This window comes from Chitinimonas naiadis (assembly GCF_054780835.1).
The window spans coordinates 57,672-114,173 of sequence record NZ_BAAGVO010000002.1 but is presented as its reverse complement, the minus strand read 5'-3'; the positions used below and the strand labels follow the sequence as shown (position 1 = coordinate 114,173).

Sequence of the window (56,502 nt, the reverse complement as noted above, 5' to 3'; positions counted from 1 at the left end):
CGTCGGAAAAATCGGCTGGCTGGGACATGGCGGCTCATCACGCAAAAGAAAACGCCGTCCGGTGAAAAATCCGGCACGGCGTTGCATGATACCGCGTTGAGGGAAGGCGTTCAGCCACCGAAGCGCTTAAGCGCGAGGCCGACCATGGCCGCCACCTGCTGCAGGTACTGGATGTCGGCCTGGCTCCATTCCTTGATATCGGCGGTCTGCTCGCAGCAGACCAACCCTACCTGAACGTCGTTGACCGTGATACCCACATCCAGCAGCGAATAGATATTCAGTGGCTCGAAATACACCTCATTGAAGCAACTGGTCGCGGGATGCTGCCGGGCATCGCTGGCAATGATCTGATGCTGGTCGCGCATCGCCTCGAAATAATCGGGGAAGTCGTCCTCGCTCAGCGCCATGCCACTGCTCCACTGGCTGTCGCTCGCGTCGTACAGGCTCTCGCATACCACGCTGTCCTTTAGATCGCCGCCATAGAACCAGAAGCTACCACGGCTGGTACCCAGCTCCTGTACCACCACACGCGCCAACATCTGGAAGAACTTGGCGCGGTCCAGCTTGCCTTCTCCCACCATGGTGAACAGGTTCTTCAGCAGATTGGTATCGTGCACGGTCGTCTCCCCACGGCCTGATATGAAAACGTTATAGCTCGTGTTACCACAAAAAGAGAGGCCCACCGATGGTGGGCCTCTCCAGATTACTGAATGACGGGCGTCTACTGCGCCTTGGCGGTCGTCGTCCGGCTCACCACCTGCTGCACCTTCAGCACATTGAGCGCCTGCTGCAACTGGTAATCTTTCTTCAGGGAAATCTCGCCCGGCCGCAGCGGCTGCTCTTCATCGCCGCCGTCCTTGCCATCCTTGGTCTTGGACTTGGCCTTGCTCTTGTCGGCCTTGCTGGTGTCCAGCTTGGCTTCCGGCTCGCCTTGCTTGCCGTCCGGCTTGGCATCGACCTTGGTCTCGCCACCTTGCGGGTTGCTCAGATGGTGTTCCAGATCGGCTTCGCGGACGCGGAAGGCCGAGCTCTCGATGCCATTCAGGGTAGCCTCTTCGACCTCGATATCCGGGGTGATGCCCTTGGCCTGGATCGAACGACCGTTCGGCGTAAAGTAGCGCGCCGTGGTCAGCTTGATCGCGGAATCCTTGCTCACCGGCAGGATGGTCTGGACCGAGCCCTTGCCGAAGGTCTGGGTACCCACCAGCACGGCACGCTTGTGATCCTGCAGCGCGCCCGCGACGATTTCCGATGCCGAGGCGGAACCGGCATTCACCAGCACAACCAGCGGTACTGACTTGATTTCCTTCGGCAGCGCCTTGACGGCACCGGCGTAGAAATCGCTGCTGGCGTTGAACTTCTGCTTGGCATCGGCCGCGCGGCCTTCGGTGTAGACCACCAGCGCGTCATCCGGCAGGAACAGCGAAGACACGCCAACGGCACCATTCAGCACACCACCCGGATCATTGCGCAGATCCAGGATAAGGCCCTTCAAGGGTGCCTTGTTTTCCTTGTAGAGCACATCCAGCGCCTTGGCCAGATCTTCGGTCGAGCGTTCCTGGAACTGGGTCAGGCGGGCATAGCCATAGCCACTTTCCAACATCTTGGCCTTGACGCTCTGCACCTTGATGATGGCGCGCGTCAGGGTAAGAACCAGTGGCTTGGTCTCGCCCTTGCGCAACAAGGTCAGCGATACCGTGGTATTGGGCTTACCGCGCATCTTGCTTACGGCATCGTTCAGCGACATGCCGCGAACCGGCACATCGTCGATCTTCATGATGTAGTCGCCCGCTTTCACGCCTGCCTTGGAGGCCGGCGTGTCTTCGATCGGCGAGATCACCCGCACCAGGCCATCCTCGGCGTTCACCTCAAGACCCAAGCCGCCGAACTCGCCGGTCGTGCTGGTCTTCAGGTCCTTGAAGGCTTCGGGATCAAGATAGGCCGAATGCGGATCCAGCCCGGTCAACATGCCGTTGATGGCCTCGTTGATCAGCTTCTTGTCCTCAACCGGCTCGACGTAGTCCTGCTTGATCCGGGCGTACACCTCGGTAAAGGCACGCAACTCATTGATCGGCAACGGGCTGGGCTTGTCCTTGTCAGCCAGCGCACTGGCGCCCGCCGTCAACAACACCCCCATGCCGGTGCCAACCAAGAGCCAACTGATCTTCTGCACTTTCGCTTGCATTGCTGTCCTTTTGCTTCCGTCGAGGCTCGCCTGGCAGCGACCGCTGCCTGCCGCAGTAACGGAACCTGTTGCTCACTGCACTTACCGTGCCCACACCAGCGGGTCGACCGGCTTACCGAGATGCCTTAGTTCGAAGTATATGCCCGTTTGCTCATTGCCACCGCTATTGCCGCTAGTCGCAACATCTTCTCCTGCCTTGACCGTGTCGCCGACCTGCTTCATCAACGATTCCGCGGCCGAATAGAGGCTCATATAGCCGCTACCATGATCCACAATCAACATATTGCCAAAGCCGCGCAGCCAATCGGCAAACACCACCCGACCGCTGGCAACCGCCTTGACGGCCTGGCCTTGCTGGGTGCGGATGAACACACCCTTCCAGACCGTTCCCTCGCTACGGGCGCTACCGAACTTGCCCACCACATCGCCGCGCACCGGCAGGCGTAGCTGGCCTTTCAATTCTGCAAACTTGCGCCCGTCCACGCTACTGTCCGGCACGCTGTTGTTCTGTTTGACCGATGCTTCAGGCCGGAGGATGGGCTCCGTCTTGCTAACCGGCTCCTTGCGACCCTGCTGCTTTGCTTCCTTCGCCTCCTTCGCCTCCCGCGCCGCTTCACGCGCCTCGGCCAGCTTCTGCGCCTTCTCCTTGCGATCCCGCTCGCGCGCTTCCTTCAACTCACGCTCACGGATCATCCGCGCCAGCTTCTCAACCAGGTTGGTCAGCCGTTTCTCGTCGCGCTGCAGCTTGCCGATCTCCTTGCGCTGCTCACCAATCTCGGACGCGATCTTGGACAGCACCTGCTGCTTGGCAGCCTGCTCGGCTCGCAACTTGTCCCGCTGCTGCTTGCGTTCTGCGGCAATGCGCTCAAGTTCGGCATGCTTCTGCGCTATGACTTCAGCCAACTCGTTTAGTTTTCCCAACTGCAGGGTCAGCTCACCCGACAACTTGTGCTGGGCTTCTGCGATGTAGCGGTAATAGCGCAGATCGCGCGACAGACGGTTGGGGTCCTGCCGGTTCAGCAGGAGGCGAAGGGCCTCATGCTCGCCGTTGCGCTGGCGCGCACGGATCAAATCAGCCAACCGCTTGCGATTGGCGTCGAGATTGCTGCGAGTCCGGTCGATCTCCTGCCTGACCCGCGCCATCTCGGCCTGCGATATCTGCTGCTGCCGGTTCAGCATGGCCACCGCACTGTTGGCCTCGCTGATCGCCTGTTCGGACGATTTAAGCGCATCGGCCGCTTCGCTACGGTTCGCCTCGTTCGCCTGCAGCTCCTGCTTGAGCGAATCGATCTTTTCCCGCAGCTCCTTGAGATCGCTCTCCGGCTCGGCAGCCGCCAGCACGCTGACCGCCAGGCCCGCAGCCAGCAAAAGGGGAAGCAGGCGCCCTGTCACGCGAATCGGATCAGCGAGTGGCCGGTCATGTCAGCCGGTTGGGATAGGCCCATCATGGCCAGCAACGACGGCGCCACATCCTGCAGCGAACCCTCGCCGGCCGCGGCCACCGTGGCCTTGCGGCCGATATAGAGGAAAGGCACCTGATCGGTGGTGTGCTGCGTATGCGGCTGGCGGGAGCCACCATCCCACATCATTTCGCAATTGCCGTGGTCGGCGATCACCAGCACTTCGCCGCCAATCGCCTGCATGGCGGCCACGCAGCGAGCCACGCAGCCATCCAGGGCCTCGACGGCCTTGACGGCGGCATCAAAATTGCCGGTATGACCCACCATGTCGCCGTTGGCGTAGTTGCAGATGATGGCGTCGTACTTACGGCTGGCAACGGCCTCGACAATCTGGTTGGTCACTTCGTCCGCACTCATCTCCGGCTTGAGGTCATAGGTCGCCACCTTGGGTGACGGCACCAGGATGCGATCCTCCCCAGCGAACTCCTTCTCCTCGCCACCAGAGAAGAAATAGGTCACGTGCGGATACTTCTCGGTCTCGGCGATGCGCAGTTGCTTCAGGCCCAGGCCGGCAATGTACTCACCAAAACTGTTCTGCACCTTGGGCTTGGTATACGCCACCGGGTAGGGATAGGTCTCGGCGTAGCTGGTCAGCGTGACATAGCTGGCAAGCCGGGGACGCCGCGCTCGGACAAAGCCGTCAAAACCGTCTTCATTGATCGCCACGCTGATCTCGCGCGCACGGTCAGCCCGAAAATTCATGAACACGACCACGTCGCCGTCTTCCATGCGGGTGACCTTGCCGTCGGGCCGAACGGCCGTGGCAAGGATAAATTCATCATTTTCACCACGTTCGTAGCCGGCAAGCAGGGCCGCTTGGGCTGTTTCGGTGACAAAGTCGGCCTCGCCATCAACGACCACGCGGTAGGCCGGCTCAACCCGCTCCCAGCGCTTGTCCCTGTCCATCACATAGTAACGACCCACGACCGAGACGATACGGGCGCCCGGACAAGCATCGCAAACGGCCTGCAGCTTGGCCAGATAGCGCTCGGCGCTACGCGGCGGCGTGTCGCGGCCATCCAGGAAAGCATGCACCGCAATGCTGGCAACACCCGCCTTGTGCGCATCCTGGATCAATGCATGGATATGGTTTTCGTGGCTGTGTACGCCACCATCGGACACCAGGCCCATCACATGCAAGGTCTTGCCGCTGTCGCGCGCGGTCGCGATCGCCTGCGCCAGCACGGTGTTTTTCCCCAAGGTACCGTCCGCTACGTCACAATCCACACGGCTGATGTCTTGCTGCAACACTCGGCCCGCACCAATATTGAGATGCCCGACCTCCGAATTACCAAACTGGCCATCCGGCAAACCAACGAAATGTTCGGAAGCATTGATGGTCGTATAAGGGTATTGTTGGGTCAGTTTGTCCCAATTAGGCTTGTTGGCATGCAGGATGGCGTTATCGTCACCTTCAAGTCGGTGACCGAAACCATCTAGGATAAGTAGCAGGACTGGAGTGACGGTAGGCATGGGCATCAGGGTATCAGATTGAAATCAAGTCCATTTTACCGCGTACCGGGCGGTTGCGCGGCTACAGGGTGACGTTTACCATTCCGGCATTCTGCGACTTATATACCAACCGAATAAAAAACCAAAAGCATGCTATGGCCTACCATTTGATTGAGGACGACGAACAAATCGAGCAGGCTTCCCGCGCAATGAAAGCGATGTCTCATCCCTTGCGCCTGAAGATACTCTGCGTGCTCGGGGGAGATGAAGTCAGCGTTCAGGATATCGTTGACGCGGTCGGCACCTCGCAAAGCAACATTTCTCAACACTTGGCCATCATGCGCGAGAAGGGTGTGTTGCGTACCCGCAAGGATGCGAACCGGGTCTACTACCGGGTCGGCGACCCGCGCACACTGGAAGTCGTCAGCATGATGCGTGACGTTTTCTGCGGCTTCGCCAAGTAAGCAACAACCAACAGAAAAAATACAAAGGGCCGCACTCGCGGCCCTTGTGCATTACGGAGACAGCACCATGGCATTGCCCAAGCACGTCAAGATCGTCGAAGTCGGTCCCCGTGACGGACTGCAGAACGAGAAAATCCCGGTCTCGACCGAAACCAAGCTCTCCTTCATAGAACAGCTGGCCGACGCCGGCCTGGGCGTGATCGAGGCTACCGCCTTCGTGTCCCCCAAGTGGGTACCGCAGATGGCCGACCATGCCGAGCTGATGCGGTCGCTGCAACGCCGCCCCGGCGTGCGCTACCCGGTACTGGTGCCGAACATGCAAGGCTATGAGGCGGCCCGCGCCGCCGGCGCCGACGAAATCGCGGTGTTCGCCGCAGCCTCCGAGGCGTTCTCGCAGAAAAACATCAATTGCTCGATCGCCGAGAGCCTGGAGCGCTTCCAGCCCGTGCTGGCTGCCGCCAAGCGGGATGGCGTTGCCGTACGCGGCTACGTCTCCTGCGTGCTGGGCTGCCCGTACCAGGGTGAAGTCCCGCTGGCCGATGTGGTCCGGGTCGCCAAGGCGCTCTACGACATGGGCTGCTATGAGGTTTCGCTGGGCGACACCATCGGCGTCGGCACCCCGGTCAAGGCGCGCGCAATGATAGAGGCGGTCGCCGCGGCGGTGCCGCTGCAACATCTGGCAGCGCACTTTCACGATACCTGGGGCCAGGCACTGGCCAATCTGTATGCGGTAATGGAAATCGGGGTGGCGACGATAGACAGTTCGACCGCCGGGCTCGGCGGTTGCCCCTACGCCAAAGGCGCCAGTGGCAATGTCGCAACGGAAGACGTGGTGTATATGCTGGATGGCCTCGGTATAGAGACCGGGGTAAATCTGGAGAAACTCGCCGCAGCCGGCCGTTTCATCAACGGCCAGTTGGGCAAGACGCCCGCTTCGAAAGCGGCGGTGGCGTTGGCGGCGAAGGCGGCCTAGCGACGCTGGGTGCGGCGCTCGGTGTCGAGCGCCTCATCCACGGTCAGCAACTGCAGCTGTACTTCCCGGTGCTGCGTGCTGTGTGCCGGCGCTGCCACTTTCTGCGCCTGCCGCGGTTCGGCGACATCCTGCTGGCCAGAGGCCATATCAAAGACGGTGATCATCTTGCATCCCTTCTGCGCCCATGGCGCACGCTGATCAATCGGCCTTCACTCCGAATATCGGCACAATCACCGCAAAGTTCAATAGTAATACTGCCGGAAAAGACAAAACGTCGGCTGCACGCGACAACCGGTCACGGAAACCGGGCCAACACGCGGTAAGGCGCGCCCGCTTCGAAGGGATGGGATTCGACCAGGCAATACCCCTCCAGCGGCCAGATGATGGGCTCGACGGCAGGCAACACCGCAGTGCCACTCGCCCGTCGCAGCAGGGTGACATGGGGCCGGAAGGCCTTGCGGTCATAGTCAACGCCCGCCTCATCGAGCGCCCGACGTATATCTGCCGCCAGCTGCAGCAGAAAAGCCGGCGCGTCCTGCAAGCCCAGCCAGGCGATGCCGGGCTGCCAGAAGCCGGTCTGATCCAGCCGCAGCACACCAGCCGGCATCTGCACCTTGGCCAGCGCCGCCAACAAGGCCGGCCGTTGGTCGGCTGGTACATCGCCGAGAAAGGCCAGGGTCAGGTGCAGCTTGGCGGTCAGCGTGCGGCGTCCACCACAGACCATCATCAGTTCGGCACTGGCCGCATGCAAGGCCTTACGCACCGCCTCGTTGGGCCACAAGGCCAGGAACAATCGGCTTTCAGACACGGTTTCCTCCCGGGTAGGCTGTCGCTCAAACGACAGACGGTATGACAATGACTTGAAATCAGCATACCCGCCGCTATAACAAGAAACAGTCATCAACGACACTCTCTCCCTCGAAGGCGGCAACAACCGCCTGACTTAAAGGCCGATGCCCAGATCGCATCGGCCTCATTTTTTCGAAAATCGCATTTTTCCTCGTAGTCTCAATCGCTTATAATCGTCGGCTTTCTCCGCAAATCGTAGCCGCCGCCATGACAGAACCCCGCCGTAATCCCATTGCCACCATCGAATCACTGGATTACGAAGGCCATGGTGTCGCCCACGTGGACGGCAAGACCATCTTTATCGACGGCGCACTACCCTTCGAGCAGGTCGAATACTCCAGCTACCGCAAGAAACCCACCTTCGAGAACGCCCAGGCCGTCCGTATCCTCAAGGAAAGCTATATCCGCGCCAATCCGAAGTGTGTGCATTACGGTGTGTGTGGCGGCTGCTCCATGCAGCATGCCGAGGCCAGTGCACAGGTTGCCGCCAAGCAGCGCGTGCTCGAGGAAAACCTGGCCCGGATCGGCGAAGTCAAGCCACAAAGCATGCTGCCACCGATCTATGGCCCAACCTGGGGCTATCGCCACCGGGCGCGGATGTCGGCCCGCTTCGTGGCCAAGAAGGGCACGGTGCTGGTCGGCTTCCATGAGAAGCGCTCCAGCTTCATTGCCGACATGACCTCCTGCCAGATCCTGCCGAAAAAGATTTCGGATATGCTGGTCCCCCTGCGCGAACTGGTGATGCAGCTGTCGATCAAGGAGCGCATGCCGCAGATCGAGCTCGCGGTGGGTGAGCATGTGGACGTGCTGGTACTGCGCATCATGGACCCGATCAACGAGGCCGATGAAGCCATCCTGCGCGCGTTCGCCGATCAGTACCAGGTCCAGTTCTGGTTGCAACCCAAGGGACCGGACACCGCCTACCCCTTCTATCCGCTCGATGCTCCACAGCTTAGCTACAGCCTGCCCGAGTTCGGCATCGTCATGCCCTACAAACCCACCGAGTTCACCCAGGTGAACCCGCACATCAACCGCGTACTGGTAGGCCGCGCCATCCGCCTGCTGGACCCGCAGCCGGGCGAACGCATCGCCGACCTGTTCTGCGGCCTGGGCAACTTCACACTGCCTATCGCCCGCCTGGGCGCATCAGTGGTCGGTATCGAAGGCAGCCAGCAACTGGTGGAGCGTGCCATCGAGAATGCTGGCAAGAACGGACTGGCCGGGCAGACCTCGTTCAGCGTCGCCAACTTGTTCGAGATGACGGAAGAAATCATGGCAGGTCTCGGCCACTTCGACCGCATGCTGATCGATCCGCCGCGCGACGGCGCCATGGAGGTCTGCAAGTCCATCTCCGCCGAGAACGGCCCCAAGCGCATCGTGTACGTGAGCTGCAACCCCGCCACGCTGGCACGGGACGCCAACGTGCTGGTCAACGTCAAGGGCTACACCATGAAGACGGCCGGTGTGGTCAACATGTTCCCGCACACCGGTCACGTGGAATCGATGGCCTGGTTCGAGAAGGAATGATCTAGGCTGGAGCCTGGATCACGACTCCCGCCCCAAGCCGGCAGCCTGCACCATGACCCGACTGCTACCGCTCATCCTGCTGCTGATTGCACTTGCCTGCCGAGCGGCCACCGCCGCGCCGGTTGACAAGGAACCGAACGCAAGCGCCATCCGCCAGGCACGGCAGGCACTCAACCAGGCCTTGCAGGACCGGGATGTTGCCGTCATCGAACACTACTGGCTGGAAGACGTGCATACCACCGGTGGCAGCGGCAGCCTCTGGGTCGGCCGGGACATGAACGTTGCGGGCTTTCGCAAGATGTTTGCCGGCGCAACGTTCCTGTCCGGCCGGCGTAACCCGGAACGCATCGATGTCGCCCGCGGCGGCCCCAAGGAGGCAGCGGAGAGTGGCAGCTGGATCTGGAATGAGCGCGACGGGGACGACACCCTGCGCTATCAGGGGCGTTACCTGGTGATGTGGCAGAAGGTCGAGGGCGACTGGCGTATCCGCGCCGAGCTCTATGTCACCACCGATTGCAGCGGGGGCGCCGGCTGCCGGCTGCCCTGACCACCTCACTCGACGCGTCAGCCGGGCAAAAACAGGACAGAACTGCTAGAAAACAGTGTTCACCCTCAGCGGGTGATGATCGGGCCTGCCCGATGTCATAAGTTGCGGCGGGCAAGTCCGGACCGCACGGGTCTGTTATCTGGAGGAAACTATGGAAAAATCTGCCAGCAATGGCACTGCCAGCAGTCTGCCCGGCCTCGACACCTGGTTCAATGGTGTGAACCGCCTGCAATCACAGCTCTATCAACCTTTTGCCAGCCTCTTGAGCCAGCCCATCCTGCCCGGCTGGAGCTTTGGCAATATCACGGTCAACGAACAGAATTCGCGCTCACCTGCGACGGAACACGAGGTCGTCAGTCAATACAGCTACGGTCTGCAACTGGGGCGCCTGCTCGATGCCGTGAAAACCCTGATCGAGAACAACCCGCCCGCCAGGAATGCCGAAGGCAAGGCCGCCTATGCCGAGCTGCTGGCCCTTGACCAGGAGATCGACGCGATCAAGCAGCGTTCAGCAGGCCAGCGACTGCAACGACTGCGGCGTGATCTGAAGTCACTCAAGGAGCAGGACAGCGAGGAATACGACAAGCTGCTGATCGAGCTTGCCGCCGACCTCGCACAGCGCAACGGCTGATTTCAGCCGTATCAGTTGCCGCGGTGGCCGCGTTCAACCGTAACGCCCACCCGGCCTACCTCGTGCAGGATGCCCAGTTTGGTCACCGAGACCCTTATCCAGGGTGCGCCAAAGGCCGTCATCAGGTCCTGGGCGATGTATTCTGCCAGCCGTTCCAGCAACAGGAAATGTTGCTCGGCCAACACAGCACGCAAGCGATCGACCACTTCCGCGTAGTTGATCGTATCGGCCAGCTCGTCAGTCTGGCAGGCTCTCGCACTGGGCAGGCCGAGTTCGAGATCGATCTCGACGACCTGCGGTGCAACACGCTCCCAGTCATACCAGCCGATCAGGGTGCGCGCCTTGACGCCGTGTAGGTAGATGATGTCCATTTTGCGTTCGTAAGCCCCAGCGCTTGCTTGGTATCGCTGGGAGCCGCATCCGGCTTAGAATTCGAGGCTGCCCATTGTAGTTGAAATCTAGTCTTGGAATTCGATCAATGCCGTTCTACGCGTTGCCGCTCGTTTTTGTCCTCTCAGCCTACCTGATCGGTTCGCTGTCTTTCGCCGTCATCGTCAGCCGTGCGCTGAAGATGGCCGACCCGCGCTCCTATGGTTCCGGCAACCCGGGCGCGACCAATGTATTGCGTTCCGGCAAAAAGAAAGCCGCCATCCTAACGTTACTCGGCGATGCCCTTAAGGGGGTATTGATCGTCGCTCTCGCAAGATACGCGGGCCTTGCCGATCCCTGGCTGGCCGCCGTTGCGGTGGCGGTGACGATAGGCCATATGTGGCCGGTCTTCTTCCACTTCCGTGGCGGCAAGGGCGTCGCCACGGCAGCCGGCGTGCTGCTGACGCTGGACTGGCGGCTGGGGTTGATCACCATGGTCGTCTGGCTGCTGATTGCCCTCGGCACCCGTTTGTCGTCGCTGGCCGCCATCCTGGCCGCGGTGTCCGCCCCGGTCGCCTGCTATTGGCTGATGCCGGCACGGCCAGCCATCTTCGCCGCAGTCCTGCTGATCGCCGCCCTGCTGGTACAGCGCCACAAGCAGAACCTGCTCAACCTGCTGTCAGGCACCGAAGGCCGTATCGGCCAGAAAGCCAAGACCGATAGCTGAAACCAGACGGCCTGGCTGTGCCAGGCGCCAACCGGGTCATCGGCAATCTCGCCGTAGATGGATCAGGTCTTGAACAGGTGGGTAAACGCCCGGCTGACCATGAGCCTTTCGGTATGCCCCTTGAGGATGACCTGCAGCCGCTCGGCATCGATGCGCTCAGCCGCCGAGATGGCATTCACATTGACCATCGTACCGCGGTGTATCTGCCAGAATCGCTCCGGGTCCAGCCCGCTCAGGAGGTCCTTGAGGGGGGTGCGTATCAGCGCCTCGGAGTCCGCCAGCACGACCCGGGTGTACTTGGTATCGCTCTGGAAGAACAGTACCTCATCGACATTGATCAACTTGATCTGCTTGCCGACGGTCGCCTTGATCCACTTCATTTTCTCCTGGGAGGGCGTCGGTACGACCGCCTTCAGGCGTCCCAGCAACTCGGCAAGGTCATCCGGCGGCGTCGCCAGCTTCTGCTTCAACCGGCCGACCGCCCGGTCGAGCCGCTCCCCCTCCACCGGTTTCAGCAGATAGTCCACCGCACCAGCCTCGAAAGCCTCGACCGCGTATTGGTCATAGGCGGTCACGAACACCACATGGGCACCGACTGCGATCCGCTCCGCGACCTCCATACCGGACAAGCCCGGCATACGGATGTCGAGGAACACCACATCCGGCTCGAACTCCAGGTAGGCGTCCCAGGCGTCGTTGCCGTTCTCGGCCACGGCCACCACCTCGGCCTCCGGCCAGCTTGCAGCCAGCAGGCCAAGCAGTCGCTCACGCATCAGCGGCTCGTCTTCGGCGATCAGGACCCTCGCATTCATTGCTGCTCCTCCGCAGTCTTTATCGATAGTGGCAGGTAGATTGCAGCAAGGCATCCACCCTCGTCCACACCCTGCAGTGTCAGATGCGCCGCGTCGCCATAGATCAGCTTCAACCGTTCCCGCACATTGGAGAGCCCTACCCCGGCCACGCCTCCCTCCTGCAGACCCATGCCGCTATCGCGCACGCTGATGCAGATATCCCGCGCTGTCTGACTGGCCGTGACCTCGATATGCCCACCCCGCACCGCGGGCTCAATGCCATGCTTGATCGCATTCTCGACCAGAGTCAGCAGCATCATGGTGGGGGCCGTCTGCGCAGATAGCGCCGGTGGCAAGGTGAGGTTGAAGCTCAGCCGTGACCCCATGCGTACCTGCATGACCTGCAAGTAGGCTTCCGCCCGGCGGAAATCCTCGGCAAGACTGACCGTCTCATTGCGCATCTGGGTCAGGCTGCCACGCAGAAACTGGATCAGGCTGGCGGTCAGCGCTGCAGCACGCGGCGCCCCCTGCTCGGCCAGTTGCTGCACGGCACCGAGCGTATTGAACAGGAAATGGGGTTCGATCTGGGCCTCGAGCAAGCGCAGTTGCGATTCGCTCAGTTGCCGGGCCAGGCGCTCACGCTCCGCCTCGGCCTGCAAGCGGGCATTCTCGCGCTCGAAGGCGTTGGCCCGCAGCCGCCCTATCACGCCGAGGATCAGCGCATGCAACAGCCCCATGCCCACGCCCGCTATCAACACCCAACGACCGATACGCTCCATCAGCGCCAGCACAGAACGGCCGTCGAGCAAGGCCATCGATGCCGCACCGATGAACGCCCCCCCTGTCGCCAACACCACGAACTTGAGGATGTTGGACCAGCTCTGCTGACCCACCTTACGGTAGTTGAACCACGCCCCCATCAGCGCAAAGCCGAAGGACAGGCCCAGCGCATTGCAGATCAGGATGCCCTCCAGGATGCTGAATTTGGTCGGCAGCCAGAAATGCAGGTTCAGGCCCAGAACACTCAGCACCAGCATGGGTTGGACCGCAAACCGCCGCCAGCCTGGCCAGCCCCGGTGCTTGAGCATGAATTCGCGCATCTCCCGGCGCTCGATCTCGTTCATCTCCGCAATGCTGCAGATGAAGCGACGCTTGAAGCGCGAAGGCTCCGACTCCGGCGGTGGCGGCGCGGCAAGCCAGCCCAGCATGTCGTCTTCCAGTTGGCGGTGTAGTTGTACCAGTCGTTGCCACATGTTTGCGCTTGCTAACCTCTGAAATGGCCCTTGCTCATGCCGGTGACGCCCCTATGACGGGATGCCAGTGCAAAGGGCGGATTTAAGGACAAGCGAAGCCTAAGGGGTGGCGGCCAGCGAGGCCAGCCTACGAGGACAAAAGACGAACAAGGTGTGACGAATGACGAAGCCGGGAGCGGTTAATCGTCATGCAGGGCAGACTGGAGTATGGCCGGCAGGTCGGCCTCGTTCACGTGATGGAATAGCTCCCCGCCGATGATTTTCATGTTCGGCCCGTATTCACACAGGCCGAGGCAAGGAAAGCGATGCACCCGGACAGGCAGGTTCTGCCGTGCAATCTCGGTCTCCAGCAACGTCGCCAGTGCCTCGCTGCCACGGGCTGCACAGGAGGGGTTGGGATCGAATCGCTGCTTGATGCAGACCATGATGGTTTTCATGGCTGCCATTCTAGCGCGGCCGCAGCGGGCTACGCGCTCTGCTGCCGGGATTCGGCGCGGGCCTGCCGGGCCAGCTTCAGATAACGGTCCCGAATCTGGTTGAGTTCCGCTTCGTCGAGCTCTTCCAGATCCAGCAAGGTGTTGTTGGCCTGCTCCAGCGTGAAGATCAGCTCATCGAGCTTGATCTGCAGCGCCTCAGTATCGCGGTTCTGGGTGTTCTGGATCAGGAACACCATCAGGAAGGTGATGATGGTAGTACTGGTATTGATCACCAGCTGCCAGGTATCGCTGAAGCCGAACAAGGGGCCGGTGACCGCCCACAGCAGTACCAGCCCCAGCGCGACGCAGAACGTGGCCGGCTTGCCGGTGATGGCTGCCGTCTGCTTGGCAAAACGCGTAAACAGGGAGTGTTGATTGTTCGCCATGGTGTGGTTCCCTTTCAGGCGGTTTCCCACCGTTCGGCCTGTCGCAAGACCAGGTGGCCGAGCGAGGGCTGGGCGGCAGCAACCTGGCGCAACCAACCGGCATCGTTTTCCATACGGCTGGTCTGTCGCTGAAGCTCGCGGATGGCGCGTTCACCACCCGATTGCAGCGCATAGGGCAGGACGTGGTTCAGTACATTGGCCAAGTCATCCGCCAATGGACGCTCGCTACGACCGGCAACGTCGATGAACTGGCCGGCCAGGCCAAAGCGGCAAGCCTGGAAGCGGTTGTAGGTATACGCCATTGCCAGGTCGGGATGCGCTTGCTGGTCCCGGTCATCCCGCAGCCAGGCGACCAGCGCCTGGGCAAAGGCGGCCAGCCGCGCAGCCTGTCGGGGCGTCAACGGCGTATCGCAGATACGCAGCTCGATGGTGCCGTAGTTGGGTTTGGGTCGTATATCCCAGTAGAAGTCCTTCATGCTGCTCACCACGCCGTATTCCGCCATGCGCCGGAAGTAGCTGCAGAAGCCTTGCCAGTCGTCCACCGCCGGCATGGTGCCGGAGAGCGGGAAGGCATTGACGGCACTGAGCCGGGCGCTATCGAAGGCGGTGTCCACCCCCTGGTAGAACGGCGAGCTGGCGGAGAGTGCGATGAAGTGCGGGATATAGCGAGCCATCAGCCGGGTCAACCGCACCGCTTCGTCACCATCGCGACAGGCGATATGGATGTGCTGGCCGAACACGGTGAACTGTTGCGCCAGATAGCCGTATTGCTTGTGCAGGTCCTGGTAGCGCTCCTTGGGATAGATCCGTTGGTCGCTCCAGCGCTGGAACGGGTGCGTTCCGCCACCCGAAACCGCGAGGTGCAGCCTGTCCGCCGCCGCTACCAGGTGGTCCCGCAGTGTTTCCAGCTCCTCGGCCAGCGCATCGTAGTGGTGATGGACGGTCGAGTTGAGCTCGATCATCGCCTCAGTGATTTCCGGTACGACATTGCCGGGGTGATCCCGTTTGGCCAGTTGCGCCAAAAGGTCGGACGCGCCTCGCGTCAGGTTGTAATCGTGGCGCGAGAGAATCTGCAGCTCCAGTTCCACCCCCATGGTCAGCACATCGCTACCATGAAAATCGAGCATTTCCGCCAATTCAGATTCGGTCATGGATTCGTCCTTCCGTTCGAGGGGCGTCGCCCGCCTTTTCCAATGCCCAGCGGCTGGTCAAGGGTCCGATGATCTCCATCAGGCACAAGGCCGCGAGTGCAATCGCCGTCGCATGGGTCGTCAACTCCGGCAGGCCTGCGACCGAGCCATGTACGGTCAGGACCGCCAGGCTGGACATGGGTAGCAGAACCACACCGAGCCAGACCCCTTGCCGGTGGCCGATGCCGCTGAACGGCGCCAGCAGCCATGGCACCAGCAGACGAACCGCCGCCCGGGCCAGCAGGAACAATCCCGCCCATTGAGGGACCTGCTGCCAGGCCCACCAGTCGAGGCTGGCACCGATCTGCACGAACAGCACGCAGACAAACAGGCTGCGCAGATGGTCGACATTCAGGCCCAGCAGGGCCTCGCCATGGTCGATATTGCGGCTGGTGATGCCCAGCGTCAGCACCGCCAGCAAGGTCGGCACGGCCAGTACCTGGGCGGCGCCTACGGTGGCGGCGATCGCGCCGAACAGGAACAGCATGGGCAGCACATCGTGCGGGCCCCGATGCCGCAGCCATTTGAGGAACAATGCCAGCAGGAAGGCCCCCGACACCCCCAGCGCCACGGCGCCGAGCAACTCCCAGGCAGGCTGCAGCAACGCCACCTGCCAACCATCCTCACGTGAGAAACGCGTCAGCGAGATCAGCATCAACGCCAGCACCAGGGCCAGCGCGTTATTGACCGCAGCGAACACCCTCGCCCACTCGCTGACACGCCCCTCGGCGCGCGTTTCGCGCAGGATAGGCAGCAGGATGACGGGAGAGGTTGTCATGGCCAGGATGCCTAGCAAACCAGCCGCTACCGGCTCGATGCCCAATAGGTAGAACAGTCCATATACCGTACCGAACACCAGCAGGCTCTCGATCAGGGCCAGCGCCATCAGGCGGGGCTCGCGGTGCAGCCAGCGCCAGTCCAGATGGCGCCCCAGCTCGAACAGCAGGATGCCGATCGCCATGTCCGAGAACAGCGAAAGCTGGCGCATGACGTCGGGATCGATCAGCTTCATACCCAGCGGCCCGGCGATCAGACCTGTGCAGAGATAGCCGGTGATGGTGGGCAAGCGGAACAAGCGATGTAGCGCCTCTGCGAGCAGCACCGCACCCAACAGACTCAGGCCGACCATCGCCAGATGGTTGTCCTGCAGCAAGGAGCGGGCAAACAGCGTGTAATCCATGTTGCCTCCTCAGATGACCTTTTCTTCTGTCACCGGAACGACCCCGATGACGGCAGCGGCGTTCCCTGCATGCCATCAGCCCACCGTGCTTACGCAAGACCGATGCCAACTGCCACGGCATGGTCAACGGACCGGGCCGGCGCCAAAAAAAGCAAATGAATCAGCAGCCTTCGCTATGAGGGGCGGGAGCGGCGGTCGCCTGCCTATGTGGCAGGCTTGGTAAGCTTTGCCATCCATGCCGTAACTCTTGCGCACGCACGGCTGTACCAGCAGCAAAAAGGGCCACGGCGTGTACCGTGGCCATTCTGACGAATACCCATCCCCGGGTCGACAGATCAGACGCGCAAGGTACCGATCCCGTCGCGCAGCTCGCCGACCTGCTGCTGGATTGCCGTGGCAGCAACGACCGACTCTGTTACCGCAGCGGCGCTCTCCTCGGTGTGCTGGGCAATCTGCTCGATGCGGCTGGCAATCTGCTCCGACGCGGCCCTTTGTTCCAGCGCAGCATTGGCGATATCGGCCACAACGGTCGCCGTGCGCTCGGCTGCACTACGGATATGGCCGAGCACCACGCCGACCTCACTGGCAGATTCGGCCGAGCGTTGCATATGGCCGTTGGCGTCCCGCATGGCGCTGGCCACCTCACCGGATTGTTGCTGTACGCGGTTGATCAGCCCGCTGATCTCATGGGTAGCAGCCTTGGTACGCTCCGCCAGCAGACGGACCTCATCGGCCACGACCGAGAAACCCCGGCCGCTTTCGCCGGCCCGAGCTGCCTCGATCGCCGCGTTCAACGCCAGCAGGTTAGTCTGTTCGGCGACCTCCTTGATCGCGCTAACCACGCGCGAGATCTCACGCGAAGCGGCATCCAGCCCTTCCACCTGTACGGCCGAGCTGGCGATACGTTCCGCCAGGGCGGTGATATCGGCCACGGTACGACCCACCACCTCATGCCCCGACTGCGCGGCAACATGGGACTCCTGCGAGGCGGCATGCGCCTGACGGGTATGGTCGGCCACTTGGGCAATGGATACTGACAGTTGCTCGATGGCGGCGGCGACGCTATTGGTCGCTTCGCTCTGCACCCGGGCGCTGGCGTCGATCTGCTGCAAGGCATTCAAGGTCTGGCCACTCCCCTCGCCCACCGCATCGCCTGCAATGCGGATGCGGCCGGCCAGTTCGGCCATACGCAGACGGGCGGCGTTGGTCTGGCCTGCCATGCGATGGATTTCATTAGCGGAGCCGCGTGGCCCCTCGGGTACGTCGCGGGTCAGATCGCCATGTCCCAGGCGGGTAATGCCTTCCACTACCAGCGCCACCGGCTTCAGCGCGCGGCGCATCAGGAGATAGGTCAGAAGACCGGTCAGGGTGGCGGAGCCTAGCAACACTAGTACCAACACCCACAATTGTCGGTGTTCATCCTCCAGGAAGGCCTCTTTCGCCCCGACAACGGCCAGGGTCCAGTTCCAGGCAGGCACATGGCGCCAGGCCAGCAGGTCCTGCTGGCCAACCCGCCAGTCCGGGGTCTGCTCGAAACCGGCATCGACGGCGGCGATGCGTTGGAACAAGGCTGCCCGCGTCGCGGTTTCTCCCTCGCCCTGCGGCGCTACCAGAACCTCCTGCTTACCGCCCTCCCCAGGTGCCAGCACCAGGAACTGGCCGACTCCATCCGCCACGCGGCTCTGGGCGACGAAATCCAGCACGCCCTTCATGTCCGCAGTCAGGTCCACGCGGGTGGTCAGGCCGGCATAGACCTGGCCGGAGCTGTCCTTGATCGGCTTCACATGCAAGGCATACCACTTGCCAGCCCGCTTCACGACCGAGGTCGCCTGCTCGCCCGCATTGAGGGTCTTGGCGCTGAATTCGGTATCCGGAATGACCGAGCCGACCTGCGACTTGCCAGCCTTGTCTTTCAACAGGGTTGCCGCCCGGATCCAGCGGCCGTTGTCGCGGATCAGCACTGCGGCTTCCACGCCGTTCAACTGCTTCATGTGCTGCAGCACATCCAGATTGCCGTTGAGCATCGTATCGCCGGCCTTTACGGTCGGAATATCCCCTGCCTCACCGGTCGCGGTCTTGCCTTCCGCCAGCACCAGGGCGCCACCCATCAGCCGCTCGAATGTCGCCATCTGCTGTTCGGCCTGGCGGGCTGCCGCCGCATAGGCCAGCTCCAGCGATTTGGATACCGACCCCAGTACATCCTGAGTGTTCTTTTCGGTGTTTTCGACCGCCGTCGCCAGGGTGTCACGGGCAATGAATACGGTGGCCACCCCGGTCACCAATGCGGTGATAGCCAGGATGGCAATCAGGACCTGGGATGCCAGGCGACGTGTATCGAGCAATTGGGCAAAGATCATCGGGTATCAGCCTTGCTATTCAATGATGACGGCCGCGATCAGGCGGCCGGTAGTTGTGGCAATGCAACAGTGGTTCATCCGTTACTTGCCAACCATAAATGTTTCATGAACTGACTTAGCAATATTAATACCTGCTTATATTTAAAATCGTATAAACATTACATATCAATGATTTGTATCAACCCTTATTCACCCTTGTGCGGCGACAATCCGCACAAAGCCCCTGACCTTGCGGCGAGTTTCCGCCACACCGACAAAGTCTGGTCGACTTGAAAAGCCCGCTACGCCGCCCCAACTAGATCGCATCGACATCAGGAGCAGCACCATGCGCTACGACAAACTCACCACCAAGTTCCAGCAGGCGATCGCCGATGCGCAATCGCTGGCGCTGGCCAACGACAATCCTTATATCGAGCCACAGCACACCCTGCTGGCCTTGCTCAACGACAATGATTCCGGCGCGGCTTCTTTACTGGCCCGGGCCGGTGTCAACGTGCAACCGGTACGCACGGGCCTGGATGCTGCCATCAAGCGCCTGCCGCAGGTCAGCGGCACCGGTGGCGACATCAGCATCTCCAAGGAGCTGGCCAACCTGCTCAACCTGACCGACAAGGCCGCCAACAAGCGCGGGGACCAGTTCATCTCCGCCGACCTGTTCCTGTTGGCCCTCATCGAGGACAAGGGCGAGACCGGCAGGCTGCTGCGCGAGCAGGGGGGCAAGAAGGAGGCGATCACCGCCGCGGTAGATGCGGTGCGGGGTGGTGATGCCGTCGACAGCGCCGACGCCGAACAGAAGCGTGAGGCGCTGAGCAAGTACACGCTGGACCTGACCGAACGGGCTCGCCACGGCAAGCTCGATCCGGTGATCGGCCGTGACGACGAGATCCGTCGCGCCATCCAGGTGTTGCAACGCCGTACCAAAAACAATCCGGTATTGATTGGCGAACCCGGCGTCGGCAAAACCGCCATCGTCGAAGGGCTGGCCCAACGCATCGTCAATGGCGAGGTACCCGAGTCGCTCAAACACAAGAAGCTGCTGGTACTGGATCTGGCCTCGCTGCTCGCCGGTGCCAAGTATCGTGGTGAATTCGAGGAGCGCCTGAAGGCGGTACTCAATGAGCTGGCCAAGGATGAAGGCAGCACCATCATCTTTATCGACGAACTCCACACCCTGGTCGGTGCAGGCAAGGCCGAGGGCGCGATGGACGCGGGCAATATGCTCAAGCCGGCGCTGGCTCGCGGCGAACTGCACTGCCTGGGCGCCACCACGCTGGACGAGTACCGCAAATACATCGAGAAGGATGCCGCGCTGGAGCGCCGCTTCCAGAAGGTGCTGGTCAACGAGCCCTCGGTCGAAGATACAATCGCCATCCTGCGGGGCCTGCAGGAGCGCTACGAGATTCACCATGGCGTGGAGATCACCGACCCGGCCATCGTGGCCGCGGCTGAACTCAGCCATCGCTATATCACCGACCGTTTCCTGCCCGACAAGGCCATCGACCTGATCGACGAGGCCGCGGCCAAGATCAAGATGGAGATCGACTCCAAGCCCGAGGTCATGGACAAGCTCGAACGGCGGGTGATCCAGCTCAAGATCGAGCGTGAGGCCGTCAAGAAGGAGAAGGACGAGGGTTCGCGCCGTCGGCTGGGCCTGATCGAGGACGAGATCGGCCAGCTGGAAAAGGAATACTCCGACCTGGAAGAAATCTGGAAGGCCGAGAAGGCGGTCGTCCTGGGTTCGCAAGCCATCCGAGAGGAGATCGACAAACTCCGGAATCAGATGGAAGAAGCCCGCCGCAAGGGTGACTGGCAGCAGATCAGCGAACTCCAGTACGGCAAGCTACCGGAACTGGAAGCCAAGCTGCACGCCGCCGAAGCCAATGAAGGCAATGACGGCTCACCACGCCAGAACCGCCTGCTGCGCACACAGGTCGGGGCCGAGGAGATCGCCGAGGTGGTCTCGCGGGCGACCGGCATCCCGGTCAGCAAGATGATGGAAGGCGAACGCGACAAGCTGTTGCAGATGGAAGATGCGCTGCACCGGCGCGTGGTCGGCCAGGACGAGGCCGTCACCCTGGTGGCCGATGCGATCCGCCGCTCGCGCTCCGGCCTGGGCGACCCTAACCGTCCGTACGGCTCCTTCCTGTTCCTGGGCCCAACCGGCGTCGGCAAGACCGAATTGACCAAGGCACTAGCCGCCTTTCTGTTCGACTCGGCCGAGCACCTGATCCGCATCGACATGAGTGAATTCATGGAGAAGCACTCGGTCTCGCGCCTGATCGGCGCGCCACCCGGCTATGTCGGTTATGAGGAGGGCGGCTATCTGACCGAGGCCGTACGTCGCAAACCGTATAGCGTGATCTTGCTGGATGAAGTGGAGAAGGCTCACCCGGATGTGTTCAACGTGCTGCTACAGGTGCTGGATGATGGTCGCCTGACCGACGGCCAGGGTCGTACCGTGGACTTCAAGAACACGGTCATCGTCATGACATCCAACCTGGGCTCGCAGCATATCCAGACCATGTCCACCGGCGACTACCAGTTGGTCAAGCTGGCCGTGATGGGTGAAGTCAAGGCGCACTTCCGGCCGGAGTTCCTGAACCGTATCGACGAGGTGGTGGTGTTCCACGCGCTCGGCGAGGACCAGATCGCCGGCATCGCCCGTATCCAGCTGCAACGTTTGCAAGGACGGCTGGCCGCGATGGAGATGGGGCTCAAGGTCACGGATGCCGCGCTGGCGCACATCGCCACCGCCGGTTTCGATCCGGTCTACGGTGCCCGCCCACTAAAGCGGGCGATCCAGAGCGAGATCGAGAACCCGCTGGCCAAGGCCATCCTCGGCGGGGCATTTGCCGCCAAGGATACGGTCGAGGTGGATTACCAGAACGGCGAACTACGCTTCACCAAGCAGGCTTGAGCGCTGCCCTGCAGCAAAAGCCCGATCCATCTGGATCGGGCTTTTTTCCTGGCGGCTACGAGAAACCGGGACCGGCGTCGGTTCAACTGACCGTCGGCTCCGGCGGCGTATCGACTTCCAGGGTAAGGCCCAGCTCCGAGCAGAGCTGTTGCGGCTCGCGCGTGGCGAACACCAGTGTCTGGCGCATGAAGCCCTGCCGCAGATTCACGCCCAGCGAGCGCGTGATCTTGTCGTAGCGGGCGGTATAGCCTTGATCTTCGCTATTGTTCTCGGCCAGCAAGGTACCGGGCTTCTGGTAGATCTTGCCAAATGAGACCCGGCTACATACCTCCAACGTATCGGCCAGCTTGACGACGGCCGGCAGATCCAGATCGCGCAGTTGCAAGGCCACGACAGCCTGTCCATCCAGTTTCCGTCCCTTGCAGGTCACGGTGGCATACGGAGGCTTCTTGCCTAGACCAAACATGAATTCATCCCGTCGCTAAGCGATTGATCATCAATCCTCATTCTAGCAGCGTCGCCGCCCCTCCCCTACTTCATCCGACGTGGCGCAGGCAGCGCCCGCAGGAAACTTGCAATAATGCGCCTTACTACTGATAACGATACGACACTCCCATTTTGACGGCGGCTCACCGTCCGGAAGGAATGCACTTGTTTCGTATCGCAGTCCTACTTGTTGCCCTTATCCTGAGTGGCCTGCTGCTGGGGCTTGGTGCCCCGGGCTGGTCTCTTCCCCTGCCAGCCCTGCTGGCTCTGGTTGCCGGACTATGGTTCGTACCTACCAAGCACAAGGAAGCTTTCCCCACGCCACCTCCCCTGGCGGCCCATCCCGGTGGCAATAACGACCCGCGCGTGGAACAGGAGCTCAACCAGTTGGTGGGTCGCCAGACCCGCGCCGCCAATGAAGAGGTTGAACGGGTCCAGGCCATCCTGAACGAGGCTATTGGTACGTTGACGCAGAGCTTTACCGTGATCGCCGTGTCGGCCCGCCAGCAGCAGGATATTGCGCTCGGCACCTTGAGCGGCGGGGAGCGGGGCGGCGCAGACAGCCTGATCAATGAAACCGGCGAGACGCTGCGCACCATCGGCCAGTTGATGGTGGAGAACACCAGCACGGCACAGCAACTGACCGATGAAATGCTGGTCATGGGTACACGCGTCAACGAGATGATCGAGCAACTGGTAGGGCTCGACGATATTGCCAAGAAGATTCATTTCCTCTCACTCAACGCCAACATCGAGGCAGCCCGGGCCGGCGAGGCCGGCCGTGGTTTCGTGGTCGTGGCCGAGGAAGTCCACAAACTGGCCCAGTACACCCGTGATTTCAGCGAGCGCATCCGCCAGCGCATGGGCGGTGTGCGCGGCAGTATCGAGAATATGGAGCGCGCCGCCAGTGCCCTGGCCAGCCGCCAGGGCGCCGAGACGGATCGTATCCGCCACCATGTCGACGAAACCCTGGTCGACCTGCGCAAGCTCAATGATGGGCAGAACAAGGCACTGGGTTCCTTGGGAGAGATCGCGCGTACCACCGAAAACGGCATCGCCAGTGCCACGACAGCCCTGCAGTTCCAGGACATGGTGAACCAGTTGCTGGCCCACGCGCGGCGCCGCGTGGATGCCTTGCACCTGGCGGTGGATGCCGCGGCAGCTTGCCGGCAGGCGTTGCAATCGGGCCAGGGAAGCGAAGCCCTGGCCAGGCTGAAAACCCAGCTGGCCGACGCCGAGGCCGCGCTGGCCCACAACCCGGTTGCCCAGCAGAGTATCGGCCAGGGGGATATCGAGCTGTTCTAGCAAGCGAGGCTATGCAGTACTACGACGTCAGTATCTGCAAGGAAATTTGGCTTTGACCAAACCATGACAAGAATGGGGATGTGATGAAGACAATTTTGACCGTTGATGACTCGCCCTCCATACGCCAGATGGTGAGCTTCACCCTCAAGAATGCGGGTTACCAGGTCGTCGAGGCCGGTGACGGCAACGCCGGCCTGTCGCAGGCCAAAAGCACCACCTGCCAGCTCATTATTACCGACCAGAACATGCCCGGCATGGATGGCCTGACCATGATCAAGGCCTTGCGTGCACTCCCCAGCTACAAGAGCACCCCCATCCTGATGCTGACGACCGAGTCGAGCGACGCCATGAAGGCCCAGGGCCGAGCCGCCGGTGCGACAGGCTGGATCGTCAAGCCGTTCAACCCGCAGACCCTGATCGACGTCGTACGCAAGTTGATCGGCTGATCTCGCGACGCAATGCGGGCCATGCAGCAGGCAGGATAAGCAGAACACCCGTGCAGCCGGATGCTGCATCACAGGGGGTTGGGATGGAGATAGATCTCTCAAAGTTCTTCGGCGCGTTCTTCGAGGAGGCAGAGGAGCACCTTGCCAATTTCGAGACCCTGCTGCTGGGCCTTGATCTCGCCGAGCCGGATGCCGAAGACCTGAACGCCATATTCAGGGCGGCGCATTCGATCAAGGGCGGCGCAGGCACCTTCGGTTTCGAGGACCTTGCCTCGCTGACTCATATCCTGGAAAACCTGCTCGACCGCGTGCGCAAAGGCACCATGGCCCTGCGCGGTGAGATGGTGGATGTCTTCCTGCGTACCGGCGATGTGCTGGCCGGCATGGTGGCAGTCCACCGGGACGGGGCCGACGGCAATCCGGCGGCGGTCCAGGAAGTCACCCTGGCCTTGCAAGCCATTGAGGCGGAAGCGACCGGTGCCGCGCCAACGGCCGGGCACGATGTCGAGCCAGGGGCAGCCGAGCCGACAGCAGCCAGTGAGGCTCGCTGGCGCCTGAACCTGCGGCTGGATGCGGATGAACCGCACGACGCCCTGCTGGGTTCGCTGGGCGCACTGGGCCAGGTCACGGAGCTGGAGCGCCAGCAAGACGGCAAGCTATTGCGGCTGACGCTCGAGATCAGCAGCCGGGAAAGCCAGCAGGATCTGAGTGACTCGCTCGCCTTTGTGCTGCCGAGCGATCGTTACGAACTCAGCCCCCTGCCGGAGACCGCCGACATACCCGGCGAGGGTGACACCTTCGGCTTCTTTACCGACGATCCCGAACCTGATGCCGCCCCTGCCACCAGCGGCGAGGACGAGGCTTTCGGTTTCTTCGAGCCGCTTGATAACGAGGCCGCTACCGCCGTAGCAACGGCGGACGCCGGCGGGACCGACTACGGTTTTTTCGAGCCGCTGCCCGCTGTTGCCCCCGATGCCCCGCCGGGTCAGGAGGGCATCGCCTACGGTTTTCTCGACAAGCAGGCGCTGGAACGCGCGCAGGCCAAACAGGCGGCCGAAGCGGAGCAGGCCCGCCAGGCACAACAGCAGAATGTGAAGTCCGCCGATCCCGCCATTAGCCAGAATCGTAGGGCCACCGACAAGGCCGAAGGCGCGACGATACGGGTGGATGTCAACAAGGTGGACCAGTTGCTGAACTTTGTCGGCGAGCTGGTGATCACCCAATCCATGCTGGCGCAAAGCGCAGCCGGTCTGGACCCCTTGCAGCACACCCGACTGCTGGCCGGCATCGAGCAACTGCAGCGCAATACCCGCGAGCTGCAGGAATCCGTGATGTCCATCCGCATGGTGCCGGTCTCCACCGTGTTCAGCCGTTTTCCACGGGTGGTGCGTGATCTGGCCGCCAAGCTCGGCAAGAAGGTGGAGCTGCGGCTGGTGGGGGAGCAGACCGAACTCGACAAGGGATTCGTCGAGAAACTGGCCGATCCCTTGACCCACCTGGTACGCAACAGCCTCGACCACGGTATCGAATCCACCGAGGCGCGTCGCGCCAAGGGTAAGCCCGAGACCGGCATGCTGACGCTGTGCGCCTTCCAGCAGGGTGGCAGCGTGGTGATTGAAGTCCGCGACGACGGCGCCGGCCTCAACCGTGACCGCATCCTGGCCAAGGCCAGGGACAGCGGGATGTCAGTGCCCGAGACCATGACCGATGCGGAGGTATGGATGCTGATCTTCGAGGCGGGCTTCTCGACCGCCGCCGAGGTTACCGACGTCTCCGGTCGTGGCGTGGGCATGGATGTGGTGCGCAAGAACATCCAGTCCATGGGTGGCAGCGTAGAGATCGAATCCATGGCCGGCGTGGGCTCGACCATGCGCATCCGCCTGCCACTCACGCTGGCCATTCTGGACGGCATGCTGATCGGCACCGGTGGCGAGACCTACATCCTGCCGCTCAACGCCATCCGGGAATCACTGCAGCCACAGGCCGAGCAATGCAAGAGCGTGACCGGCCGTGGCCGAGTGGTACAGGTACGCAATGAATACCTGCCGCTGATCGCCTTGCATGAGGTGGTGGGCTGCCAGCCGCAATCGAAGGAACCGACCGAGGGCATCGTGATGCTAATCGACGCCGGTAACCAGCAGATTGCGCTGTGGGTCGATGAGCTGCTGGGCCAGCAGCAGGTCGTGGTGAAGAACCTGGAATCAAACTATCGGCGAGTGCCTGGCATGTCAGGCGCCACCATCCTGGGCGATGGCCGAGTGGCATTGATCATTGATGTCAGCGTACTGGCCAAGGCACGTAGCGCCTGACGGCGCGACAGGCAGAAAAAGAAGGAGCAGGCATGGAATTCAATACCGGCAGCAACGTGGAAAGCCGCGAGCACCTGGTCTTTACCCTGGGTGCCGAGGAGTACGCGATCGATATCCTCAAGGTTCAGGAAATCCGCGGCTACGAGCCTCCGACGCGCATCGCCAACACGCCGCCCTTCATCCTTGGCGTGATCAACCTGCGCGGCGCCATCGTTCCCATCATCGACCTGCGGGTGAAGTTTGCCATGGGCGAGCCCAGCTACACCGAGTTCACCGTCGTGATCATCCTCAACCTTGCCGGGCGAGTCACCGGTGCCGTGGTCGACGGCGTATCGGACGTGATCGCGCTGACCGACAACATCGTCAAACCCACGCCGGAGTTCGGCGCGGCGGTAGATACCGCCTACATCGTGGGTCTGGCACCGGTGGAAGAACGGATGTTGATCCTCGTCGATATCGAAAGACTCATGACGAGCCGAGATATGGAATTGGTCGCCGACCTGGCAGATGCAGCGTGAGCCTGAATAGCTGAAAGGGGTAGGGAATATGAAGAACTGGAAAATTGGCGTGCGTCTGGGCGCGGGCTTCGGGTTCGTCCTGGTGCTGATGGTAATCATGCTGGTAGTCAGCTTCAGTCGGATGCAGTCCTTGTCCGACAATATGGATCAGATGGTGAATCATCGAGCCAAGCGACTCAAGCAAGCCAATGACTTGATCGACACTGTCAACAAGCGTGCTATCGCCAGCCGGGACATCATTTCGATTACCGACGCAGCGGGAATCCGGGCGCAGAAAAGCGCCTACGAAAAATCGCTCACGGACTTCCGAGATTTGACTGATAAATTAGCCCAAACCTCTAAAAGTGAATCATCCAAACAATTTTTGGCCAGGGTGAAACAGATCAATGATGAAACGCTAAGTACCACCAAACCAGCAATGGACTTAGCAGAAGTAAATACTGAAGAGAGTAACAAAAAAGCCATGGATATCCTGATATCCAGCGCCAAACCTCTCCAGGACAAGATGATTGCGGAGGTAAATGACTTCATCGTCAGTCAAGAGGAGCAGATGAATCAGGAATACCAGCAATCGGTGAAGGATTATGAAGTAGCTCGTAACACGCTATTGGCGCTGGCCGTGGCAGCATTGGCATTGGGCGCTTTTGCCGGATGGTGGATAACACGTTCGGTGGTCAATCCGGTGCGTCTTGCTGTACGAATCGCGGAGGGCGTTGCAGGTGGAGATTTGACTCAAAAGATCGAGACGGACCGGAATGATGAAACCGGGCAATTGATCAAGGCACTCAAGGCGATGAACGACGGGCTGCTCCAGATCGTCGGCGATATTCGGACCAGCGTGGAAACCATCAATACGGCATCGCAAGAGATTGCCGCCGGGAATATCGACCTCTCGCAGCGCACCGAAGAACAGGCCGCCAGCCTTGAAGAGACTGCCGCCAGTATGGAAGAGCTGACCTCGACGGTGAAACAGAACGCCGAGAATGCCCGTGAGGCCAACCGCCTGGCCGAAGGTGCCAGTACCATCGCCCAGAAGGGTGGAGAGGCTGTTGGCCAAGTAGTAACCACCATGGCCGAGATCAACGATTCTTCCAAGAAGATCGTCGACATCATCGGCGTGATAGATGGCATCGCCTTCCAGACCAATATCCTGGCACTCAATGCCGCCGTTGAAGCAGCCCGGGCCGGAGAACAGGGGCGCGGCTTTGCGGTGGTCGCCGGGGAGGTACGCAGCCTGGCGCAACGCTCCGCCGCGGCGGCCAAGGAGATCAAGTCGCTGATCAGCGACTCGGTGGACCGCGTCACCGCAGGTACCGCCCAGGTAGACCGTGCCGGGATCACCATGGAAGAGGTGGTCGGCAGCATTCGCAAGGTCACCAGCATCATGGGGGATATCTCCAACGCATCGGCGGAGCAGAGTTCCGGTATTGAGCAGGTGAACACAGCCGTCACCCAGATGGACGAAGTGACCCAACAAAACGCGGCACTGGTGGAGGAAGCCGCCGCCGCGGCCGGTTCGCTGCAAGACCAGGCCAGCTTGTTGATGGAGGCCGTCAACCGCTTCAAGCTGGACCAAGGTACTAGCAGAGCCCTTGCCGCGCCTCGCCCTGTCGTCCGGCCCGCCATCAAGCACACCACAAAACCCGCCGGCAAGGTCAGCAAGGCTAGCCACCCTGCGGTCAGCAAACCCGCCTCATCAACCCCTGCCAACAAGGGTGAAGATGACGACTGGTCGGAATTCTGAGTTGGCCCGCCCGGCGGATACCGATCAGGAAGACTCACCCCGCATCGTCAGTGCTGCCCGGGACTTTGCCTATTCGGGTACTGACTTCCAGCTCGCCCGCGAGATGATCCGCGAGCGGGCTGGCGTCGCGCTGGCCGACTGCAAGCAGCACATGGTCTACAACCGCCTCTCCAAGCGTGTACGGGCTCTGGGCCTCCCCAGCATCACCGCCTATCTCACCCTGCTGCGCAAGGATGCGATGCATCCAGAGTGGGAGGATTTCACCAGCGCGCTGACCACGCACCTGACCGCCTTCTATCGCGAGCCCCATCATTTCGAGCAATTGGCCGACCTGCTGCAGCAGCGACAGGACAAAGCCGAACCGGTTCGCATCTGGTGCGCCGCCGCCTCCACCGGCGAGGAACCCTACACGATCGCCATGACCGTGGTGGAGACCTATGGCCGCTACAATCCACCGGTCGAGATCATCGCGACCGATATCGATACCCGTGCCCTTGCCCATGCCGAGCAAGGCATCTATTCGCTCGAGCGTATCGCCAAGCTGCCACGGGATCGGGTACGGCAGTTCTTCCAGCGCGGCATCGGCAAGCGCCATGGCTATGTGCGCGTACGGCCCGAGCTCAAGCAACTGCTGCACTTTCTGCCCTGCAATCTGCTGGATGCCCGCTGGCCCATCGCCGGGCATTTCGACTTCATCTTCTGCCGCAACGTGCTGATCTATTTTGAACGCGACGACCAATACAAGCTCACCAGCCGCCTGGTCAGTCACCTCAAACCCAGGGGCGTGCTGTTCCTGGGGCATTCGGAAAACCCCCAGGGTAGCGGCTTGGCCCTGGAGACCGTGGGCAAGACGGCCTATCGCGCCAAGCGCGCGGGGGGACGACAGTGAGCGCGCAACGTCATGAAAAGCCCGCGCCCAATCGCTACTTCGACAAGCACTTCGAGCGAGAGGCGGCCAAGATCCTGCCGGGCGAGTACTACGCCACCGGCAAGGGCACGCTGCTGGTGACGGTGCTCGGCTCCTGCGTGGCCGTTTGCCTGCGCGATCGTATCCACGGCATCGCCGGCCTGAATCACTTCATGCTACCGGACGGTCGGGGCGACGCCCCCGCGCATCCACTGATCGGCCTGCCGACGCGTTATGGCGCCTACGCGATGGAAGCCCTGCTCAACGACATGCTCAAGCTCGGTGCCGAGCGGCGCTATGTGGAAGCCAAGGTGTTCGGCGGCGGTGATGTCCTGCACGGCATGGGGGCCGTGAACATCGGCCGGCGCAATGCCGAGTTCATCCAGCGCTACCTGCACGACGAGGGCATCCCGCTGATCGCAGAGGACCTGCTGGGCCAGTTCCCGCGCAAGGTCTATTTCTTTGGCGACAGCGGCAAGGTCATGGTCAAGCGGCTGCATCTGCTGCACAACGACACCATCCTGCAGCGCGAAATGGAATACCGCACCCATCTGCAACGCGACAATATCGAGGGCAGCGTCGAGCTGTTCCAGCCACCGGACCAGGAGGAGGCTGCATCATGAAGAAGGTGATCCGCGTGGTCGTGGTGGACGACTCCCCCATGATGCGCAAGCTCCTGACCGAGATCATCAACAATGAGTCGGACATGGAGGTCGTCGGTGCCGCGCCCGACCCGCTGGCGGCGCGCGAGCTGATCCGTACGCTGTCGCCCGATGCGATCACGCTCGATATCGAGATGCCCAAGATGAACGGGCTGGATTTCCTCGACAAGCTGATGCGGCTCAAGCCTACCCCGGTCATCATGATCTCCACCCTGACCGACGCTGGCTCCGATACCGCCCTGCGGGCCATGGAGCTGGGCGCTGTCGATTGCGTGGCCAAACCGCGCATGGACCTGCAGCGCGGCCTGCGCGATGCAGGTGAGGAGATTGTCGAAAAACTGCGTATGGCAGCGTCTGCCCGCATCAGCCAGCCAAGGCCTCGGCCAGCCACGCCAAACCAGCGTGCCACTCCCTCTGCCGGTGGCAGCATCAGCAGCACTGCATTGCATACCCGACTGATCGCCATCGGGGCCTCGACCGGCGGCACGCAGGCCCTGCAGACCCTGCTGCTGGGGCTGCCGGCGGAGATGCCGCCCATCGTCGTGGTCCAGCACATGCCGCCCGCCTTCACCCTGCCCTTCGCCCGTCGGCTGGATGGTATCTGCGCACTCAATATCAAGGAGGCCGAGCACGGCGAGCGGCTGCGACCCGGCAATGTGTATATCGCTCCCGGTGACTACCACCTCTCGCTGGAGCGCGAGACCGGCCACCTGAGCTGCCGGCTGCTGGCCACCGAGCGGGTCAACCGGCACCGGCCGGCGGTCGACGTGCTGTTCGAAGCCGTGGCGCGGCTCGCCGGCAAGCGTGCCATCGGCGTCATGCTCACCGGCATGGGGGCCGACGGCGCGCAAGGCATGCTGGCCATGAAGCAGGCCGGCGCCTACAACCTAGCCCAGGATGAAGATAGCTGTGTCGTATTCGGCATGCCCAAGGAAGCCATTCGGGCTGGTGGCGTCGACGAAGTCCTGCCCCTGGATACCATCGCCCAGAGTCTGTTGCGGCAACTCCGCGATTAACCATCCTCGCCATGCGATAGCTTTTTCATATTGCATTGAGAATTATTATTGATTAGATAAATGTTAGTGCACTAGCTAACATGGGCTCATCGTTACCGGGAGTCCACCATGAGCCAGTTGATCCTTGCCGTCTCCGGCAGCCAGCATCTGCAAGGCGACCGAGCCACCATCCGTTCCCTGCGTGGCCTGGTCGGCCCCGGCCTACTGGTGGCCGTCGGCTATATGGATCCGGGCAACTGGGCGACCGATATCGCCGGTGGCGCTGGCTTCGGCTACGGACTGCTGCCGGTTGTACTGCTGGCCAGCCTGTTGGCAGTCGGCTTCCAGTTGCTGGTCGTTCGCCTGACCCTGGCCACTGGCGAAGACCTTGCCACCCTGACCCGCCGCCACCTGCCCAAGCCATTGGCCGTGCTGTCTTGGCTGGCCGGTGAAGCCGCTATCCTCGCCACGGCGCTGGCTGAACTGGTCGGTGGTGCCGCCGCGCTACGGCTGCTGTTTGGTCTGCCGATTGCCTTTGGCGTCGGCATCACCGCGCTCGGTACCGTGGCCGTGCTATCGTTGGCCAAATTGCGGCACGGTGGCCATGAAACCCTGATCCACGGCCTGGTCGGGCTCGTAGCCCTGTCCTTCCTGCTGCTCCTGATCCAGGTCGCGCCCGATGCCCGCGCCGTAGTCGGCGGCATGGGCCAGGTCGGCACTGCCCTGCGGGATACCTCAGGGCTGATGATCGCGCTGGGCATACTGGGTGCCACGCTGATGCCGCACAATCTCTACCTGCACTCGGGTGAGCTGGCCAAGCGCGCCCAGGATGTACCGGTCGTGCAACGCCAGGTCGCTTACCGCTTTGCCCGCAACGACACGGTGATATCGCTGATCCTCGCCATGGCCGTCAACGCCGCGATCCTGATTGTTGCCGCCACCTCGTTGTCGGGCGCGGAAGGCGTCTCCAGCCTGGATGGTGCGTACACCGCGATGCGCGAACACCTCGGCATCGGCGCCGCGCTGATCTTCGCCTTGGCGCTCTACGCCGCAGGCCAGAGCTCGGCGATCACCGGCGTCATGGCGGGCCAGGTACTGAGCAAGGGCTTTGAGCGTGTCGCTGCCTCCAACCAGCAGCGCGGCGTGTTGACCCGCTTTGCGGCGGTAGCCCTCGCCATCGCCCTGATCACCGTTCGTGGCAGCGACAGCCCCGACGGCCTGCTGGTCTGGAGCCAGGTGGTACTGGGTGTCGCCCTGCCCTTCGCCTTGGTACCGCTGGTAATGCTGGTCTCCCGCCGAGAGATCGCCGGTCGCTTTGCCCTGGGCACGTTGGGCAAGACGCTGGCCGGCGGCGCCACCGCCATCATCATCGGCCTCAACCTCTATCTGATCGTGGCTTCGTTCGGCTAAGGAGGCCCTGCAAAAGTCCGAAACATGAAACTTCAACTCACCGCCCGGCCCAGCCGGGCGCTAACCGGCAGCGGAAAATCAACCACTTCTCGCTGGTTTATCCCACGCCCCCCGCCCTCGCCGCCGCGAGGGAGCCTCTTCCAGGCTCAAAAGTGGACTTGTTCAGCGCTTCCCCGAGCCGACGTCAGCCGCAAAGGGGTGCGGCAGATAGCGGGTCATGCTTAAATCCCGTGACCCGCTACCCGACCCGAGGCCGACATGACCCTACCCCTGTACTGCCGTCCGCTGCTGGCGATCAGCCTGCTGTCCAGCTCCCTGCCTGCGCTTGCCGACAAGCTGCCGCTTGACAAGCTGCGCCTGCCAGCAGGATTCCAGATCGAGGTACTGACCGATCAGGTACCCAACGCCCGCGCCATGACACTGGGCCGCTACGCGGACGGGCGCGGCGTGCTGTATGTGGGGAGTATGGGCGCGGGCAAAGTCTATGCAGTCGAACTGGCGGATGGCCAGGCCAGGCAGGTTCGGACCATCGCCAGCGGTTTGCAGATGCCGGTCGGTGTAGCTTACAAGGACGGCAGTCTCTATGTCTCGGCGGTCTCCAGGATCCTGCGGCTGGATAAAATCGACGACAAGCTGGCCAACCCGCCATCGCCTGCGCTCGTCACCGACCGCTTTCCGACCGAGACCCACCATGGCTGGAAGTACATCGCCTTCGGACCTGATGGCTGGCTGTATGTGCCGGTCGGCGCACCCTGCAATATCTGCAAGTCGGACGAGACCCAGTACGCCAACATCCAGCGCATGAAGCCCGATGGCAGCGCGGTCGAAGTCGTGGCTCGCGGCGTGCGTAACACGGTCGGATTTGACTGGCAGCCGGGGGATCGGAGCCTCTGGTTCACCGACAACGGCCGCGACATGCTGGGTGACGACATCCCCAACGACGAACTCAACCACGCGACCAAAAGCGGCCAGCACTTTGGCTATCCCTTTTGTCATCAGGGCGACACGCCGGATCCTGAATTTGGCAGCCAGGGACGCTGTAGCGACTTTGTCCCGCCGGTGGTCAAGCTAGGTGCGCATGTGGCCTCGCTGGGCATGCGCTTTTATACCGGCCAGCAGTTCCCGGCTGCGTATCGCAACAATATCTTCATCGCCGAGCATGGCTCGTGGAACCGCAGCAAGAAGAGCGGCTATCGGGTGGTCAGGGTTGCGCTGGACGCCAAGGGCCGTGCCACCAGCCAGGAAACCTTCATCGATGGCTGGCTGCAGCAGGAAGACGGCAAGGAAAAGGTCTGGGGGCGTCCGGTGGATGTGCTGAACATGCCGGACGGTACGCTGCTGATCAGCGACGATCTGGCCGGCGCCATCTACCGGGTGAAGTACACCGGCTAGCAAGCCGGGGCACCCGGCTCAGGCGTTGCCACCGGTGAAGGCCAGCGTCTGCAGCACGCGGGTGCCGCTCTGGTTCAGGGCCATCAGTGCTCCCTGCTCGGTGACCAGCACATGGGGTTCGTCTTCGGCAATCGGCTGGACCGTGGGGTTGTAGACATACCAGCCGTCCTCGCGCTGGGCCACGGTAACCGGCGCCATGGGCATGCCTGCCTGGATGGCGGTGACAAAATCGGGATACATCAAGACACTCACAATGCAGGTGATGCCTGGAAACAGGCAGCTATTGCCTGATAGATGGGCGCGATCACCCTATGTTTCAAGCGGGTGGACACCGCGCTAGGTCAGCGCAGCGTTGAATTCGACCGTATGGCGCGGGATGTCGGGCAGGAAATTGCGCAGAAAGCGCTCAGCCTCGGCGGCCAGTTCGGCCTTACTGCTTGGCGTCAATGGCCGGAACGGACTGATCTCGACCGTTGCCAGGCCGGTCAGCCGTACGAGCCGCCAGGTCCCCAGGACGAACCCATCGACCAGTATCGTGGCACGGAACAGGCCGTTGGGCGTCGCGACGCGCAGACGGTCCTGCACCGACACCACCCGCTCACGGTTGGCGTAGGCGATCAGCACATTGTCAAAATCCGCCAACAGGCGAGCCGGCACCGGCTGGTCCGGCTCCGGCAAGGGGGCGTCCGGAAGGTCGTACAGAACAGTGCCCGTATCGTCCTGAAAGGTCCGCCAGCCGGGAGCCAGCGTCGCCACGACCCGGGCCAGCCCGGTCAGGCCGCACCAGGCGGTCATGTCCTTGATGCTGGCGGGCCCGAAGGCCGCGAGATAACGCTGCAGCAGGGATGGGACCGAGGCCGCAGCCGACAGGGGTTGTGCCAGCCACTGCTCGGCCAGTGCCAGTCTGGGTGGGGTATGGATATCCCAGGTGCCGGAGGGCGGAATCTGCACCAGGGGCAAGACATGCAGGTACTGCGCCAGTGCCTTGGCATCGTGCCGCGGCCAGCGTGGCGCCAATGCCTGGGCCAGCTCACTGCCGTTCATTGCCCGTTCGGCGAGCAAGGCGCGGCCGGTCGCCAACAACTCAGAACGGTCCGCGCCTTCCAGCTGGCGACCAAAGGCCCCCTGCAGGCCCCGCTCAATCACCGGCTGCATCGCCGGGCGCAGGCTCAGATAATCGGTCGCGGAGACCAGGTGCAAGGTGCCGCGCAGGCTGGTCGCGCGCACCAGCGCCCTTGCTTCCAGCAGGTCGGTCAGTTGGCAGGGTTGAAAGTCCGGCAGGCGGGTCCATAGCCCGATATAGGGCGGATTGGTCGCCTGCGCCTGCAGGCCGACCAGTTGCTCTACCAGCTCGACCACCCCTTGCTGGCAAGGGGCAAGCAAATGCTGCCGTGCCAGCATGGCCCGGTTCAGCGCACGCCGGCTCAGAACGGGCAGGTCGGCCGCCATGCTACTCGTCAGCCAGGCCCAGCCAGACCTTGCACAGGGTATACCCCTCCCGCATCACCGCGACCTGCAGGTTCTCGGCAAGGGCCTCGATATCCGCCACGAAGGCGGCAAGTTCCGGTGCCGGATTGGCAGGCAGGGTCGCCATCGCGCCCTGGTCCAGCAACTGTTCCAGTTGCAGGGAGGCCTCGTCGCGCAGATAGCCCAGCAGGGCTTCGGCCGCGCCGGGCTCATCCGGGATATCGTCCAGGCGGCTCCGCACCTCACGCATCAGCTGATCCAGCTTGGCAAACAGGGTGGCGAAACCACTGAAGGCCGCCACGCCATCGACCAGCTGTGCCAGGGGCGCCATCGCGAGCTCGAACTCGCGCATCGCCGCGGCAGGCACTTGCAGCGTGGCAGGCAGGCCGGAAACCACCACGGCCTCCGCGCGGGCACCAGCATTCCCGGCAGGGAGTGCAGCTTCGCCCGACATCGTGATCGGTCCGACCTTGAACTCCTGTGCAACACCGCCCTCATCCCAGATGCCGGAGAAATAGTTCGCACCATCTGCTGCCGGCTTGATCTGGCCGGTCAAGCCGAAGCTGACCACCTGGTTGAAGTGTTCTGCCGATCCCTTGGGCGGAAACACGGTGTACTCGCCCTCAATCGATTGCACACCACTGCGCAGCGCCAGTTCGAACTGGCCCTCGTAGTGACCTTCGTCGTCGGTGGCGCCCGAATAGTGCACGCGCAGTGCCTCGTTTTCGTAGCGGACTTTGTCGGCTTGGCAATGCACATCTTCCCAATCCGGGCTGTTGGAAACCCAGATCAACTCAACTTGCTTCATGGTCTGTCTCTTGCCGGTTGCAATGCCCCATAGGATAGCCTTTCCTGCCCTTCCTCACCCAGCAAGGACGCTGCCCGGCGTGCTCAATCCACCGGAACTCGCCCAGCCTGGACAGGTCAAAGCAGCGTCGTCCTCTCCACACGTCGGGGACGGCATGTCCCGCTGCACTGTCCTCACAAGGGAGAGTCCGCATCAAGCCCGCACAGGCCGGGGACAGCGAGGGGGTAGAGACGCGACGGAGCGATGTCATGGATTTCGCACGGACGCAGCACGACCTCCGCAAACGCCTGCTCGGCATCGGCACGGCCACGTTGTTGCACCTTGTCATGGTGTACGCCCTGATCACCGGGACCGCCCAACGCCTGGTCGCACTGGCCCACGCTCCGGTACAGGCCGAAATCATCGAAGAAGAACTGCCACCGCCACCACCACTGGAAGTGATACCACCACCCCAGTTCAAGGTGCCGCCACCGCCCTCCTATATCGCGCCGCCCGAGATCAAGGTCGCCCCCTCACCGGTGACCACGACGATCACGGCAGTCACCACCAGCCTGCCCGAAACCCCCTTGCCAATGACGCCCTCCCCGCCGCCCGTCGTCATGCCCGTGGCGCCACCGGCCGTCGTTGCGAGCCCGGTGACCAGCCAGGTCGGCGTGGCCTGCGCCAACTATGAAGGGGTCAAGGAAGGGCTCGGTGACCGTTTCTCGCTGGTGGCCGAGGTCGAGGGCATCCAGTCGGCAGAGGTCGTGCTACTGATGACGGTAGGACCCAATGGCGAAGCGCAGCAGGTCACGATCAAGTCAGCCAGCAACCTGGCCGTTGGCCGCCTGGCGGCCAAGGCCGCACCCAAGCTGCGCTGCAAGGGCCAAGGGCGGGTGGTGCAGCTGGTGGTGCCGTTCTCCTTCAAGCTGGTCAACGACTAGCGAGCTACCGCGTTCGTACAGGCATCCCACGACTAATACCGGTGGATGGTCCGCTCTATAATGCGCGCACTCCTTCCCGCTGTTGAAAGCCCGGTTTGAAGAAACTCGCCCTCTATGCCGCCTCGGCCCTCGTCGTTCTCACGCTGCTGGGCATGCTAGGCGTTCATTTCGCTGCCAAGGCACTCAAGGATCAGGTCGTCGCCGCGCTTGGTACAGACAGCGAGGTAGGTGACATCAGCCTGGGACTGTCGGCTGTCGTGGTGCGCGACCTGAGTATCCGTGCGCCGAATGGCTGGCCCGCCAAGGAAACGCTGCATGCCAGTCAGATCCGTATCGAACCCGATCTGCGGGCGCTGGTGTCGTCTGAACTGCGCATACGCCGCATTGAGGTTGAAGGCGCTTACCTGTCGGTGCTGCGGCCGGCCCGAGGCCCCATGCGCCTCTTGCCCAGCCTACTGGAGCGCCCTACCCAGGCCGCGGCCGACCCCAGCACGGACAAGCCAGGCACCAAGCTGGATATTGGCGAAGTGGTGCTCAAGGATGCCGTGCTGGAGTTCTATGATGCCAGTATCGCCAAGCCTGCCCACAAGCTGCGGCTGGAGCAGGTTGAGGCGTCGGTCCGCGACTTGGCCTTGCCCAACCTCACGAGCCGCACTGAAATTTCCCTGCACGGCGTGGTCAAGGGGGTGCATGGCGACGGGACGCTGGCCATCAACGGCTGGAGCGAGCTGGCGAGCAAGGAATCCGAACTTCATACCCGCCTGCAGCAGGTCGACCTGCTGGCGCTGAAGCCCTATCTGATCAAGGCGGCCGATACCGGCATCCGCAATGGCAAGCTCGACCTTGCGATCGACTCCACTGTGCACGACAAGCGCCTGCATGCCCCTGGACAGCTCAAGCTGGTTGACCTGGAGCTGGAGGCGCGCGGTGGGGTCATGGGTTCGATCATGGGGCTGCCGCGCAGTGCTGTCGTGTCGGCACTCAAGGACCGGCAGGGCGTGATCGACCTGCGCTTTACGCTGGATGGCAACCTGAACGATCCGAAATTCTCCCTCAACGAGCAGTTGGCCATGCGCATCGGTGCAGGTCTGGCAAGCAGCCTGGGCGTGAGCGTGGAGGGCCTGGCCCGCGGCGTGGGCAATACCGCCGGCAGCCTGACCGAAGGCGTGAAGAAGCTGTTTGGTAAGTAGGTCGCCTGCCGATCGGGTGGCGGCCATTGCCGAGAAGCACGGGGGTCAGGGCTGAAAAAGCCGGATAATGGCGGCCAACTCGTCTTGAGCACTATTTTTGGAGTTCCCCCATGGAAATCAAGGTCAACTTTCTGGACAAGCTTCGTCTGGAAGCCAAGTTCGATGACTTCACGGTCATCGCCGACCAGCCTATCCGCTACAAGGGCGATGGCTCGGCGCCGGGTCCGTTCGACTACTTTCTGGCTTCGTCGGCCTTGTGCGCGGCCTACTTCGTGAAGCTGTACTGCGTCACCCGCGATATTCCGACCGAGAATATCCGTCTGTCGCAGAACAATATTGTTGATCCGGAGAACCGCTACCAGCAGATCTTCAAGATCCAGGTCGAGTTGCCGACGGATATCTCCGCCAAGGACCGCGAAGGTATCTTGCGTTCCATCGACCGATGCACGGTGAAGAAAGTGGTGCAGGCCGGGCCGGAGTTCGTGATCGAAGAGGTGGACAACCTTGATGCCGATGCCCAGGCCCTGCTGACGCTGAACCCGGACGCCGAGGCACGCACCTATATTCTGGGCAAGGACCTGCCGCTGGAACAAACCATCGCCAATATGTCGGGCGTGCTGGCAAACCTGGGCATCAAGATTGAAATTGCGTCGTGGCGCAATATTGTTCCCAATGTGTGGTCGCTGCATATCCGCGATGCGCACTCGCCGATGTGTTTTACCAATGGCAAGGGATCGACCAAGGAAAGCGCGCTGGCGTCGGCGTTGGGCGAGTATATCGAGCGGCTCAATAACAACCATTTCTATGCCGGTACGTTCTGGGGCGAAGACCTCGCCAACGCAGCGTTTGTCCACTACCCCAACGAGCGCTGGTTCAAGCCCGGCCCCAAGGATGCGCTGCCGGCCGAGATTCTCGACGACTACTGCCTGGACATCTACAACCCCGACGGCGAGCTGCTTGGCTCGCATCTGTACGACACTAACTCCGGCAACGTGGCGCGCGGCATCTGTTCGCTGCCTTATGTGCGCCAGTCGGACGGCGAGGTGGTGTATTTCCCGTCCAACCTGATCGAAAACCTGTTTGTCAGCAATGGCATGAGCGCCGGCAATACGCTGGCCGAAGCGCAGGTGCAATGCCTGTCGGAAATCTTCGAACGGGCGGTCAAGCGCGAAATCCTGGAAGGTGAAATCGCCCTGCCTGATGTGCCGCAGGACGTCCTGGCGAAGTATCCCGGCATACAGGCCGGTATCAAGGGCCTGGAGGAGCAGGGCTTTCCGGTGCTGGTGAAGGATGCCTCGCTGGGCGGCGTCTATCCCCTGATGTGCGTCACCTTGATGAACCCACGCACCGGCGGCGTGTTCGCCTCCTTCGGCGCGCATCCGAGCTTTGAAGTGGCGCTGGAACGCAGCCTCACCGAACTGCTGCAGGGCCGCAGTTTTGAAGGCCTGAACGATCTGCCGCAGCCGACCTTCGAGAGCCATGCGGTGACCGAGCCGAATAACTTCGTCGAACACTTCATCGATTCCAGCGGCATCGTGTCCTGGCGCTTTTTCAGTGCCAAGGCGGACTTCAAGTTCGTAGAGTGGGATTTTTCGGGCCAGGGAGAAAACTCCAATGCCGAGGAAGCGGCAACCCTGTTCGGCATCCTCGAAGACCTGGGCAAAGAGTCTTATATGGCGGTGTACGAGCAACTGGGCGCCACCGCCTGCCGCATCCTGGTGCCGGGATATTCGGAGGTCTACCCGATAGAGGACCTGGTCTGGGACAACACCAACAAAGCGCTGCTGTTCCGTGCCGATATCCTGAACCTGCACCGCCTGGACGATGCCGGCCTGGAAGCCTTGCTGGATCGCCTGGAGAACAACGAGCTCGATGAGTACGCCGACATCGCCACCTTGATCGGCATCGAATTCGATGAGAACACGGACTGGGGCCAGCTCACCGTGCTGGAGTTGAAGCTGCTGATCAACCTCGCCTTGCAGCAGTTCGAGACAGCGCAAGAGCTGGTGGGTGCCTTCCTGCAGTACAACGACAACACGGTTGAGCGCGGGTTGTTCTACCAGGCCCTGAATGTGGTGCTCGAGGTATTGCTGGACGACGAGCTGGAGCTGGACGACTACGTGGTCAACTTCCGCCGGATGTTTGGCGACGCGCGCATGGACGCGGCGCTCGGGTCGGTGGACGGTAGCGTGCGTTTCTTCGGCCTGACGCCCACGAGCATGAAGCTGGAAGGGCTGGAGCGGCACGAGCGCCTGATCGACAGCTACAAGAAGCTGCACGTAGCGCGCGCCAAGGCGGCAGCGGTTTCCGGCCAGGGTTAGGCATCACACCGCGACCTTGCACACACGCAATCTTGAGCAGACCTTGGCGTAAAACCCTGCGGCAAAGCCGCAGGGAAGCCGGGCCTGGCCGCAGGATGGGCGGAAAGCGGACACTGCCTATGGGCGATGGCGCAGTTAATACCGGCTGCGCTCGTACAGGCGTAAAGTATGGTCTTCAGGCTATGGCCTGACTCACTCCCCGCCCTCGCCATCGCGAACCTGGGGACTTGTTCCGAGGCTCCCCACGTGCAGCAACTGATTGATCTGTTCGACCAACACGGTCCCCTGCTGGTATTCATCAATGTGCTGCTCGAGCAGTTGGGGGCGCCGATACCGGCGATTCCCGGCCTGATGGTTGCCGGCGCCCTGTCGGTGGACGGTCGCCTGTCCTGGCCGACCGTGCTGATCCTGGCGGTACTGGCCTCGGGCATGGCCAACTTTGTCTGGTACCTCGCTGGCAAGCGTTTCGGTATCCGCATCCTCGCGCTGATGTGCCGTATTTCCATCTCGCCGGATTCCTGCGTCAGCCGTACCAGCAATGCCTTTACCCGCTGGGGCGTGGCCTCCTTGCTGGTGGCGCGTTTCATTCCGGGTCTCTCTTCGGTGGCGTCGCCGCTGGCCGGTGCCATGGGCCTGCCGGCAGGTCGCTTCATCCTGTTCGACACCATCGGCACCACGCTGTGGGCCGGCCTGGCCATCGGCGCCGGCGCGCTGCTGCACCGGCAGGTGGATGCCATCATCTCGGCGCTGGAAGCCATCGGCAGCGCGGCCTTGCTGGTGATCGCGGGCCTGTTCGCGCTTTATATCAGCTACCGCTGGCTGGAACGGCAGAGCCTGCTGCGCTTTGTGCGCAAGAACCGGATCGAAGTGGACGAGCTGCGCCGCCTCGTCGAGAAGGGCCAGGCTCCGCTGATCGTCGATGTGCGCTCCGCCACGCTGCGCGAGGACGACCCGCGCCGTATCCCCGGCGCGCTGGAAATGGAGCTGGAAGAAGTACGCCATATGCTGGTCGACGTACCCAAGGACAGGGAGATCGTCTTCTACTGCAGCTGTCCCAATGAGGCGAGCGCCGCCAAGGCGACCCGGCTGCTGCAACAGCAGGGCTATACCCGGGTACGTCCGCTGATCGGTGGCCTGGATGCCTGGCTGTCGCTGCATCCGCCGCAGGAACCTGCCAACGAGGCAGAAGCCAGCGCGCCTTCGGAGCGCCCGGCCTGAACCAGGCCGATGCTGCCGACAGGCGGATACCAACATGAAACTCAACGACCCGGACATTCCGCTGCTGGAGGCCGCCCGCGCGGGTGACAGCAAGGCGCTGGCCAGGCTGCTGCAGCTTTGCCAGCCGGATATCCGCCGCTACGCCCAGCGCCACTGCATGATCAGCGATGTGGACGATGCCGTGCAGGAAGCGCTGCTGGTGTTGTCGCGCAAGCTTGGGTCGCTGAAGGCGCTGGCCGCGCTCTCCAGCTGGCTGTTCAAGACGGTACAGCGCGAATGCCGGCGCCTGGGCCGCAAGGCATTGAACTTCGATCCCTACGACGAAGAGAAGCTGGAAAACTGGCTATCGACCCGTAGCAACGACGCGCTGCGGCTGGAACTGGTCCGAGCCATGGAAACCCTGCCCGAGGATTATCGCCAGGTGATCCTGCTGCGCGACTTCGAGGAACTGACCATCGGCGAGATGGCCGAGGAGCTGGGCCTCAGCGTCGCGGCCACCAAGAGCCGCCTGCACCGGGCGAGGCAAACCGCCAGGGATCTGTTGCTGGGTGCGGAAGAGATATTGCAGTGAGGTCGCCGGCGCTCACTGCCAGCGATAGGGCCTGATCTGCCGACGGCCAGCGGCCTTGGCGTCGTACAGGGCCTGGTCGGCCAGGACGAGCAGGCCGCTGCAATCGAGACCGGCGTGATCCAGCCGTTGCACCAGGCCGCCGGAGAAGGCGTAGCCGAAACCTTCCGCCACCTGGTCCAGCCGCTCCTCGGCCAGTTGGCCCGCTGCCCTGTTCAAGACCAGCAAGGCATCCTCGAGCTCGGTCTCGGGCAGCAGTATCCCGAATTCCTCTCCACCCAGCCGCCCTACCACGTCGCCGACGCGCAGGCGCTGGCGCATGAACTGCGCGAAGTGCTTGAGCACCTCGTCCCCCGCAGCGTGGCCATAGCGGTCGTTGACCTTCTTGAAATGATCGAGGTCCAGCATCGCGAGGCAGAGCGGCCAGCCATGCCGGACCGATTTCGCGAATTCCTGCCGCAGTTGCTGCAGGAAGTTGCGGCGATTGGGCAAGGAGGTGAGTTCGTCGGTCAGTGCCAACCGCTCCAGGTCCGCCTGCGCAACGCGCAGCGCCTGTTCGGTATCCTTCTGGCGCGTGATGTCCGAGCACAGCATGATCATCTCGCCACCCGGGCAGATCTGCTCGGTCACCAGCAGCCAGCGCCCATCCAGCAGGTCGACCTCGAAACTGCGGAACGATGCCGAGCGATGGCGGCTATGGACATAGTCCAGCCAGGATTCGACCGTCGGCCACTGGATGCGGGTGCCGCGCCGGTTCACGTACATCCAGCGCATCAGGTCTTCATGGGTCTGGCCCAGCAGCGATTGCCCCTCGAAACCGAACATCGCGGCGCTGCTGGGATTGGTGAAGATGAAACGATTATCGCGGTCCAGCACCATCAGGCCGTTCTCGCTCAGCGCGATCGCCTGCATCAGGAGGTCCGGCAGGGCCAGCGTTCTGTTTTCAGCCATGATTCAGATACTCAATGAGTCGTGCCTTCAGCATAGCTTTTGCGGCCATGCCTGCCTGTCGGAGCAGGGTCCAAGGGCGGGCAGGCCGATGGCAACTGGTCTACAAAGAATGGGTCGTTCTTTCTTTGCTGCCATGACGCCTCTTCCTACCCTGACTGCCCTGTCGCTGGCCCTGTTGCTGGGTATTGCCCCTATATCGGCAGTCGGCAAGGATTTCTGTATCTCGCTGGCCGAATTACCTACCCTCGCCCAGACCGACGGTACGGGGCCAATGGTGGAACTGGTCAAACTGTTCCGCCGCCACTACCCCGAAGGCAAGATCGAGTTGCTGATCAGCCCGTTTGCCCGCTCCCTGGCCTATGTGGAACGCGGCCGCTGTGACCTGCACCTGCCTTTCATCGCCAACCCCGACGTCCCGATGAAGCTGCCTGGGCTGACCTTGACCCAGATGCCCTTCGGGGATGTGCCCTTTGTGCTCTACTACAAGCGCGGCCGCCCCGTACCCAACCTGAACCAGGCCGACCAACTGCAGATCGAGACCGACCAGGCGCATGTGGGCATGTTCCCCTTCCCTACCCGCCCGTCCAGTTGCATGCCCTGCAGCGTGCGCAAGGTGGCCGCCGGCCGGGTGGACGGGCTGGTGTTCGCGGCGAAGGAAATCAACAGCCTGGTGATCAAGGAAAAGCTCGACGTCGCCCAGGTCTTCTACCGCCGCTTTCTGGCCCATGGCGTGGTGCAGCAATCGCAACGCGGCATGGAGGCGGATGCCATCTTCAGCCGCCTGCTCGCGGAGACACAGGCCAGCGGGGAGTTCCAGCAGGTGATGGCGGGTTTTCTCAGTTACGACTGGAAGCTGCCTCCCCCTTGATTTGTCGGTATCCGGCCTCAACTCCATGATCCGGGCTGCAAGGACCTGCCCCGCTCCTTCCTTGCCACCTCATCCAGGACCTATCCGTGCAGACACTCGGCAGCACGCAGCTACTGATCATTGATCCCCAGAACGATTTTTGCGATATCGACGGCGCGAGCCTGCCGGTCCAGGGCGCCAGCGGCGACCTGGACCGCCTCTCCGGGCTGCTTGATCGCCTTGGCGGCCAGCTCGACGACATCCACGTCACACTGGACTCTCACCATCCGCTGCATATCGCCCACCCAGCCTGGTGGCGGGATGCCAACGGCACCTCACCCACACCGTTCACCCTGATCAGCCTGGCGGACGTGCAGTCAGGCAAATGGCAGGCACGCGATCCAGCCCGGCAGCGACATAGCCAAGCCTATGTCGAGGCGCTGGCCGCACGCGGGCGTTATCAGCTGGTGATCTGGCCCGAGCATTGCCTGATCGGCAGTTGGGGGCATGCGGTGCAGCCGCGTCTGTTTGACACACTGGCGCAGTGGGGGCGGCGGGAGCTCAGGACTGTCAACTACGTGACCAAGGGCAGCAACCCTGGCACCGAGCACTATTCCGCCATACAGGCCGAGGTCCCGGACCCGGCCGACGCAGGCACCCTGCCCAACCAGGCTCTGCTGGCCCGCCTGGCCAAGGCCGATACGGTCTTGATCGCGGGGCAGGCGCTGTCGCACTGCGTTGCCAGCACGGTGCGTGACCTGGCCGAGCATTGGGGGTCGGCCAACAAGCTGGTCCTGATCGACGATTGCAGCAGCCCGGTACCCGGCTTCGAGGCGCAGGGACAGGCCTTCGTCCAGGAACTCACCGCTCGCGGCATGCGTCTCGCCAGCAGCCGTGCACTGGCCAAACTGGCTTGAGACCGACAGGAACCCGCATGACCCCGTTCGAACCCATCATCGTCTCGCTGCTCGACAACGACCTCTATAAATTCACGATGATGCAGGAGATCCTGCACCATCAGCCCGAAACCCAGGCCGAGTATGCTTTCCGCTGCCGCAACCGACCGGCCTTGCCGCTGGCGGCGCTGCAGGTGGAGATAGACCGCCAGCTCGATCACCTGTGCAGCCTGCGCTTTGCCGAAGCCGAGCTGGCCTACCTCGCCGGCCTGCGCTTCATCAAATCCGACTTCGTCGACTTCCTGCGCCTGTTCCAGTTGCAGCGGCGCTTTATCCGCGTAAGCGTCCCCGCCGATGCACCGGAGCAACTGGAAATCCGCGTGCAGGGGCCGATGCTGCATTGCATGCTGTTCGAGATCTATGTCCTCGCCATCGTGAACGAGGCGTACTTCCGGCAGTTCCCCTCGGCACCCGCCTGGGTCGAGGGGGATGTACGCCTGAAAGGCAAGCTCGCCCAGCTCGGCGAGTTCGCCCGGGAACCGGCCCGCAAGACCGACTTCATCTTTTTCGACTTCGGCACCCGCCGCCGCTACTCCCGCGCCTGGCACGAGCATGTCGTGGCCACCCTGGCACGCGATGCCACGCCTTTTCTGCGCGGCACCAGCAATGTCTGGCTCGCCATGCGCTACCAGTTGACCCCGATCGGGACCATGGCGCATGAGTACCTGCAGGCCTTCCAGTCCTTCGGCTCGCGCCTGCGCGATTTCCAGCGCAATGCGCTGGAGCACTGGGTACGCGAATACCGCGGCGACCTCGGCATCGCCCTGACCGACGTGGTAGGCATGGATGCCTTCCTGCGTGATTTCGATCTCTACTTCTGCAAGCTGTTCGATGGTCTGCGCCACGACTCTGGCGACCCGTACGTGTGGGGCGAGAAGGCGCTGGCGCATTACCAGACGCTGCGCATCGATGCGATCACCAAACAACTGGTGTTCAGCGATGGCCTGGACCTGGAACGTTCGTTCGCGCTGTACCGGCACTTTGGCGACCGGGCCAAGACCGGTTTTGGCATCGGCACCAATCTCAGCAATGACTGCGGGCAGGAGCCGCTGCAGATTGTCATGAAGCTGGTGCGCTGCAATGGCCAGCCGGTCGCCAAGGTCAGCGACAGCCGCGGCAAGGGCATGTGCGAGGACGAGACCTTCCTCAACTACCTGCGGGATGTGTTCCAGATCGTGAAGGAATAGACTGGTGGCCCCTGCCACCGGCCTTTCTGACCATGCCCGTCCAGTTGCAAGCCCTGCGCGCCGATATCACCCAACTGGCGGTCGACGCCATCGTCAACGCCGCCAATAGCTCGCTGCTGGGAGGTGGAGGCGTGGACGGCGCCATTCACCGTGCTGCCGGGCCCGACTTGGTCCACGCCTGCCGGCTGCTGGGTGGCTGCAAGACCGGCCAGGCCAAGCTGACCGAAGGTTTTCGCCTGCCGGCCAGATACATCATCCATACGGTGGGACCGGTATGGCAGGACGGCGAGCATGGGGAACCCGCCCTGTTGGCCAGTTGCTATCGTGAATCGCTGGCGCTGGCAGAGCGCCAGGCTTGCCGGCAGATCGCCTTCCCCTGCATCAGCACCGGCATCTACGGTTACCCAGCCGAACAGGCGGCCCGCACCGCCATTGCGACGGTGCTTGCCCACCCAGCCGCCAGCCTGGAGACCGTCTTCTTCTGCTGCTTTTCAGCGGCCGACCTGGCGCTCTACGAACGCCTGCTGGCCGGCTAGCCGAACAAGCCTGGGGTCGAACCCGGCGCGGCGCCGGTGCCGGCATCCACCGGCTTGAGCGTGTCGCGGCTGTCGGACTTGTCGTCCTTGGTCTCGCTGGTCTGGCTGCTCTTGCTGCCATCCTTCTTGCTGCTGACTGCCGCCATCAGGCTGTCGAACAGGGCCTGTTCATCCACCGCGTATTCCTGATAGGCAACGGCCAGGTCCCAGGCGAACTCCTTCTGCGTCTTGATTGGGCGCCAATCATTGCCGCTTTTTTCCTGCACGCCGACCGTCACGCCATCAAAGGTGGCAGAGATTGCCGGTGTGGGGTTCAGTTGCTGATAGCGGTCCAGCACCGCCTGGGCCCGGCGCGGGTTCTTGGCGTTCTTCAGGAAATCGTTCGCCGCCGCACCCAGTGCCGCTTCGCGCTGGGTCTTGGCTTGCCCTACGACACCGACCACCTGGCTCTGCAGGCTGGGGTTGCCGGCCAGCATGGCGCGTACCGCCGCTTCACGCGGGTCGCCCGGCAGGGCAACGTCGCCGTCCTTGAGTTCAAAGCGTAGTGCGGGGGGAACGGTGATACCGGCCGCCCGCAGCGCGGGACGCAAGGCCATGGCCAGCTCCTGCCCGCTGCCGCCCATGCTGGTCGAGACGGCGGTCAAACGCGTGGTCTGGCTGCTGATGGCGCCACCCAGCTGGGTGGCGAAGTCGGTCCGCTGGTTACGGACCGTACTGGTTTGGCTGGGCGTGGTCACGGTCAGACCCGCCAACAGACTATTGATGGTATTGCTCATGGTTTCCTCCTGGCGTGCGATGCGCGTCTGGAGGAAAGCAAACCCTATGCCGTGCGGCTTTGCCGCCTAACCATGCTGCTTAAGGGCATCGTAGACCCGCAGTGCCACGTAAGCGTCGTTGGCTGCGTAGCGCTGCTGGCTCTCGCTCAGGCGCGGTGCCGCCCAGTTGGACATCTTGGCGCTCTTGGACTTGCGATAATGCTGACGGAACAGCAGCGCCACGGCCTGCACCGCACCCACCGTGTTGCTGTAGCCCTGCTTGCGGAAGCGCGACACCAGATCATCCACGCCTTGGCAATGTACGCCGACGTTGGTGCCCAGCATGGCGATGTCGGACCGCAGGTCGAAGCCGATCTTGCGGACCTTGGGGGACTCCAGCAGCTCGCGCAGCGGCGCCGGCAGACGATTGTCGCGCACCGGGAACAGGTAGCCCTGGGTGGCGGTGCTCAACTGGATCAGATGCGGCCCCTGCGCGGCCTCGCCCTTGTTGAAGGTCGGCTTGGATTCGGTATCGAAGCCCACCAGGCCGGCCTGGGTCAATGCGAGGCAGGCGGCGGCGATGGCTTCCGGCGACTCGACCACCGAGATGGAATCCAGCGTCAGCCCGGGGAAATCCGGCAGGGCCTGGATATCGGATTTGGTCAGCAGGACAGGACGTGGCTTGGGTTTGGCACGGACGGCCTCGGCCTGGGTGCCATCACCCTGCTTGCCACGGCCGCGGCTACGCCGACGTTTGCGCTTTTCGGCGGTTTGCAACGGGGTCGCGGCGGTGCTTTGTTTTTTGCCCAGCAGACGGGCCAGCCATTGCTGCAGGCGTTGGAAGTAAGACATGTTGTATCAATGAATCAGTAACTTGCAAGGCGCGGGAATATATCAGGAAAGCTCCGTAAGCGCCCCGGCACGATTACACACTGCGTGCAGCCAAGCCGCGGCGCGCCCTCCCCTCATGGCAGCCAAACCCATATGCCATATGGGTAAAAGCCGATCTGTCCGACATATGGATTAAAAAAATGTTGCAGTGCGTTCTGTAGTAGCCTTGCGGCCGCTACGACATATGGTCTGTCCTACCAGGACATCAGTGGCCAGTTTTACCTGTTCTGGGTGGTGATTGCGTCGGGTTTACCCAGCCCCAAACGCAGCTACCTTGTTCAACTCACTCCTGTAGAAGAATCATGGCACTACAACAACTCACCGAAGAGCAGACACGCACCTGGACGCGCGCACAGAAAGACGAGTGGTGGTTCAAGAGCGTCTACCGCGCCAATATGCGGCAGCTCACGTTGCGCTCCGGCCTGACCGGCTTCCTGCTTGGCGGCGTCCTTGCCGCCACCTCGCTCTATATTGCCGCCAAGACCGGCATCAGCATCGGCGTCGGCCTGACTTCAGTCATCCTGGCCTTCGCCCTGTTCCGCATCCTGAGCCGCTCCGGTGTTGCCAGCGACTTCAGCATCCTCGAGAACAACTGTACCCAGTCGATCGCCACGGCGGCCGGCTATGTGATCACGCCGCTGACCTCCAGTCTCGCGGCCTACATGATGATCACCGATCGCATCGTCCCCTGGTGGCAGATGATGATCTGGATGGCCGTCATCTCCATCCTGGGCGTGCTGGTGGCCTTCCCCATGAAGCGCCGCTTCATCAACGAAGAACAGCTCCCCTTCCCCGAAGGCCGCGCCTGTGGCGTGGTGCTGGATTCGCTGTACCACGGCGAGGGTAACGAAGGCATGTTCAAGGCGCGCCTCCTGGCCATCACCGCCGGTGTGACCGCCGTCTACCAGGCCATCGTCAGCGATGGCTGGATGAAGCTGCTGCAGTTCAAGATCCTGCGCATGGACCAATGGGCCGGCATGACCGAACCCTGGCACTTCAACGAACGCATCGATACCTACTATTACACCGCCGCTGCCAAGCTCGACTGGTGGATTCCCAAGATCCTCGGTACCGATTTCCGTCAGCTTGGCCTGCGCTTCACCGTCGATGCCGCCATGTTCGGCGTTGGTGGCCTGATGGGCATCCGTGTTGCCACCAGCGTGCTGCTGGGCGCCTTTATCAACTTCGTGATCCTGGCCCCGATCATGATCCAGCGCGGCGACATCGTCGAACGGATCGCCCCGAGTGGCGCCGTGGTCGCCATCTCGCGCGCCGAGATCGTCAACCAGTGGTCCATGTGGTGGGGTGTGGCGATGATGGTGGCCGGTTCGCTGGTCAGCCTCGCAGCCAAGCCTGAACTCTTCACCAGCGCCTTCAAGTCGCTGCGTCGCAAGAATGGTAACGACAGCAAAGAGAACAACGGCCCGGATATCCTGGCCGGTATCGAAGTGCCGCTGTGGGTGTCCTACTGGGGCGTGCCGGTGTTCAGCGTGATCGGCGCTACCGTGACCCACCAGTTCTTCGGCGTGCCCTGGCTGCTGGCCTTCGCCTCGCTGCCGTTGATCTTCGTGCTGACGGTCATCTGTACCAACTCCATGGCACTGACCTCCTGGACGCCGACTGGCTCCCTGAGCAAGATCACCCAGTTCACCATGGGTGCGCTGGATCGCAGCAACCCGGCCAGCAACCTGCTGCCTGCCGGCATGACCGCCGAGATCGCCGCCAACGCCGCCAACCTGCTGTCCGACATCAAGCCGGGCTACATGCTGGGCGGCAAGCCGCGCCACCAGGCCATCGGCCACGTGATCGGCATCTTCGCCGGCGTCATGGCCTGCGTCCCACTGTTCTTCCTGCTGTTCCTGCAACCGGACGCCAATGGCGTGCGCTCGGCCGCCAACATGGTGTCCGACCAGTTCGCCATGCCGGCTGCCATCCAGTGGAAGGGCGTTGCCGAGATCATTGCCAAGGGCGTCAGCAGCCTGCCGACCTCGGCCATCGTCGCCGGTACCTTCGCCATCCTGGCCGCCATCGCGATCGAAATTGCCCGCATCACCACCAAGGGCCGCTTCCCGCTGTCGTCCGTGTCGATCGGCCTCGGCGTGGTGTTGCCGCCCGAGTCGTGCTTCGCCATGTGGCTGGGCGCGATGGTCTTCTGGTGGATGGGCCGCAAGCACACCACCCGTGGCACCAAGGGTCATGACCTGTGGGTGGAAGGCTGCGAGCCGATCTGTGCGGGCCTGATCTCCGGCGCTGCGCTGATGGGTATCGGCAATGCCATCGTGAACGTGCTGCTAGCCTGATCCCCGGCACGTCTCACCAGAATAAACACCGGCCTCGCGCCGGTGTTTTTTTATGGCTGGTGCATCCGCGCCAACACCGCGAGCGAAGCCTGCAAGGCATCCACCACCTCGCCCCACTCCCCGGCGCGGGTTTGCCGGAACAGGCGCATCACACCCGGGTACCAGGGGCTGTCGACGCGGCCATCCAGCCAGCGCCAGTCGGTCTTGTACTCGGGTAGCATCAGCCAGCACGGCACGCCCAGTGCGCCGGCCAAATGCGCCACGGCCGTATCCACGCTGATCACCAGATCCAGGTTGGCGATCACCGCCGCCGTATCGGCAAAGTCCTGCAGGTCCGGCCCCAGGTGCAGCAGGGGCTGGCCGGCGGGCGGCGGGTTGGCTTCCACCTCTCCCGGCCCTTTTTGCAGGCTGATGAAATGCACGCCCGGCACGCGCCATAGCGGCGCCAGCACGGCCAGCGCAGGGAGCGAGCGCTCGGCATCGTTCTCGAAACGCGGGTTGCCACGCCAGACCACGCCGACGCGCAGGCCATCCTGCGGCAAGCGCGCGGCCCAGCCTGCCTGCGCTGCGGGATCGGCATACAAGTAGGGAATGGGAGCCGGCAGGGTATCGAGCCGGCTACCGCACAAGCCCGGCAGGCTCATCAAGGGCACCCAGGCATCCCAGCCCGACGAGGGCAAGGGCTGATCCACCCCGATCACCTCATCAAGCCCCGGCAAGCTAGCCAGCAAGCGCACCAGCCCCGGATGGCACAGGAGACCGATGCGCGCTACCCCCCGGGCACGCAGCAAGGAGGCATAGCGGCAGAACTGGATCATGTCGCCCTGCCCCGCCTCGCAGCCCAGCAGCAAGGATTTGTCGGCCAGTGATTCACCCTGCCAGCGCGGGAAAGGCAGCCAATCGGCAAGCTGGGCATACCAGTTGCGCGACTCGAAATACCCCCAACCTTCCGCATAGCGGCCTTGTCGCAAGAGGAGGTAGCTGTAGTTGTAGCGGGCCAGCGCGTAGTGGGGATCAAGCTTCAGCGCCCGGGAGAAACACGCTTCGGCATCGGCATCCAGCCGCATGCAACTGAGCAGCACGCCCATATTGGACCAGGCGCGCGCAGACTCCGGCCGTAGCGCCAGCGATCGCTCATAGTGGTGTCTGGCCTCGGCAAAGCGGCGCTGATCGGCCAGCAAGGCGCCGTAGTTGAGATGCGCACTGGCAAAACGAGGGTCAAGCACCAGCGCACGGCGATAGGATCGTTCAGCGGCGTGAGGTTCACCCAACTGCTCAAAAACCAGCGCGAGGTTCGCGTGGATCTCCGCCACGCCCGGCAGTTGCTGCAACGACTGCTGCAGGTAGCCCTTCGCCTGGTTGAGTTCGCCGCGCTCTAGACAGGCGATCGCCTCGTTGAACAGTGTCAGCCCCTCGGGCTGCTTGCAAGACTGCATGCCGGGTCGCCCTGCACCAAATGATGATGGCCAAGTGTCATTCCAACATGCAGATGTTTGCAATTTGTGTAGCGGTTGTTGCCAAATATGTAGACGAGCCTACCTTCCGGGCCGCGCCCCCGCCCTCTACTTCTCCAGCTTGCTCATGAGTTGCGCAATCTCTCCCTGACGTCCTTTGTCCGCGCTCTCGCGACCAGGGCGGGGCGCCGCCTGACGGGCCTTGAGCAGGTATTGCCGCGCACCAGCCTTGTCACCCTTGTCGAACAGGAATTCAGCATAGAAATAATTGCTGTCTATCCCGTCCGGATTGGCCGCGAGCCCCCGCTTGAGCAAATCAGCCGCCTTGTCGTCGTCGCCAAAGCTGATCGGCCAACCTGGCACCTTGTGATACAGCACCCCAAGCGACGTCAGGGACGATCCGCTAAGCGTCGCCGGATCACGGGCAATCACGGTCTCGAAAGCTACCTTGGCCTCTTTCGCATACTTGAGCGCACCGAGGCCACCCTTGGCGCCGGCGTAGCTGGAATTGACGATGCCCTTCCAGGTCAGCAGAGGCAGATCCTGTACCGTCACCCCCTCAAGCTCCTTGGCCAGTTGGGCGAAAGCAGCTTCCTTGGCATCACCACTCAGGCTGTATTGTGCCTCCGCCCAGCGGGTCTGCACCGTTGTGAGATCGGCAGCCATCGCAACGGTCGACAACAGAAAGCTGGCGAGCAGCATAGGAAGGGTTCTCATGGCATGTCTCCTTTGGCGTACTGACGTACAAGCGGTAACTGTTTGGCGATCGCGCTATCGACCGCGCCGGGAATCAGTTGATTGAGCCGGAAGAACAGCTTCTCCGGCCAGCCGATGACAGCTTCCCGTACACCCTTTTTGGCTAATAGCTTGATCAGGGCGGCGGCGACATCGGCGGGCTCATCCACGCGATTGCCCAAAGCCTTGTTAAGCGCTGCGACCCGCGGACTGTTGAGCGGCGTATTCACCGCCCTCGGAGCCAGATGCACCACCCGCGGCCCTTGGGTGCCGCTCTCGCGGGCAAGCGCCTCGGTGAATGTACGCAGGCCTCCCTTGCTGGCGCAGTAAGCGGCAAAGCCGGGGAAACCAATATTTCCGAAGACCGAACCGATATTCACGACCACGCTGTCACGCCCCAGCAGCGGCCACAGGGCTTTGACCAGCTTCATCGGTAACGCCAGATTAAGGTCCAGCATGGCATCGATCTGCGCATTGTCCTGGCTGGGCAGGAGACCAAAATGCTGTACTCCCGCCGCGTTTACCAGCAGCCCCAATGGCAGTGTCTGTGCGGCAATTGCATCGGCCAACCGTGCCGGACTATCGAGAGCAGTCAGATCCATCGGTACACTGCACGCATTGGGACCAAGCCGATCAGCAAGCCGGGCCAGCTTGTCGGGATCACGCGCCACCAGCCAGACCTGCCAGCCTTCATTAATCAGGGCCGCCGCAATGGCAGCACCGATCCCGCCGCTGGCGCCGGTTACCAATGCGATTTTCATGCTGTCGCCCCTTGCTCACGTTCGGTCAAGGAGCGGAACACGTTTCCGTACAGGACGAACATGGTGCGTGCCATATGCAGCACCGCCTCCTGATCACGGGTGTCTTCCAGGCGGTTCATCAGCCGCTCGAAGAAGCCAATGTGCTCTTGGTCCAACGACCCATGGGAGGTGAGATAGGTCAACGCCTGCGGTGGCAACCCGAGTGTCTGCTGGATGATCCCCGCCATGGGAGTCGCGAGACTCACACTGGTCCCCTCCAGCACGTAGACCATGCCAAAGAAGCTGACCGGATTGATGCGGCTCACGCTATCCCAGGCATAGCTGACCATCAGCTCGGTGCTCAGATGCGGTCGTCCAAGCCGGACTGCTTCGGCATCCACGCCGCAGGCGGCGATATCGCCCAGTATCCATTCGTCGTGCCCCTTCTCCTCGTCGATATACTCGACGATGGCATCAAACAGCCAGCGTTGGTCAGGGCGGAGCCGGCTACCCACGGCCATCAGCAGCGGGACCGTATGTTTCACATGGTGGTAGGCCTCGGTCAGAAATGCGACATAGCGCTCGCGCGGTACGATCGCCCTCTGGCAATCCAGGATGGCAGGGGCAGACAGCAGATAACCCCGCTCGGCAGCCGTTTCGGTTTGCAAACGTTCAAAGAAGTTCATGGGTTTTCTCCGTGCAATTCGGATCGACGATTGGCCAGAATGCGCTCACGACAGAGGCGGCCGTTGGGGGTGATCTCGCCGGCTTCGGGCGTCAAGGGCGTGGCCAAGAGGGACCAGCCATCCAGCCTTGCGTAGCCAGGCAGTTGCGCATTGCAGCGCGTCAGCACCACATTGGCGGCCTCCGGCACCGGGCTATAGAACAGTCCATGCAACCCCTGCGTCTCATCCCCATAGACAAAGGCCTGCACGATCCCCGGCGCAGCGGCGAACTCGGCCTCCAGCCATTCCGGCGAGACATTGCGGCCCATGCCGGTGACGATGGTGTTCTTCTTACGGCCCAGGATGGTCAGGTAGCCGTCGGCATCGATTTCGCCCAGATCCCCTGTGGCAATCTGCGCCGGTGCAGCACCTTGCCCCAGATAGCCAAGCATGGCATTACCGCCCACCATGACCTCCCCATCGGCGGCGATCGCGACCCGAACATGTGACAACGGTTTGCCAACGCTGCCCGGCCGGTGCGCACCCAGCCGGTTGAGCGCCACCACAGACCCCGCCTCGGAGAGGCCATAACCTTCAAACACCGGCAACTTCAATGCTGCGGCCTTCTCCAGCGTGGCCCGCCCGGTTCGTCCGCCCCCCACTGCCAGAAAGCGCCAGGTCTTGGTCAGTTGTCCGGCCGCCGTCGCATCAACCAACCACTGCAGGGTACTGGGCAGCAGGATCGCGCTATCGGCAGCCGATGCCTGCAACGCAGCAATAAAGCGGGGTACTTGCGGCGGAAAGCTCGCCATGCCCAACTCAGCCAGGGTCGGCAGCTCTACCGGTACACCTCGCAGCAACGGCAGATAGATGCCGGCGAGATTCTCCAGCAAGACCGCGAGCGGCATGACGCACAGGTGGCGCGCGACATTGAGCGGGCCTATGGCCTCATCCAGCGCGGCGACGGTCGCATCGAGCTGCGCGGCCGACAGGCAGACGCCCTTCGGGTCCCCGGTGGTACCCGAGGTGTAGGTCAGCTTGATGGTGTCCTCAGGCAAGGCTGCAGCCGCAGGGTTGGCCGGCAACGGAATGGCGGTGAGCCCGGTATTGGGGAGGGGCAAACCACGCGGATCGGGCGAGACGAGCCAGCTAGCACCGCTGTTGGCCAGCACATGCTGCCGCTGCGCCTCGCTGAAAAACGGGGGGATAGGCACGCCTGCTATCCCGGCCTTGGCAAGGGCCAGATCGAGGATGACCCAGTCTGGACCGTTGTCTGCAAGCCACGCCACGGGCGCGACGACCTGCTGGGCGGTCAACCAGCTGGCCAGCGCGGCAACGCGCCCGGCAAGCTCACCAACAGTGATCTCCACGCCCTTGCTGATCAGGGCCGGCGCACCGGCGTCGGTCGCTGCATGTCGAAACAGTGCGTTCAGGATGGTTTGCATGGCGAACTTTCCAGGGTTGATGGCATGCTGGTATCGCCTTCCAGATTGGGCAGGGATGCCAACGCAGCAAAACCCGCAGCGATTTCCCCCACCATGACCAAGGGGTGCTTGGCGTAATAGGCGCCCCATACTTCGGGCTGAGGCACTCGATCCGGCGTTGCGGCGGTCAGGGCCGTGAGCGGCAGACCCATGCGACGGAAGGTTGCCCGTACCGGCGAGGTCAGTGTGAACACCACATAGCGACAATTGCTGGTGGCGAGGTAGCGCATCATGGCGAGTATCAGGGTATGGGTATGCCCTCCGACAGCTGCCAGATTGCCAATCTCTACAATCTCATCCCGTGCCACGGGCCGGCGCAGGCTGTCTGCCACCGATTGCTCGACTGGTAGATCCAGATAGTGCTCCAGGAACAATGCCGTGCCCCCGGCACACTGGAAGCCGGCCGTCGCGAGCAGATGATCGTTCGCATCACGGACTGTGAACTGCGCCGGCAGCAGCCGAATCGACTGAGCGGCATGGACAGTGCGGTAGCGGGTCTCGACAAAGGGCAGGATGTCATCCGTACCCGCCGGCTCGACCCCGAACTTGAGCTCGGCTGACTTGGCATGCGAGCGATATTTCAACGGTTGCATCGTCT

The 56,502-nt window shown here is 62.5% G+C and carries 55 protein-coding genes (1 of these 55 cut by a window edge); 27 read left to right on the top strand and 28 right to left on the bottom strand.

Going from position 1 to position 56,502, the window contains the following annotated elements; all coding sequences use genetic code 11:
* The 5 genes from ACYVHK_RS02815 to gpmI form a co-directional block, all read right to left on the bottom strand.
* Positions 1-28, bottom strand: the 5' portion of a protein-coding gene (locus ACYVHK_RS02815) for a HesA/MoeB/ThiF family protein (RefSeq protein WP_460527378.1). It extends 746 nt beyond the left edge of the window; 28 of the gene's 774 nt are visible here — the first part of the coding sequence; its start codon is at positions 26-28; the stop codon falls past the left edge of the window.
* Between the two features lie 82 nt (positions 29-110).
* Positions 111-617, bottom strand: a complete 507-nt coding sequence (locus tag ACYVHK_RS02810; RefSeq protein ID WP_460527376.1) for a GAF domain-containing protein — start codon at positions 615-617, stop codon at positions 111-113.
* Between the two features lie 104 nt (positions 618-721).
* A complete protein-coding gene (locus ACYVHK_RS02805; RefSeq protein ID WP_460527374.1) occupies positions 722-2,185 on the bottom strand; it encodes a S41 family peptidase in 1,464 nt (487 codons plus the stop codon).
* 81 nt (positions 2,186-2,266) lie between these two features.
* Positions 2,267-3,577: a murein hydrolase activator EnvC family protein gene (locus tag ACYVHK_RS02800; protein ID WP_460527372.1), complete on the bottom strand. Its 1,311-nt coding sequence runs from the start codon at positions 3,575-3,577 to the stop codon at positions 2,267-2,269.
* The gene (gpmI, locus tag ACYVHK_RS02795) at positions 3,574-5,118 is read right to left on the bottom strand and encodes a 2,3-bisphosphoglycerate-independent phosphoglycerate mutase (RefSeq protein ID WP_460528341.1); all 1,545 of its coding nucleotides are present in this window, start codon (positions 5,116-5,118) and stop codon (positions 3,574-3,576) included. Before gpmI ends, ACYVHK_RS02800 begins: the two co-directional genes overlap by 4 nt.
* A 134-nt stretch (positions 5,119-5,252) precedes the next feature.
* On the opposite strand from gpmI, the gene ACYVHK_RS02790 reads away from it, so the two are divergent.
* On the top strand, positions 5,253-5,561 hold the full coding sequence (locus ACYVHK_RS02790; protein ID WP_331986854.1) for an ArsR/SmtB family transcription factor: 309 nt from the start codon (positions 5,253-5,255) through the stop codon (positions 5,559-5,561).
* 67 nt (positions 5,562-5,628) lie between these two features.
* Positions 5,629-6,534, top strand: coding sequence for a hydroxymethylglutaryl-CoA lyase (locus ACYVHK_RS02785; RefSeq protein ID WP_460527370.1), 906 nt, complete (start codon positions 5,629-5,631; stop codon positions 6,532-6,534).
* Here ACYVHK_RS02785 and ACYVHK_RS02780 read toward each other — a convergent pair.
* Together ACYVHK_RS02780 and thpR are read right to left on the bottom strand one after the other, a co-directional pair.
* Positions 6,531-6,698 carry a hypothetical protein gene (locus tag ACYVHK_RS02780; protein ID WP_460527367.1) on the bottom strand — a complete coding sequence of 56 codons (168 nt, stop codon included), beginning with the start codon at positions 6,696-6,698 and terminating at the stop codon, positions 6,531-6,533. The two genes, ACYVHK_RS02785 and ACYVHK_RS02780, sit on opposite strands and share 4 nt — an antisense overlap.
* Positions 6,699-6,829: 131 nt before the next feature.
* Entirely contained in the window at positions 6,830-7,342 is a 513-nt protein-coding gene (gene thpR, locus ACYVHK_RS02775; protein ID WP_460527365.1) for a 2'-5' RNA ligase family protein, read from the bottom strand.
* A gap of 248 nt (positions 7,343-7,590) precedes the next feature.
* On the opposite strand from thpR, the gene rlmD reads away from it, so the two are divergent.
* From rlmD to ACYVHK_RS02760, 3 genes are all read left to right on the top strand, one after another.
* Entirely contained in the window at positions 7,591-8,910 is a 1,320-nt protein-coding gene (rlmD, locus tag ACYVHK_RS02770) for a 23S rRNA (uracil(1939)-C(5))-methyltransferase RlmD (protein WP_460527363.1), read from the top strand.
* Positions 8,911-8,962: 52 nt separating this feature from the next.
* The gene (locus ACYVHK_RS02765) at positions 8,963-9,457 is read left to right on the top strand and encodes a nuclear transport factor 2 family protein (RefSeq protein WP_460527361.1); all 495 of its coding nucleotides are present in this window, start codon (positions 8,963-8,965) and stop codon (positions 9,455-9,457) included.
* 151 nt (positions 9,458-9,608) lie between these two features.
* Positions 9,609-10,088, top strand: coding sequence for a hypothetical protein (locus tag ACYVHK_RS02760; RefSeq protein WP_460527359.1), 480 nt, complete (start codon positions 9,609-9,611; stop codon positions 10,086-10,088).
* Positions 10,089-10,099: 11 nt separating this feature from the next.
* Here ACYVHK_RS02760 and ACYVHK_RS02755 read toward each other — a convergent pair whose 3' ends face one another.
* The gene (locus ACYVHK_RS02755) at positions 10,100-10,459 is read right to left on the bottom strand and encodes a dihydroneopterin aldolase (protein WP_460527357.1); all 360 of its coding nucleotides are present in this window, start codon (positions 10,457-10,459) and stop codon (positions 10,100-10,102) included.
* 107 nt (positions 10,460-10,566) lie between these two features.
* Here ACYVHK_RS02755 and plsY point away from each other — a divergent pair, with 107 nt between their 5' ends.
* Positions 10,567-11,184 carry a glycerol-3-phosphate acyltransferase gene (plsY, locus tag ACYVHK_RS02750; RefSeq protein ID WP_460527355.1) on the top strand — a complete coding sequence of 206 codons (618 nt, stop codon included), beginning with the start codon at positions 10,567-10,569 and terminating at the stop codon, positions 11,182-11,184.
* A 62-nt stretch (positions 11,185-11,246) separates the two neighbouring features.
* On the opposite strand, the gene ACYVHK_RS02745 is transcribed toward plsY, so the two are convergent.
* The 7 genes from ACYVHK_RS02745 to ACYVHK_RS02715 all read right to left on the bottom strand — a co-directional run bounded on the left by ACYVHK_RS02745 (position 11,247) and on the right by ACYVHK_RS02715 (position 18,817).
* On the bottom strand, positions 11,247-11,996 hold the full coding sequence (locus ACYVHK_RS02745; protein WP_460527353.1) for a LytR/AlgR family response regulator transcription factor: 750 nt from the start codon (positions 11,994-11,996) through the stop codon (positions 11,247-11,249).
* Positions 11,993-13,228, bottom strand: a complete 1,236-nt coding sequence (locus ACYVHK_RS02740; protein ID WP_460527351.1) for a sensor histidine kinase — start codon at positions 13,226-13,228, stop codon at positions 11,993-11,995. The genes ACYVHK_RS02745 and ACYVHK_RS02740 overlap by 4 nt, the downstream gene beginning before the upstream one ends.
* Positions 13,229-13,407: 179 nt before the next feature.
* Positions 13,408-13,665: a (2Fe-2S) ferredoxin domain-containing protein gene (locus ACYVHK_RS02735; protein WP_460527349.1), complete on the bottom strand. Its 258-nt coding sequence runs from the start codon at positions 13,663-13,665 to the stop codon at positions 13,408-13,410.
* A gap of 29 nt (positions 13,666-13,694) precedes the next feature.
* Positions 13,695-14,090 (bottom strand): low affinity iron permease family protein, encoded by a 396-nt coding sequence (locus tag ACYVHK_RS02730; protein WP_460527347.1) that lies wholly within the window; start codon positions 14,088-14,090, stop codon positions 13,695-13,697.
* Between the two features lie 14 nt (positions 14,091-14,104).
* The gene (locus ACYVHK_RS02725) at positions 14,105-15,241 is read right to left on the bottom strand and encodes a glutamate--cysteine ligase family protein (protein ID WP_460527345.1); all 1,137 of its coding nucleotides are present in this window, start codon (positions 15,239-15,241) and stop codon (positions 14,105-14,107) included.
* A complete protein-coding gene (locus tag ACYVHK_RS02720; RefSeq protein ID WP_460527343.1) occupies positions 15,228-16,460 on the bottom strand; it encodes a cation:proton antiporter in 1,233 nt (410 codons plus the stop codon). The genes ACYVHK_RS02725 and ACYVHK_RS02720 overlap by 14 nt, the downstream gene beginning before the upstream one ends.
* A gap of 335 nt (positions 16,461-16,795) precedes the next feature.
* The gene (locus ACYVHK_RS02715; protein WP_460527341.1) at positions 16,796-18,817 is read right to left on the bottom strand and encodes a methyl-accepting chemotaxis protein; all 2,022 of its coding nucleotides are present in this window, start codon (positions 18,815-18,817) and stop codon (positions 16,796-16,798) included.
* A gap of 325 nt (positions 18,818-19,142) precedes the next feature.
* Between ACYVHK_RS02715 and clpB the strand changes: the two genes are divergently transcribed.
* Positions 19,143-21,734, top strand: coding sequence for an ATP-dependent Clp protease ATP-binding subunit (gene clpB / locus ACYVHK_RS02710; RefSeq protein ID WP_460527339.1), 2,592 nt, complete (start codon positions 19,143-19,145; stop codon positions 21,732-21,734).
* Positions 21,735-21,816: 82 nt separating this feature from the next.
* On the opposite strand, the gene ACYVHK_RS02705 is transcribed toward clpB, so the two are convergent.
* Positions 21,817-22,200, bottom strand: a complete 384-nt coding sequence (locus ACYVHK_RS02705; RefSeq protein ID WP_460527337.1) for a hypothetical protein — start codon at positions 22,198-22,200, stop codon at positions 21,817-21,819.
* A 185-nt stretch (positions 22,201-22,385) separates the two neighbouring features.
* Here ACYVHK_RS02705 and ACYVHK_RS02700 point away from each other — a divergent pair, with 185 nt between their 5' ends.
* The 10 genes from ACYVHK_RS02700 (at position 22,386) to ACYVHK_RS02655 (ending at position 33,908) form a co-directional block, all read left to right on the top strand.
* Positions 22,386-23,525, top strand: coding sequence for a methyl-accepting chemotaxis protein (locus tag ACYVHK_RS02700; protein WP_460527335.1), 1,140 nt, complete (start codon positions 22,386-22,388; stop codon positions 23,523-23,525).
* An 83-nt stretch (positions 23,526-23,608) separates the two neighbouring features.
* On the top strand, positions 23,609-23,971 hold the full coding sequence (locus ACYVHK_RS02695) for a response regulator (protein ID WP_460527333.1): 363 nt from the start codon (positions 23,609-23,611) through the stop codon (positions 23,969-23,971).
* A gap of 83 nt (positions 23,972-24,054) precedes the next feature.
* Positions 24,055-26,280 carry a chemotaxis protein CheW gene (locus ACYVHK_RS02690; protein WP_460527331.1) on the top strand — a complete coding sequence of 742 codons (2,226 nt, stop codon included), beginning with the start codon at positions 24,055-24,057 and terminating at the stop codon, positions 26,278-26,280.
* Between the two features lie 32 nt (positions 26,281-26,312).
* Positions 26,313-26,798 carry a CheW domain-containing protein gene (locus ACYVHK_RS02685; protein WP_460527329.1) on the top strand — a complete coding sequence of 162 codons (486 nt, stop codon included), beginning with the start codon at positions 26,313-26,315 and terminating at the stop codon, positions 26,796-26,798.
* A 28-nt stretch (positions 26,799-26,826) separates the two neighbouring features.
* The gene (locus ACYVHK_RS02680; protein WP_460527327.1) at positions 26,827-28,542 is read left to right on the top strand and encodes a methyl-accepting chemotaxis protein; all 1,716 of its coding nucleotides are present in this window, start codon (positions 26,827-26,829) and stop codon (positions 28,540-28,542) included.
* A gap of 1 nt (position 28,543) precedes the next feature.
* Complete coding sequence (locus tag ACYVHK_RS02675; protein ID WP_460527325.1) at positions 28,544-29,431, top strand: CheR family methyltransferase; 888 nt, start codon at positions 28,544-28,546, stop codon at positions 29,429-29,431.
* Complete coding sequence (cheD, locus tag ACYVHK_RS02670; protein WP_460527323.1) at positions 29,428-30,072, top strand: chemoreceptor glutamine deamidase CheD; 645 nt, start codon at positions 29,428-29,430, stop codon at positions 30,070-30,072. The genes ACYVHK_RS02675 and cheD overlap by 4 nt, the downstream gene beginning before the upstream one ends.
* Positions 30,069-31,127, top strand: a complete 1,059-nt coding sequence (locus ACYVHK_RS02665; protein ID WP_460527321.1) for a protein-glutamate methylesterase/protein-glutamine glutaminase — start codon at positions 30,069-30,071, stop codon at positions 31,125-31,127. The genes cheD and ACYVHK_RS02665 overlap by 4 nt, the downstream gene beginning before the upstream one ends.
* 108 nt (positions 31,128-31,235) lie before the next feature.
* On the top strand, positions 31,236-32,516 hold the full coding sequence (locus tag ACYVHK_RS02660) for an SLC5/6 family protein (protein ID WP_460527319.1): 1,281 nt from the start codon (positions 31,236-31,238) through the stop codon (positions 32,514-32,516).
* 258 nt (positions 32,517-32,774) lie between these two features.
* The gene (locus ACYVHK_RS02655) at positions 32,775-33,908 is read left to right on the top strand and encodes a PQQ-dependent sugar dehydrogenase (RefSeq protein ID WP_460527317.1); all 1,134 of its coding nucleotides are present in this window, start codon (positions 32,775-32,777) and stop codon (positions 33,906-33,908) included.
* Positions 33,909-33,926: 18 nt separating this feature from the next.
* Here ACYVHK_RS02655 and ACYVHK_RS02650 read toward each other — a convergent pair whose 3' ends face one another.
* The 3 genes from ACYVHK_RS02650 to ACYVHK_RS02640 form a co-directional block, all read right to left on the bottom strand.
* Complete coding sequence (locus ACYVHK_RS02650) at positions 33,927-34,148, bottom strand: hypothetical protein (RefSeq protein ID WP_460527315.1); 222 nt, start codon at positions 34,146-34,148, stop codon at positions 33,927-33,929.
* Between the two features lie 96 nt (positions 34,149-34,244).
* Complete coding sequence (locus ACYVHK_RS02645; protein WP_460527313.1) at positions 34,245-35,357, bottom strand: winged helix DNA-binding domain-containing protein; 1,113 nt, start codon at positions 35,355-35,357, stop codon at positions 34,245-34,247.
* Position 35,358: 1 nt separating this feature from the next.
* Positions 35,359-36,183 carry a hypothetical protein gene (locus ACYVHK_RS02640; RefSeq protein WP_460527311.1) on the bottom strand — a complete coding sequence of 275 codons (825 nt, stop codon included), beginning with the start codon at positions 36,181-36,183 and terminating at the stop codon, positions 35,359-35,361.
* Between the two features lie 248 nt (positions 36,184-36,431).
* Between ACYVHK_RS02640 and ACYVHK_RS02635 the strand changes: the two genes are divergently transcribed.
* From ACYVHK_RS02635 to ACYVHK_RS02615, 5 genes are all read left to right on the top strand, one after another.
* On the top strand, positions 36,432-37,106 hold the full coding sequence (locus ACYVHK_RS02635) for a hypothetical protein (protein WP_460527309.1): 675 nt from the start codon (positions 36,432-36,434) through the stop codon (positions 37,104-37,106).
* A 95-nt stretch (positions 37,107-37,201) separates the two neighbouring features.
* A complete protein-coding gene (locus ACYVHK_RS02630; RefSeq protein ID WP_460527307.1) occupies positions 37,202-38,296 on the top strand; it encodes an AsmA family protein in 1,095 nt (364 codons plus the stop codon).
* Positions 38,297-38,406: 110 nt separating this feature from the next.
* Positions 38,407-40,617 carry an OsmC domain/YcaO domain-containing protein gene (locus ACYVHK_RS02625; protein WP_460527305.1) on the top strand — a complete coding sequence of 737 codons (2,211 nt, stop codon included), beginning with the start codon at positions 38,407-38,409 and terminating at the stop codon, positions 40,615-40,617.
* A gap of 246 nt (positions 40,618-40,863) precedes the next feature.
* Positions 40,864-41,835, top strand: coding sequence for a DedA family protein/thiosulfate sulfurtransferase GlpE (locus ACYVHK_RS02620; RefSeq protein ID WP_460527303.1), 972 nt, complete (start codon positions 40,864-40,866; stop codon positions 41,833-41,835).
* 34 nt (positions 41,836-41,869) lie between these two features.
* A complete protein-coding gene (locus ACYVHK_RS02615) occupies positions 41,870-42,406 on the top strand; it encodes an RNA polymerase sigma factor (RefSeq protein WP_460527301.1) in 537 nt (178 codons plus the stop codon).
* A gap of 12 nt (positions 42,407-42,418) precedes the next feature.
* Here ACYVHK_RS02615 and ACYVHK_RS02610 read toward each other — a convergent pair whose 3' ends face one another.
* Entirely contained in the window at positions 42,419-43,354 is a 936-nt protein-coding gene (locus ACYVHK_RS02610) for a GGDEF domain-containing protein (RefSeq protein ID WP_460527299.1), read from the bottom strand.
* A 109-nt stretch (positions 43,355-43,463) separates the two neighbouring features.
* Here ACYVHK_RS02610 and ACYVHK_RS02605 point away from each other — a divergent pair, with 109 nt between their 5' ends.
* The 4 genes from ACYVHK_RS02605 to ACYVHK_RS02590 all read left to right on the top strand — a co-directional run bounded on the left by ACYVHK_RS02605 (position 43,464) and on the right by ACYVHK_RS02590 (position 46,880).
* Entirely contained in the window at positions 43,464-44,222 is a 759-nt protein-coding gene (locus ACYVHK_RS02605) for a hypothetical protein (RefSeq protein WP_460527297.1), read from the top strand.
* An 86-nt stretch (positions 44,223-44,308) separates the two neighbouring features.
* Complete coding sequence (locus tag ACYVHK_RS02600) at positions 44,309-45,118, top strand: cysteine hydrolase family protein (RefSeq protein ID WP_460527295.1); 810 nt, start codon at positions 44,309-44,311, stop codon at positions 45,116-45,118.
* Positions 45,119-45,135: 17 nt separating this feature from the next.
* Positions 45,136-46,344: a nicotinate phosphoribosyltransferase gene (gene pncB / locus ACYVHK_RS02595; protein WP_460527293.1), complete on the top strand. Its 1,209-nt coding sequence runs from the start codon at positions 45,136-45,138 to the stop codon at positions 46,342-46,344.
* Between the two features lie 32 nt (positions 46,345-46,376).
* Positions 46,377-46,880, top strand: coding sequence for a macro domain-containing protein (locus tag ACYVHK_RS02590; protein WP_460527291.1), 504 nt, complete (start codon positions 46,377-46,379; stop codon positions 46,878-46,880).
* Here the strand turns inward: ACYVHK_RS02590 and ACYVHK_RS02585 are convergent.
* Together ACYVHK_RS02585 and ACYVHK_RS02580 are read right to left on the bottom strand one after the other, a co-directional pair.
* Positions 46,877-47,656 (bottom strand): hypothetical protein, encoded by a 780-nt coding sequence (locus ACYVHK_RS02585; RefSeq protein WP_460527289.1) that lies wholly within the window; start codon positions 47,654-47,656, stop codon positions 46,877-46,879. The genes ACYVHK_RS02590 and ACYVHK_RS02585 overlap by 4 nt on opposite strands.
* 66 nt (positions 47,657-47,722) lie before the next feature.
* Positions 47,723-48,487, bottom strand: a complete 765-nt coding sequence (locus ACYVHK_RS02580; RefSeq protein WP_460527287.1) for a 3'-5' exonuclease — start codon at positions 48,485-48,487, stop codon at positions 47,723-47,725.
* A 341-nt stretch (positions 48,488-48,828) separates the two neighbouring features.
* Between ACYVHK_RS02580 and ACYVHK_RS02575 the strand changes: the two genes are divergently transcribed.
* Positions 48,829-50,826, top strand: coding sequence for an OPT family oligopeptide transporter (locus ACYVHK_RS02575; protein WP_460527285.1), 1,998 nt, complete (start codon positions 48,829-48,831; stop codon positions 50,824-50,826).
* Between the two features lie 50 nt (positions 50,827-50,876).
* Here ACYVHK_RS02575 and ACYVHK_RS02570 read toward each other — a convergent pair whose 3' ends face one another.
* The 6 genes from ACYVHK_RS02570 to ACYVHK_RS02545 form a co-directional block, all read right to left on the bottom strand.
* Complete coding sequence (locus ACYVHK_RS02570) at positions 50,877-52,262, bottom strand: tetratricopeptide repeat protein (RefSeq protein WP_460527283.1); 1,386 nt, start codon at positions 52,260-52,262, stop codon at positions 50,877-50,879.
* A 126-nt stretch (positions 52,263-52,388) separates the two neighbouring features.
* Positions 52,389-52,997: a tetratricopeptide repeat protein gene (locus tag ACYVHK_RS02565; RefSeq protein ID WP_460527281.1), complete on the bottom strand. Its 609-nt coding sequence runs from the start codon at positions 52,995-52,997 to the stop codon at positions 52,389-52,391.
* Positions 52,994-53,776 carry an SDR family oxidoreductase gene (locus ACYVHK_RS02560; RefSeq protein WP_460527279.1) on the bottom strand — a complete coding sequence of 261 codons (783 nt, stop codon included), beginning with the start codon at positions 53,774-53,776 and terminating at the stop codon, positions 52,994-52,996. The genes ACYVHK_RS02565 and ACYVHK_RS02560 overlap by 4 nt, the downstream gene beginning before the upstream one ends.
* Positions 53,773-54,441, bottom strand: coding sequence for a TenA family transcriptional regulator (locus ACYVHK_RS02555; protein ID WP_460527277.1), 669 nt, complete (start codon positions 54,439-54,441; stop codon positions 53,773-53,775). Before ACYVHK_RS02555 ends, ACYVHK_RS02560 begins: the two co-directional genes overlap by 4 nt.
* Positions 54,438-55,865, bottom strand: coding sequence for an acyl-CoA synthetase family protein (locus ACYVHK_RS02550; protein ID WP_460527275.1), 1,428 nt, complete (start codon positions 55,863-55,865; stop codon positions 54,438-54,440). The genes ACYVHK_RS02555 and ACYVHK_RS02550 overlap by 4 nt, the downstream gene beginning before the upstream one ends.
* Positions 55,850-56,497: a thermostable hemolysin gene (locus tag ACYVHK_RS02545; protein ID WP_460527273.1), complete on the bottom strand. Its 648-nt coding sequence runs from the start codon at positions 56,495-56,497 to the stop codon at positions 55,850-55,852. Before ACYVHK_RS02545 ends, ACYVHK_RS02550 begins: the two co-directional genes overlap by 16 nt.
* Positions 56,498-56,502: the final 5 nt, after the last annotated feature.

Coding starts and splice junctions, on each gene's coding strand:
- ACYVHK_RS02615 (WP_460527301.1), top strand. CDS start 41,870: ATGAAACTCAACGACCCGGACATTCCGCTGCTGGAGGCCGCCCGCGCG.
- ACYVHK_RS02785 (WP_460527370.1), top strand. CDS start 5,629: ATGGCATTGCCCAAGCACGTCAAGATCGTCGAAGTCGGTCCCCGTGAC.
- ACYVHK_RS02640 (WP_460527311.1), bottom strand. CDS start 36,183: ATGAAGCAAGTTGAGTTGATCTGGGTTTCCAACAGCCCGGATTGGGAA.
- ACYVHK_RS02625 (WP_460527305.1), top strand. CDS start 38,407: ATGGAAATCAAGGTCAACTTTCTGGACAAGCTTCGTCTGGAAGCCAAG.
- ACYVHK_RS02565 (WP_460527281.1), bottom strand. CDS start 52,997: ATGAGAACCCTTCCTATGCTGCTCGCCAGCTTTCTGTTGTCGACCGTT.
- ACYVHK_RS02550 (WP_460527275.1), bottom strand. CDS start 55,865: ATGCAAACCATCCTGAACGCACTGTTTCGACATGCAGCGACCGACGCC.
- ACYVHK_RS02690 (WP_460527331.1), top strand. CDS start 24,055: ATGGAGATAGATCTCTCAAAGTTCTTCGGCGCGTTCTTCGAGGAGGCA.
- rlmD (WP_460527363.1), top strand. CDS start 7,591: ATGACAGAACCCCGCCGTAATCCCATTGCCACCATCGAATCACTGGAT.
- pncB (WP_460527293.1), top strand. CDS start 45,136: ATGACCCCGTTCGAACCCATCATCGTCTCGCTGCTCGACAACGACCTC.
- ACYVHK_RS02665 (WP_460527321.1), top strand. CDS start 30,069: ATGAAGAAGGTGATCCGCGTGGTCGTGGTGGACGACTCCCCCATGATG.
- ACYVHK_RS02570 (WP_460527283.1), bottom strand. CDS start 52,262: ATGCAGTCTTGCAAGCAGCCCGAGGGGCTGACACTGTTCAACGAGGCG.
- ACYVHK_RS02555 (WP_460527277.1), bottom strand. CDS start 54,441: ATGAACTTCTTTGAACGTTTGCAAACCGAAACGGCTGCCGAGCGGGGT.
- ACYVHK_RS02650 (WP_460527315.1), bottom strand. CDS start 34,148: ATGTATCCCGATTTTGTCACCGCCATCCAGGCAGGCATGCCCATGGCG.
- ACYVHK_RS02590 (WP_460527291.1), top strand. CDS start 46,377: ATGCCCGTCCAGTTGCAAGCCCTGCGCGCCGATATCACCCAACTGGCG.
- ACYVHK_RS02610 (WP_460527299.1), bottom strand. CDS start 43,354: ATGGCTGAAAACAGAACGCTGGCCCTGCCGGACCTCCTGATGCAGGCG.
- ACYVHK_RS02705 (WP_460527337.1), bottom strand. CDS start 22,200: ATGTTTGGTCTAGGCAAGAAGCCTCCGTATGCCACCGTGACCTGCAAG.
- ACYVHK_RS02805 (WP_460527374.1), bottom strand. CDS start 2,185: ATGCAAGCGAAAGTGCAGAAGATCAGTTGGCTCTTGGTTGGCACCGGC.
- ACYVHK_RS02560 (WP_460527279.1), bottom strand. CDS start 53,776: ATGAAAATCGCATTGGTAACCGGCGCCAGCGGCGGGATCGGTGCTGCC.
- ACYVHK_RS02780 (WP_460527367.1), bottom strand. CDS start 6,698: ATGATCACCGTCTTTGATATGGCCTCTGGCCAGCAGGATGTCGCCGAA.
- ACYVHK_RS02730 (WP_460527347.1), bottom strand. CDS start 14,090: ATGGCGAACAATCAACACTCCCTGTTTACGCGTTTTGCCAAGCAGACG.
- ACYVHK_RS02735 (WP_460527349.1), bottom strand. CDS start 13,665: ATGAAAACCATCATGGTCTGCATCAAGCAGCGATTCGATCCCAACCCC.
- ACYVHK_RS02725 (WP_460527345.1), bottom strand. CDS start 15,241: ATGACCGAATCTGAATTGGCGGAAATGCTCGATTTTCATGGTAGCGAT.
- ACYVHK_RS02605 (WP_460527297.1), top strand. CDS start 43,464: ATGGGTCGTTCTTTCTTTGCTGCCATGACGCCTCTTCCTACCCTGACT.
- ACYVHK_RS02720 (WP_460527343.1), bottom strand. CDS start 16,460: ATGGATTACACGCTGTTTGCCCGCTCCTTGCTGCAGGACAACCATCTG.
- ACYVHK_RS02545 (WP_460527273.1), bottom strand. CDS start 56,497: ATGCAACCGTTGAAATATCGCTCGCATGCCAAGTCAGCCGAGCTCAAG.
- ACYVHK_RS02765 (WP_460527361.1), top strand. CDS start 8,963: ATGACCCGACTGCTACCGCTCATCCTGCTGCTGATTGCACTTGCCTGC.
- clpB (WP_460527339.1), top strand. CDS start 19,143: ATGCGCTACGACAAACTCACCACCAAGTTCCAGCAGGCGATCGCCGAT.
- ACYVHK_RS02655 (WP_460527317.1), top strand. CDS start 32,775: ATGACCCTACCCCTGTACTGCCGTCCGCTGCTGGCGATCAGCCTGCTG.
- ACYVHK_RS02635 (WP_460527309.1), top strand. CDS start 36,432: ATGGATTTCGCACGGACGCAGCACGACCTCCGCAAACGCCTGCTCGGC.
- ACYVHK_RS02760 (WP_460527359.1), top strand. CDS start 9,609: ATGGAAAAATCTGCCAGCAATGGCACTGCCAGCAGTCTGCCCGGCCTC.
- ACYVHK_RS02715 (WP_460527341.1), bottom strand. CDS start 18,817: ATGATCTTTGCCCAATTGCTCGATACACGTCGCCTGGCATCCCAGGTC.
- ACYVHK_RS02660 (WP_460527319.1), top strand. CDS start 31,236: ATGAGCCAGTTGATCCTTGCCGTCTCCGGCAGCCAGCATCTGCAAGGC.
- ACYVHK_RS02645 (WP_460527313.1), bottom strand. CDS start 35,357: ATGGCGGCCGACCTGCCCGTTCTGAGCCGGCGTGCGCTGAACCGGGCC.
- ACYVHK_RS02790 (WP_331986854.1), top strand. CDS start 5,253: ATGGCCTACCATTTGATTGAGGACGACGAACAAATCGAGCAGGCTTCC.
- ACYVHK_RS02580 (WP_460527287.1), bottom strand. CDS start 48,487: ATGTCTTACTTCCAACGCCTGCAGCAATGGCTGGCCCGTCTGCTGGGC.
- gpmI (WP_460528341.1), bottom strand. CDS start 5,118: ATGCCTACCGTCACTCCAGTCCTGCTACTTATCCTAGATGGTTTCGGT.
- ACYVHK_RS02740 (WP_460527351.1), bottom strand. CDS start 13,228: ATGTGGCAACGACTGGTACAACTACACCGCCAACTGGAAGACGACATG.
- ACYVHK_RS02745 (WP_460527353.1), bottom strand. CDS start 11,996: ATGAATGCGAGGGTCCTGATCGCCGAAGACGAGCCGCTGATGCGTGAG.
- ACYVHK_RS02755 (WP_460527357.1), bottom strand. CDS start 10,459: ATGGACATCATCTACCTACACGGCGTCAAGGCGCGCACCCTGATCGGC.
- ACYVHK_RS02575 (WP_460527285.1), top strand. CDS start 48,829: ATGGCACTACAACAACTCACCGAAGAGCAGACACGCACCTGGACGCGC.
- plsY (WP_460527355.1), top strand. CDS start 10,567: ATGCCGTTCTACGCGTTGCCGCTCGTTTTTGTCCTCTCAGCCTACCTG.
- ACYVHK_RS02695 (WP_460527333.1), top strand. CDS start 23,609: ATGAAGACAATTTTGACCGTTGATGACTCGCCCTCCATACGCCAGATG.
- ACYVHK_RS02680 (WP_460527327.1), top strand. CDS start 26,827: ATGAAGAACTGGAAAATTGGCGTGCGTCTGGGCGCGGGCTTCGGGTTC.
- ACYVHK_RS02585 (WP_460527289.1), bottom strand. CDS start 47,656: ATGAGCAATACCATCAATAGTCTGTTGGCGGGTCTGACCGTGACCACG.
- ACYVHK_RS02685 (WP_460527329.1), top strand. CDS start 26,313: ATGGAATTCAATACCGGCAGCAACGTGGAAAGCCGCGAGCACCTGGTC.